This window comes from Mesocryomonas fontinalis (assembly GCF_055730125.2).
The window spans coordinates 562363-618703 of sequence record NZ_JBUZWG020000002.1; the positions used below are offsets into that span (position 1 = coordinate 562363).

At 64.0% G+C, this 56341-nt stretch carries 55 protein-coding genes and 3 tRNA genes (1 of these 58 cut by a window edge); 37 read left to right on the forward strand and 21 right to left on the reverse strand.

Annotated features, from left to right (window positions below):
• Positions 1 to 48: 48 nt before the first annotated feature.
• A complete protein-coding gene (locus ACZL02_RS07810; RefSeq protein WP_472938027.1) occupies positions 49 to 726 on the reverse strand; it encodes a TetR/AcrR family transcriptional regulator in 678 nt (225 codons plus the stop codon).
• A gap of 238 nt (positions 727 to 964) precedes the next feature.
• Between ACZL02_RS07810 and ACZL02_RS07815 the strand changes: the two genes are divergently transcribed.
• The 6 genes from ACZL02_RS07815 to ACZL02_RS07840 all read left to right on the forward strand — a co-directional run bounded on the left by ACZL02_RS07815 (position 965) and on the right by ACZL02_RS07840 (position 6601).
• Entirely contained in the window at positions 965 to 2026 is a 1062-nt protein-coding gene (locus ACZL02_RS07815; protein ID WP_472938028.1) for a putative urea ABC transporter substrate-binding protein, read from the forward strand.
• 24 nt (positions 2027 to 2050) lie between these two features.
• Positions 2051 to 2869 carry an ABC transporter permease gene (locus ACZL02_RS07820; RefSeq protein WP_472938029.1) on the forward strand — a complete coding sequence of 273 codons (819 nt, stop codon included), beginning with the start codon at positions 2051 to 2053 and terminating at the stop codon, positions 2867 to 2869.
• Positions 2869 to 3669 (forward strand): ABC transporter ATP-binding protein, encoded by an 801-nt coding sequence (locus tag ACZL02_RS07825; protein WP_472938030.1) that lies wholly within the window; start codon positions 2869 to 2871, stop codon positions 3667 to 3669. Before ACZL02_RS07820 ends, ACZL02_RS07825 begins: the two co-directional genes overlap by 1 nt.
• 1 nt (position 3670) lies before the next feature.
• Positions 3671 to 4984 carry an NtaA/DmoA family FMN-dependent monooxygenase gene (locus tag ACZL02_RS07830; protein WP_472938031.1) on the forward strand — a complete coding sequence of 438 codons (1314 nt, stop codon included), beginning with the start codon at positions 3671 to 3673 and terminating at the stop codon, positions 4982 to 4984.
• Positions 4985 to 5014: 30 nt separating this feature from the next.
• Complete coding sequence (locus ACZL02_RS07835; RefSeq protein ID WP_472938032.1) at positions 5015 to 5599, forward strand: flavin reductase; 585 nt, start codon at positions 5015 to 5017, stop codon at positions 5597 to 5599.
• 645 nt (positions 5600 to 6244) lie between these two features.
• Positions 6245 to 6601, forward strand: a complete 357-nt coding sequence (locus tag ACZL02_RS07840) for a hypothetical protein (protein WP_472938033.1) — start codon at positions 6245 to 6247, stop codon at positions 6599 to 6601.
• Positions 6602 to 6955: 354 nt separating this feature from the next.
• Here the strand turns inward: ACZL02_RS07840 and ACZL02_RS07845 are convergent.
• Positions 6956 to 7029, reverse strand: a tRNA-Cys gene (locus tag ACZL02_RS07845).
• A gap of 139 nt (positions 7030 to 7168) precedes the next feature.
• The gene (locus tag ACZL02_RS07850; protein ID WP_472938034.1) at positions 7169 to 7507 is read right to left on the reverse strand and encodes a hypothetical protein; all 339 of its coding nucleotides are present in this window, start codon (positions 7505 to 7507) and stop codon (positions 7169 to 7171) included.
• Between the two features lie 198 nt (positions 7508 to 7705).
• On the opposite strand from ACZL02_RS07850, the gene ACZL02_RS07855 reads away from it, so the two are divergent.
• The 7 genes from ACZL02_RS07855 (at position 7706) to ACZL02_RS07885 (ending at position 14021) form a co-directional block, all read left to right on the forward strand.
• A tRNA-Asn gene (locus ACZL02_RS07855) sits at positions 7706 to 7781 on the forward strand.
• A gap of 222 nt (positions 7782 to 8003) precedes the next feature.
• Positions 8004 to 9452, forward strand: a complete 1449-nt coding sequence (locus ACZL02_RS07860; protein WP_472938035.1) for a cryptochrome/photolyase family protein — start codon at positions 8004 to 8006, stop codon at positions 9450 to 9452.
• A 137-nt stretch (positions 9453 to 9589) separates the two neighbouring features.
• Positions 9590 to 10627 carry a cysteine synthase A gene (locus ACZL02_RS07865; protein WP_472938036.1) on the forward strand — a complete coding sequence of 346 codons (1038 nt, stop codon included), beginning with the start codon at positions 9590 to 9592 and terminating at the stop codon, positions 10625 to 10627.
• 4 nt (positions 10628 to 10631) lie between these two features.
• On the forward strand, positions 10632 to 11360 hold the full coding sequence (locus tag ACZL02_RS07870) for an alanyl-tRNA editing protein (RefSeq protein ID WP_472938037.1): 729 nt from the start codon (positions 10632 to 10634) through the stop codon (positions 11358 to 11360).
• Between the two features lie 202 nt (positions 11361 to 11562).
• Positions 11563 to 12414, forward strand: a complete 852-nt coding sequence (sseA, locus tag ACZL02_RS07875) for a 3-mercaptopyruvate sulfurtransferase (protein WP_472938038.1) — start codon at positions 11563 to 11565, stop codon at positions 12412 to 12414.
• On the forward strand, positions 12411 to 12941 hold the full coding sequence (locus ACZL02_RS07880; RefSeq protein ID WP_472938039.1) for a GNAT family N-acetyltransferase: 531 nt from the start codon (positions 12411 to 12413) through the stop codon (positions 12939 to 12941). The genes sseA and ACZL02_RS07880 overlap by 4 nt, the downstream gene beginning before the upstream one ends.
• Before the next feature lie 102 nt (positions 12942 to 13043).
• Entirely contained in the window at positions 13044 to 14021 is a 978-nt protein-coding gene (locus tag ACZL02_RS07885) for an alpha/beta hydrolase (protein ID WP_472938040.1), read from the forward strand.
• A gap of 54 nt (positions 14022 to 14075) precedes the next feature.
• On the opposite strand, the gene ilvA is transcribed toward ACZL02_RS07885, so the two are convergent.
• Positions 14076 to 15335: a threonine ammonia-lyase IlvA gene (gene ilvA / locus ACZL02_RS07890; protein WP_472938041.1), complete on the reverse strand. Its 1260-nt coding sequence runs from the start codon at positions 15333 to 15335 to the stop codon at positions 14076 to 14078.
• A 362-nt stretch (positions 15336 to 15697) separates the two neighbouring features.
• Here ilvA and ACZL02_RS07895 point away from each other — a divergent pair, with 362 nt between their 5' ends.
• The gene (locus tag ACZL02_RS07895; protein ID WP_472938042.1) at positions 15698 to 16186 is read left to right on the forward strand and encodes a cupin domain-containing protein; all 489 of its coding nucleotides are present in this window, start codon (positions 15698 to 15700) and stop codon (positions 16184 to 16186) included.
• A 3-nt stretch (positions 16187 to 16189) separates the two neighbouring features.
• Here ACZL02_RS07895 and ade read toward each other — a convergent pair whose 3' ends face one another.
• Complete coding sequence (ade, locus tag ACZL02_RS07900) at positions 16190 to 17986, reverse strand: adenine deaminase (RefSeq protein ID WP_472938043.1); 1797 nt, start codon at positions 17984 to 17986, stop codon at positions 16190 to 16192.
• 245 nt (positions 17987 to 18231) lie between these two features.
• Between ade and ACZL02_RS07905 the strand changes: the two genes are divergently transcribed.
• Positions 18232 to 18543 (forward strand): hypothetical protein, encoded by a 312-nt coding sequence (locus tag ACZL02_RS07905; RefSeq protein ID WP_472938044.1) that lies wholly within the window; start codon positions 18232 to 18234, stop codon positions 18541 to 18543.
• A 157-nt stretch (positions 18544 to 18700) separates the two neighbouring features.
• On the opposite strand, the gene ACZL02_RS07910 is transcribed toward ACZL02_RS07905, so the two are convergent.
• Positions 18701 to 19309: an NAD(P)-dependent oxidoreductase gene (locus tag ACZL02_RS07910; RefSeq protein WP_472938045.1), complete on the reverse strand. Its 609-nt coding sequence runs from the start codon at positions 19307 to 19309 to the stop codon at positions 18701 to 18703.
• Positions 19310 to 19523: 214 nt separating this feature from the next.
• Here ACZL02_RS07910 and ACZL02_RS07915 point away from each other — a divergent pair, with 214 nt between their 5' ends.
• Positions 19524 to 19901, forward strand: coding sequence for a winged helix-turn-helix transcriptional regulator (locus ACZL02_RS07915; RefSeq protein ID WP_472938046.1), 378 nt, complete (start codon positions 19524 to 19526; stop codon positions 19899 to 19901).
• A gap of 77 nt (positions 19902 to 19978) precedes the next feature.
• A tRNA-Leu gene (locus ACZL02_RS07920) sits at positions 19979 to 20063 on the forward strand.
• A gap of 229 nt (positions 20064 to 20292) precedes the next feature.
• Here the strand turns inward: ACZL02_RS07920 and ACZL02_RS07925 are convergent.
• Entirely contained in the window at positions 20293 to 20586 is a 294-nt protein-coding gene (locus tag ACZL02_RS07925; RefSeq protein ID WP_472938047.1) for a hypothetical protein, read from the reverse strand.
• Between the two features lie 89 nt (positions 20587 to 20675).
• Between ACZL02_RS07925 and ACZL02_RS07930 the strand changes: the two genes are divergently transcribed.
• From ACZL02_RS07930 to ACZL02_RS07940, 3 genes are all read left to right on the forward strand, one after another.
• Positions 20676 to 21005 carry a helix-turn-helix domain-containing protein gene (locus tag ACZL02_RS07930; protein WP_472938048.1) on the forward strand — a complete coding sequence of 110 codons (330 nt, stop codon included), beginning with the start codon at positions 20676 to 20678 and terminating at the stop codon, positions 21003 to 21005.
• 164 nt (positions 21006 to 21169) lie between these two features.
• Positions 21170 to 21310, forward strand: a complete 141-nt coding sequence (locus ACZL02_RS07935) for a hypothetical protein (protein ID WP_472938049.1) — start codon at positions 21170 to 21172, stop codon at positions 21308 to 21310.
• Positions 21311 to 21536: 226 nt separating this feature from the next.
• Complete coding sequence (locus ACZL02_RS07940) at positions 21537 to 22880, forward strand: hypothetical protein (protein ID WP_472938050.1); 1344 nt, start codon at positions 21537 to 21539, stop codon at positions 22878 to 22880.
• 630 nt (positions 22881 to 23510) lie between these two features.
• Here the strand turns inward: ACZL02_RS07940 and ACZL02_RS07945 are convergent.
• Positions 23511 to 24350, reverse strand: coding sequence for a hypothetical protein (locus ACZL02_RS07945; protein ID WP_472938051.1), 840 nt, complete (start codon positions 24348 to 24350; stop codon positions 23511 to 23513).
• A 71-nt stretch (positions 24351 to 24421) separates the two neighbouring features.
• On the opposite strand from ACZL02_RS07945, the gene ACZL02_RS07950 reads away from it, so the two are divergent.
• Positions 24422 to 25006, forward strand: a complete 585-nt coding sequence (locus ACZL02_RS07950; protein WP_472938052.1) for a hypothetical protein — start codon at positions 24422 to 24424, stop codon at positions 25004 to 25006.
• Positions 25007 to 25218: 212 nt separating this feature from the next.
• On the opposite strand, the gene ACZL02_RS07955 is transcribed toward ACZL02_RS07950, so the two are convergent.
• The 8 genes from ACZL02_RS07955 to ACZL02_RS07990 form a co-directional block, all read right to left on the reverse strand.
• Positions 25219 to 25656 (reverse strand): phage tail assembly chaperone, encoded by a 438-nt coding sequence (locus ACZL02_RS07955; protein WP_472938053.1) that lies wholly within the window; start codon positions 25654 to 25656, stop codon positions 25219 to 25221.
• Positions 25657 to 25667: 11 nt separating this feature from the next.
• Positions 25668 to 27311, reverse strand: coding sequence for a tape measure protein (locus tag ACZL02_RS07960; RefSeq protein WP_472938154.1), 1644 nt, complete (start codon positions 27309 to 27311; stop codon positions 25668 to 25670).
• Between the two features lie 9 nt (positions 27312 to 27320).
• A complete protein-coding gene (locus ACZL02_RS07965; RefSeq protein WP_472938054.1) occupies positions 27321 to 27638 on the reverse strand; it encodes a hypothetical protein in 318 nt (105 codons plus the stop codon).
• A gap of 25 nt (positions 27639 to 27663) precedes the next feature.
• Positions 27664 to 28113, reverse strand: coding sequence for an HK97-gp10 family putative phage morphogenesis protein (locus ACZL02_RS07970; RefSeq protein WP_472938055.1), 450 nt, complete (start codon positions 28111 to 28113; stop codon positions 27664 to 27666).
• A 79-nt stretch (positions 28114 to 28192) separates the two neighbouring features.
• A complete protein-coding gene (locus ACZL02_RS07975) occupies positions 28193 to 28987 on the reverse strand; it encodes a hypothetical protein (protein ID WP_472938056.1) in 795 nt (264 codons plus the stop codon).
• Positions 28984 to 29232 carry a hypothetical protein gene (locus tag ACZL02_RS07980; RefSeq protein WP_472938057.1) on the reverse strand — a complete coding sequence of 83 codons (249 nt, stop codon included), beginning with the start codon at positions 29230 to 29232 and terminating at the stop codon, positions 28984 to 28986. The genes ACZL02_RS07975 and ACZL02_RS07980 overlap by 4 nt, the downstream gene beginning before the upstream one ends.
• Positions 29233 to 29278: 46 nt before the next feature.
• On the reverse strand, positions 29279 to 30868 hold the full coding sequence (locus ACZL02_RS07985; protein ID WP_472938058.1) for a hypothetical protein: 1590 nt from the start codon (positions 30866 to 30868) through the stop codon (positions 29279 to 29281).
• On the reverse strand, positions 30868 to 31263 hold the full coding sequence (locus ACZL02_RS07990; RefSeq protein WP_496258420.1) for a hypothetical protein: 396 nt from the start codon (positions 31261 to 31263) through the stop codon (positions 30868 to 30870). The genes ACZL02_RS07985 and ACZL02_RS07990 overlap by 1 nt, the downstream gene beginning before the upstream one ends.
• 327 nt (positions 31264 to 31590) lie before the next feature.
• Between ACZL02_RS07990 and ACZL02_RS07995 the strand changes: the two genes are divergently transcribed.
• The gene (locus tag ACZL02_RS07995) at positions 31591 to 31812 is read left to right on the forward strand and encodes a hypothetical protein (protein WP_472938060.1); all 222 of its coding nucleotides are present in this window, start codon (positions 31591 to 31593) and stop codon (positions 31810 to 31812) included.
• A 193-nt stretch (positions 31813 to 32005) separates the two neighbouring features.
• Here ACZL02_RS07995 and ACZL02_RS08000 read toward each other — a convergent pair whose 3' ends face one another.
• Entirely contained in the window at positions 32006 to 33358 is a 1353-nt protein-coding gene (locus ACZL02_RS08000; RefSeq protein ID WP_472938061.1) for an AAA family ATPase, read from the reverse strand.
• A gap of 834 nt (positions 33359 to 34192) precedes the next feature.
• Complete coding sequence (locus ACZL02_RS08005; RefSeq protein WP_472938062.1) at positions 34193 to 35428, reverse strand: tyrosine-type recombinase/integrase; 1236 nt, start codon at positions 35426 to 35428, stop codon at positions 34193 to 34195.
• Positions 35429 to 35853: 425 nt separating this feature from the next.
• Between ACZL02_RS08005 and ACZL02_RS08010 the strand changes: the two genes are divergently transcribed.
• The 7 genes from ACZL02_RS08010 (at position 35854) to ACZL02_RS08040 (ending at position 42704) form a co-directional block, all read left to right on the forward strand.
• Positions 35854 to 36069: a hypothetical protein gene (locus ACZL02_RS08010; RefSeq protein ID WP_472938063.1), complete on the forward strand. Its 216-nt coding sequence runs from the start codon at positions 35854 to 35856 to the stop codon at positions 36067 to 36069.
• A gap of 281 nt (positions 36070 to 36350) precedes the next feature.
• Positions 36351 to 37688, forward strand: coding sequence for an extracellular solute-binding protein (locus ACZL02_RS08015; RefSeq protein WP_472938064.1), 1338 nt, complete (start codon positions 36351 to 36353; stop codon positions 37686 to 37688).
• A gap of 70 nt (positions 37689 to 37758) precedes the next feature.
• On the forward strand, positions 37759 to 38643 hold the full coding sequence (locus ACZL02_RS08020; RefSeq protein WP_472938065.1) for an ABC transporter permease subunit: 885 nt from the start codon (positions 37759 to 37761) through the stop codon (positions 38641 to 38643).
• Positions 38644 to 38650: 7 nt separating this feature from the next.
• Complete coding sequence (locus ACZL02_RS08025; protein ID WP_472938066.1) at positions 38651 to 39565, forward strand: ABC transporter permease subunit; 915 nt, start codon at positions 38651 to 38653, stop codon at positions 39563 to 39565.
• A gap of 61 nt (positions 39566 to 39626) precedes the next feature.
• Positions 39627 to 40742: a sn-glycerol-3-phosphate import ATP-binding protein UgpC gene (locus tag ACZL02_RS08030; RefSeq protein ID WP_472938067.1), complete on the forward strand. Its 1116-nt coding sequence runs from the start codon at positions 39627 to 39629 to the stop codon at positions 40740 to 40742.
• A 1-nt stretch (position 40743) separates the two neighbouring features.
• Complete coding sequence (locus ACZL02_RS08035; RefSeq protein ID WP_472938068.1) at positions 40744 to 41673, forward strand: sugar phosphate isomerase/epimerase family protein; 930 nt, start codon at positions 40744 to 40746, stop codon at positions 41671 to 41673.
• Positions 41670 to 42704 (forward strand): endonuclease/exonuclease/phosphatase family protein, encoded by a 1035-nt coding sequence (locus tag ACZL02_RS08040; RefSeq protein ID WP_472938069.1) that lies wholly within the window; start codon positions 41670 to 41672, stop codon positions 42702 to 42704. The genes ACZL02_RS08035 and ACZL02_RS08040 overlap by 4 nt, the downstream gene beginning before the upstream one ends.
• Before the next feature lie 111 nt (positions 42705 to 42815).
• Here ACZL02_RS08040 and ACZL02_RS08045 read toward each other — a convergent pair whose 3' ends face one another.
• A complete protein-coding gene (locus tag ACZL02_RS08045) occupies positions 42816 to 43673 on the reverse strand; it encodes an outer membrane protein (protein WP_472938070.1) in 858 nt (285 codons plus the stop codon).
• A gap of 323 nt (positions 43674 to 43996) precedes the next feature.
• Between ACZL02_RS08045 and ACZL02_RS08050 the strand changes: the two genes are divergently transcribed.
• The 4 genes from ACZL02_RS08050 to ACZL02_RS08065 all read left to right on the forward strand — a co-directional run bounded on the left by ACZL02_RS08050 (position 43997) and on the right by ACZL02_RS08065 (position 47462).
• Positions 43997 to 44572 (forward strand): TadE/TadG family type IV pilus assembly protein, encoded by a 576-nt coding sequence (locus ACZL02_RS08050; RefSeq protein ID WP_472938071.1) that lies wholly within the window; start codon positions 43997 to 43999, stop codon positions 44570 to 44572.
• Complete coding sequence (locus tag ACZL02_RS08055) at positions 44573 to 45127, forward strand: TadE/TadG family type IV pilus assembly protein (protein ID WP_472938072.1); 555 nt, start codon at positions 44573 to 44575, stop codon at positions 45125 to 45127. It begins immediately after the preceding gene.
• Positions 45128 to 45177: 50 nt separating this feature from the next.
• The gene (locus ACZL02_RS08060) at positions 45178 to 47022 is read left to right on the forward strand and encodes a TadE/TadG family type IV pilus assembly protein (RefSeq protein ID WP_472938073.1); all 1845 of its coding nucleotides are present in this window, start codon (positions 45178 to 45180) and stop codon (positions 47020 to 47022) included.
• 254 nt (positions 47023 to 47276) lie between these two features.
• Positions 47277 to 47462: a hypothetical protein gene (locus ACZL02_RS08065; RefSeq protein ID WP_472938074.1), complete on the forward strand. Its 186-nt coding sequence runs from the start codon at positions 47277 to 47279 to the stop codon at positions 47460 to 47462.
• A 124-nt stretch (positions 47463 to 47586) separates the two neighbouring features.
• Here the strand turns inward: ACZL02_RS08065 and wrbA are convergent, their stop codons facing one another.
• Positions 47587 to 48186 (reverse strand): NAD(P)H:quinone oxidoreductase, encoded by a 600-nt coding sequence (wrbA, locus tag ACZL02_RS08070; protein WP_472938075.1) that lies wholly within the window; start codon positions 48184 to 48186, stop codon positions 47587 to 47589.
• Positions 48187 to 48514: 328 nt separating this feature from the next.
• Between wrbA and ACZL02_RS08075 the strand changes: the two genes are divergently transcribed.
• Both ACZL02_RS08075 and gpt read left to right on the forward strand, forming a co-directional pair.
• On the forward strand, positions 48515 to 49261 hold the full coding sequence (locus tag ACZL02_RS08075) for a competence/damage-inducible protein A (protein WP_472938076.1): 747 nt from the start codon (positions 48515 to 48517) through the stop codon (positions 49259 to 49261).
• Positions 49262 to 49406: 145 nt separating this feature from the next.
• Positions 49407 to 49904, forward strand: coding sequence for a xanthine phosphoribosyltransferase (gene gpt / locus ACZL02_RS08080; protein WP_472938077.1), 498 nt, complete (start codon positions 49407 to 49409; stop codon positions 49902 to 49904).
• Positions 49905 to 49937: 33 nt separating this feature from the next.
• Here gpt and ACZL02_RS08085 read toward each other — a convergent pair whose 3' ends face one another.
• Positions 49938 to 51038, reverse strand: coding sequence for a sensor histidine kinase (locus ACZL02_RS08085; RefSeq protein ID WP_472938078.1), 1101 nt, complete (start codon positions 51036 to 51038; stop codon positions 49938 to 49940).
• 596 nt (positions 51039 to 51634) lie between these two features.
• Here ACZL02_RS08085 and ACZL02_RS08090 point away from each other — a divergent pair.
• On the forward strand, positions 51635 to 55492 hold the full coding sequence (locus ACZL02_RS08090; protein WP_472938155.1) for a vitamin B12-dependent ribonucleotide reductase: 3858 nt from the start codon (positions 51635 to 51637) through the stop codon (positions 55490 to 55492).
• A gap of 293 nt (positions 55493 to 55785) precedes the next feature.
• Positions 55786 to 56341: the 5' portion of an SIR2 family protein gene (locus ACZL02_RS08095; RefSeq protein WP_472938079.1), read on the forward strand. 407 nt of this gene lie beyond the right edge of the window; the window shows 556 of its 963 coding nt (coding positions 1-556); the start codon lies at positions 55786 to 55788; its stop codon lies beyond the right edge, outside the window.

The window sequence follows — 56341 nt, forward strand, 5'->3', positions numbered from 1 at the left end:
GCCTACGTTTAAAAGCTCCGTCGCATCCGCGGCGGGGCTTTTTTCATGTCACGATCCGGCGGACTGCTTCTCCTCGCCCAGCCTCGACAGTGGGGCCTCCCCGGACCCCGGTGACCGCCAGGCCATCCCGCACAGCAGCGTCGCGACGAGATCTCTGAGATCGTCGATGTCCTCCAGGATGCGGTCGTCGCCGCGGCTGGCGGAAGCGTGGAAGATGCCATCGAGGTGGAGCGTGATGGTCCTCGCCGTCTTGGCGACGTCGACATCGGCGAAGAGACCGGACGCGACGCCGCGGCCGATGCAGTCCTCGAGCAGCGCTTGCTCCCGGCGGTAGAAGTCGGCGATCAGCGCGTCCGTCGCCGCATCGCGGGCGGCGGAAGCGGCATAGTCGGCCATGATCTTCAGCATGCGGCCGATGGTCGGCGCCAGCTCCACATGCATGTCCAGCCAGGCGTCGATGCCACCCTTCGGGTCGTCCGCACCGGCACGCCGCGCTTCGTGGCCGGCGACAAGGCCCTCGACGACATGGCCGATCGTCCGGCGAAAGAGCTGGTCCTTGCTCTCGAAGTAGTAGTGGATCAGCGCCGCGTTAATGCCGCAGGCTTCCGCGACATCGCGAACGGTCACTAGGCTGTAGTGGCGCCCGGCAAACTGGCGCAGCGCCTCGTCGAGGATCATGGCGCACCGGGTCGCAGGGTCGAGCCGCTGCCGGATCGCGGTCTTCATCCAGTCTCCTTCATCGAACGCCGATCCTGCGCGCTTCCGCTTGGCTGCGGGCGGGTGCGCAGCCGCTGGTCATGCGCTGCACAATTCGAACTCTTTGGCCTGTAAATAACAAACATACCAATGCCTTGAATGTCGATACGACGCCTTTTCTTTGGGCTGTGCAAACGCCGGGAACCGTCTCATATTAATCCATCGGTGAATAGCGCCAACCCGCCGGCGCGTCGATCAGGAGCCCCGGATGAAACGTCTGTTCCGCGCCGCCGTCCTCACTCTGGCCATGAGCCTTGCCGCCACCGCGGGCCATGCCGAGGAGCGCAAGAGCTTCAAGCTCGGCTACAGCATCTATGTCGGCTTCATGCCCTTCGCCTGGATGAAGAGCTCCGGCGTCATGAAGAAATGGGCGGACAAGTACGGCATCGACGTCGATATCGTGCTGCTCAACGACTACGTTTCCGGCGTCAATCAGTTCATCGCCGGCGATCTCGACGCCTACGGCGTCGCCAGCATGGACGCGCTGGTGATGCCGGCCGCCGGCGGCGTCGACACCTCGATCTTCCTGCTCGGCGACTACTCCAACGGCAATGACGCGATCGTCTCGAAATCGGTCAAGTTGGTCGCCGACCTCAAGGGGCAGGAGGTGCATCTGCTGCAGTTCAGCGTCTCCCACTACCTCCTCAACCGCGCTCTGGCGCTGGCCGGCCTCAGCCTTGGCGACGTGAAGACGGTGAACATCTCGGACTCCGAGATTGCCGCGGCCTACCTCACGCAGCCAGAGCTGGTCACCGCAGCGACGTGGAAGCCGATGGTGCCGGATATGGTGAAGAGCGTTGCGGGATCGGAGATCATCTTCGACTCATCGAAGATCCCCGGCGAGATCATGGACGTCTTCATCGGCAAGACGGACGTGCTGAAAGACAATCCGGCCTTCGCCAAGGCGGTGACGGGCGCCTGGTACGAGGCTCTCGCGACGATGGAAGGACCGGACTCGGCGGGCATCAAGGAGGCGATGGCCGCCGGCATGGGCACCGACGTCGCCGGGCTCGCCACCCAGGTCGAGACCACGCACTTCTTCAAGACACCGGCCGAGGCGGTCAGCTTCATGACCGACGCCAAGACCAAGGCGATCTGGGACAGCGTGCGCACCTTCTGCTTCGACCAGGGCTTGTTCGGCCAAGGCGCCGACAGCGTCGACGCGATCGGCATCGAGATGCCCGACGGCTCGGTGCTCGGCAGCAAGGACAACATCAAGCTGCGCTTCGACCCGACGTTCGCGAAGATGGCGGCCGACGGCAAGCTCTAGCAGCGGCAGGCCGGGAACACGCGCATGCGCCGCATCATAAACTATCCGCCGGGCCGGATGCAGAAGCTGGTGCTGGGCACCTTGCCCTTCCTGATCATCCTCCTCGCCTACATCCTCGCCTCGAACGCTCGCCTCGAGGTGGCGCCGGCCGACAAGATCATGCCGAGCTTCGGCAGCTTCTATGCCGCGATCGTCAGGCTGATGACGAAGGTCGACCCGGCGATCGGCCAGCCGGTGTTCTGGTTCGACACCTGGCTGAGCCTTGGCCGGCTCGGCACGGGCCTCGGCATCTCGGCGCTGATCGGCCTCGTCCTCGGCATACCGATCGGCTTCATCCCGCAATTGCGGGCGGCCTTCGATCCGGTGCTGGCGGCGCTGTCGCTGGTGCCGCCGCTCGCCTTGCTGCCGATCCTGTTCATCGCCTTCGGCCTCGGTGAGTTGTCGAAGATGGTGCTGATCGTCTTCGGCGTCGCGCCATTCCTCGTCCGCGACGTGGTGCTGCGGGTGGCGGCGATCCCGCGCGAGCAGATCGTCAAGGCGCAGACGCTCGGCGCCTCGACGTGGCAGATGCTGCTCGACGTGGTGCTGCCGCAGGTGATGCCGCGGCTGATCGATTCGGTGCGGCTCTCGCTCGGCACCGCCTGGCTCTACGTGATCGCCGCCGAGGCGATCACCGCCGAGGGCGGGCTCGGCTACCGCATCTTCCTCGTCCGCCGCTACCTCGCGATGGACGTGATCCTGCCTTACGTCTTCTGGATCACCCTCCTCGCCTTCCTGATCGACCTCGCGCTTCGCCAGCTGTCGCGCGCGGCCTTCCCCTGGAACGAGCTGAAGGACGCCTGATGACGGAAATCCGCTTCGACGGCGTCTGGAAGGAATACGGGCCGGCGATCATCCTGGAGAACATCAACTTCACCCTGGCCGACCACGAGTTCCTGGTCATCGTCGGGCCGAGCGGCGTCGGCAAGACGACGCTGCTGCGCATGCTCCTGGCGCAGGAGCGTCCGACTCGCGGGCAGATCCTGCTCGACGGCAAGCCGATCGCGGCAGAGCCGACGGCCGACCGGGGCGTCGTCTTCCAGCGCTACTCGGTTTTCCCGCACCGGACGGTGCTGGCCAACGTGATGACCGGTCCGCAATGGGCCGCCTCCCCCTTTACCGGCCGCCTGTTTGGCGCGGCAAGGCATGCGCTGCGGGACGAGGCCATGGCGTTGCTGCAGCGGGTGGGCCTTGCCGAGGCTGCGGGAAAATACCCGCAGCAGCTCTCCGGGGGCATGCAGCAGCGCCTCGCCATCGCACAGGCGCTGATCAACCGGCCGAAAGTGCTGCTGCTCGACGAGCCTTTCGGGGCGCTCGATGCCGGCACCCGCAAGGCCATGCACACCTTGGTCGGCGAGCTCTGGGCCGAGCACGAGATGACCATCGTCATGGTCACGCATGACCTCAACGAGGCGTTCCTGCTCGGCACGCGCGTGATGGCGGTCGACAAGGCGCGGCACGATCCGCACGCCCCGGAGCGTTACGGCGCCGGCATCTGCTCCGACTTCTGCACCAAGCTGCGCATCGTGCGAGACAGCCAGCGCTTCGAGGCGCGTCGCCAAGTAGCACCCACTGCCCCTCCTCTCTCCCTGGTAAAGGACTGACATGACCGACAAGCGCTTCCACCTTGCCTGGTTCATGAACTTCACGCCGGACGAGTGGCGCGAGCCCTTCGGCCAGGGCGGTCTGCCCTGGGACGGCGCGTTCTACGTCGAGATGGCGCAGACGCTGGAGCGCGCCTGCTTCGACTACATCATGATCGAGGACAAGCTGATGGTGCCGCAGAGCTATGGCGGCTCGACCGAGGCGGCGTTGAGGCTCGGCATGATGGTGCCGAAGCACGACCCGGTGCCGCTGGCGGTGGCGATGGGCATGGCGACCTCGAAGCTCGGCATCGTCGCCACCATGTCGACGCTCGCCTACCCGCCCTTCCTGATGGCGCGCCTTTCCTCCACCATCGACAGCCTGACCAAGGGCCGCTTCGGCTGGAACATCGTCACCTCCGCCGAGGACCTCGCCGCCCAGAATTTTGGCCTCGACAAGCTGCCGCTGCGCGAGACCCGCTACGAGATGGCGGACGAGTACATGGAGGTGATGGGCAAGCTGTTCTCCAGCTGGGAGCCCGGTGCGGTCGTGCTCGACCGCGACGCCGGCGTCTATGCCGACCACACCAAGGTCCACACGATCGACCACGTCGGCAAGCACTTCAAGGTGCGCGGGCCGCTGAACACCGTGCCCTCGCCGCAGGGCCGCCCGGTCTACGTGCAGGCCGGCGCCTCGCCGCGCGGCCGCGACTTTGCCGCGCGGCACGCCGATTCCATCATTTCGGTCGCCTCGGGCGTCGAGAGCATGAAGGCGTTCCGCGCCGACCTGCGCGCCCGGGCCGCTGCGATGGGCCGCGACCCCGACGAGATCAAGGTGCTGTTCTGCGTCACCCCGACCGTCGGCGAGACCGAGAAGGACGCGCACGAGCGGCACGCGCGCCAGATCAACGCGCCGAACTTCATCATCGACATCCTCGCCTCGCTCTCGGCGATCACCGAGATCGACTTCGCGCAGTTCGATCTCGACAAGCCGCTGCCGGGAAAACTCGTCACCAACGGCGAATCGGGGACGCTCGACAAGTTCCAGCAGTGGGGCAGCGGCAAGACCTTGCGCGAGCTGGTGGTCGACGGGGCCGGCGGCGTCGTCTCTTCGGTGGAGCTGATCGGCACGCCCGACCAGGTGGCCGTCCGGATGGGCGAGGTGATGGAGGAGGTCGGCGGCGACGGCTTCCTGATTACGACGCCTGTGCTGCGCGTCAGCCGGCGCTATCTCGTGGAGATCGCCGACGGACTGGTGCCCGCGCTGCAAAAGCGTGGCCTTGTTCGCTCGCATTATTCGCACGACATGCTGCGCGACAATCTGCGGGCATTCTAAACGCTGCCGACAGAGGCTATGGACGACACGATGACCTTGATTGCGCCCTTCATCCTGCCCGGCACGTCCGTGATCGCCGATGCCCCGACGACGGCGGAGGCCATGGGCCTGCTCGAACGCCCGGTGGTGGAGCAGAAGGCCTATCGCGACGCCATGGCGAGCGTCGCTGCCGCGGTGCACATCATTACCACGGCCGGACCGAGCGGCCCCGCCGGCTTCACCGCGACGGCTGTGAGCAGCGTCACCGACCAGCCGCCGACGCTGCTCGTCTGCGTCAAGCGGGAGAGCTCGGTCGGGGCCGCCTTCCAGGCGAATGGCGCGCTCTGCGTCAACACGCTGACATCGACCCAGGAAAGACTGTCGAACCTGTTCGGCGGCAAGACGCCGATGGCGGAGCGCTTCGCCGAGGCGGAATGGACGACGGCAGTGACCGGCTCACCGGTGCTGACGGGTGCGCTGACCACCTTCGACTGCCGGATTGCGAGCGCGGTCGATATCGGCACCCATGCCGTGCTGTTCTGCGAGGTTCTCGCGATCGTCGAGGGACCATCCGGTGACGGCCTCGTCTATGCCGGCCGCCGCTATGCCGCCGTCGCGGCGCGCGCGGAGAGTTGAGCCGCCAGCCCAGGTCGCTTCCGCGGCCTGTCGGGAGGCTCTCGGGCGTGGAGATGGGCGCCGACCCGAAGCCGGTGCCGGCGGTACTGTGGCGCTGGTGCGGCACCGGCGCCGCGGGAACGTAGCTGCGGCAGCGGCGTCCGCCTCCATGCAGCGCACCGACAACCCAGTCACAGCCGGTATCTAGTGCTCGAGCTTGCGGCGCAAGATTGCGACTGCCAGCCGCCGCAGCGAGTCAGGTCGATAGCGCGGGTGTAACGCACACGGCTCACCCTCGAACGCCTCCGACAAAGTCGGCGACGCGGGTTCCGAAGGCGCCCGCTTTGCCAACCCAAAGCCCCGCTCGCGCATCGACTTTCTAAACGCTGAAGTGACGAAGCGAAACGTGCGCGCTTGAGAGGCTGAAGCCATCCGGCGCGGGGCGCTCATGCGTATTGGAGAGATGGACTCAACGATAAGTCGCTAAGCCGTCGGCACGGTTCCGCAAGGGGTAGCGCCGTCACATCCGATATCACTTTAGTTTCAAGGCGATCCGCGCATCGGAGACTGTCTTCGGCGGAACGCAGGGCCGCGTCAACCCTTACTTAACCGATCCGCAAGACGGAGTGACCCGGCCTCTAGGCCGGCACAGCAAAGGTTAATCCGATGAAGAAGTTCATGATCGCCGCCGGTATCTCGATGATCGCCACCGCCGCTTTCGCCCAGTCCCCGGCCCCGGCCAATAGCAACTACAACGCCACCACGCAGCCGAACGGCGTGACCTCGTCGACCACCGCAGGCCAGGGCACCGGTGCCGGCGCCGACATGGCGAAGAAGCCGATGATGGGCACCGACGCGATGTCGACCGGCAGCATGACCCCGGACGTCAACGCCAACACGCAGCCGAAGGGCGCCGGCCTCACCGCGGGCGGCAACAGCAACGCCTCCACCGACGTCAACGGCGTTTCGTCCTCGACCTCCGGCGGCCAGGGCACCGGCGCCGGCGCCGATATGGCCAAGTAAGCCTAAGCCGCAGTCATCGAGAAGCGCTCCGCCTCACGGCGGGGCCTTTTTTCGTTTGTGCCGACAGTCGCCGAAGCCGGCCCCTGGAGGCGACCCCGCAGGGATGTCTGCTCAACCTAAACCTTGCATGCGGCAAGGCGCGCCAAGGGATTAGATCGGACGCGCAGTTGCAAAGCCCGAAGACGAAGCCGAAACTCCTTCTGCTTCCGGGCACAAGAGAGACGGCGCCGGCGTTAGTCAAACCCAGCACTAGCGCGAACGCTGCGACCTTCAGACGAGCCGAACCCGTCATCAGGAGAAGCGAAGCTTACTCGCCTGACTGCCGCGATCTTCTCTGAAAGCTAGAAAAAAGGGTGGAGGCCTCGCCCGGAATCGAACCGGGATGCAAGGATTTGCAGTCCTCTGCGTAACCACTCCGCCACGAGGCCTCACCGGCGCTGTACCTACTGCGACATCCCGGCCGGCGCAAGAGGTTCTGCGGTGACGGCTGAAACATTGCGCCGTTGACGGCGGCGGCTGCGAGGCCGCGCGCTTGCGGATGTAGGTAACTGCCCTGGGATTCCTCGGCTAGGTATTGTGCTCGTCCGTGCTGACGGCCGGATCCGTGCCGGTGGCGGCAGCGACGCGGGCGGCCTTGGCGAGGCGGCGGCGCTGGCGCCAGCGGTTCCAGCGGACATCGTGGCGGCGGCGCCAGCGGCGCACGAGCGCGATGTCGATCGACAGGACGAGGAGGCCGAGCGGAAGCATCCAAAGGCCGAGCACCGGCAAGAACCACAGGAAGCCGCCGAGACAGAACAGGATCCCGATGGCCACCCGCCCCATCCGGGATCCCGGAAGCGCGAAGTCGCGACCGAAGATCTCGAGCCGGTGTCCCCGGAGCCGGAAGAATCGTCTCTCGGTTGCCATTCCCATTCCCTCCGGCCGCCGATTTGCCGACCGGCCGGTCAACAGGCGCGCCGCTCTGTCGGTTCCGCAACACGCAGAACGCCCGAAAAACCACAGGCTAACCGCCGGTTTGGGGATAAATGTGAAATTCTTGCCGATACGGCTTTGCAAGAGCGGATTCGTCTTGCTATAGGCTGCCTCGCGTTGACGACGCACTGTTCCCCGATAGCTCAGTTGGTAGAGCGCGCGACTGTTAATCGCTAGGTCGTAGGTTCGAGTCCTACTCGGGGAGCCACTTCTTTCAGACTTCAAACAATCCGTTAAGGGCGTGCCCGACGCTCTGCTGCGGTATGACCTCTGCGGTATGGCGACGGGTTTCGGTGGAAACGGCTGTCAGCCCATCACGATGCTGGCTATGGGTATCGGCGCTGGCTATGGGTATCGGCAAACCGCCAGGGCCCCCGGCGGGCCGGTCACGGTCGCGCGGGCGCCTGGCCGAAATCCGGACGGTGCCGACATGACCACATCCCCTTCCCCGATCGTCGTCTGGCTGCGCTACGACCTTCGCCTCCTGGACAACCCGGCGCTGGGCGATGCCGCCGAGAGCGGTCGTCCAGTGGTCGTCCTCTATGTGCTCGACGAGGAGAGCGAAGGTGTCCGCCCGCTCGGCGCGGCGCATCATTGGTGGCTGCACCACTCGCTCGCTTCGCTCGCCAAGGACCTTGCCGGCATCGGCGGGAAGCTGATCCTGCGGCGAGGCGCGGCCGGCAAGGTCGTGCCGGACGTCATCGCCGAGACCAAGGCGACCGGGCTCTGGTTCAACCGGCGCTACGACCAGGGCGGCGACGCGCTGGACGACGGAATCGCCGAATCGCTGCCGGAGGACGTCGAGGTGCAGCGCTTCCGCGCCAACCTGCTGCATGATCCGAAAGCCGTGCAGACCAAGACCGGCGGCTTCTACCGCGTCTACACGCCGTTCTGGCGCAACCTGTCGCAATCGGGTGAGCCGCGCGACCCCATCGACGCGCCGAAGAAGCTTCTGGCGCCGAAACACCAGCCGAAATCCGATGACCTCGACGCCTGGAAGCTGCTGCCGGTGAAGCCGGACTGGTCGGGCGGCATGGCGGCGGACTGGGTGCCCGGCGAGGCGGCGGCGCTCGAGCGGTTCGACGAGTTCTGCGAAGACCTTCTCGACGACTATCACAATGGCCGCGAGCGACCGGCCGACGACGCGACGTCGCGGATGTCGCCGCGGCTGCGCTTCGGCGAGATCTCCCCGTTCACGCTCTGGCACCGGGCGACGGAAGCGGCGCGGCGCCGCAAGGGCGTGCCCGACAAGGCGATCGAGACCTTCCAGAAGGAACTGGTCTGGCGCGAGTTCAACTATCACCTGCTCTACCATTTCGGCGCGCTCGCGACCCAGAACTTCAACCCGCGGTTCGACAAGTTCCCCTGGCGCAAGTCGGCATCCGACCTGAAGGCCTGGCAGAGGGGCCTGACCGGCTATCCCATCGTCGATGCGGCGATGCGCCAGCTCTGGCAGACCGGCTGGATGCACAACCGGATGCGGATGATCGTCGGATCGTTTCTCACCAAAGACCTTCTGATCGACTGGCAAGAGGGCGAGCGCTGGTTCTGGGACACGCTGGTCGACGGCGACATCGCCAGCAACACCTCGCAATGGCAGTGGATCGGCGGTTCGGGCGCCGACGCGCAGCCGTTCTTCCGGATCTTCAACCCGGTGGCGCAGGGACAGAAGTTCGACAGCGCCGGCGTCTACATCCGCCGCTACGTGCCGGAGCTTGCAAAGCTCTCCGACAAGGACATCCACGCGCCCTGGACGCTGAGCGCCTCGGTGCTGAAAAAGGCCGGCGTGACGCTCGGCGAGACCTATCCCGAGCCGATCGTCGACCATGCCGGCGCGCGTCAGCGGGCACTCGAGGCCTACCAGTCGACGCGGGCGTAGCACCGCATTCTGCTGCAGACGCCTGGAGCGGTCGTGAAAACCCTGTGCCGGCAGCCATTTGCCGGCCCGCCGCCTTGCCTTGAACCGGCCCGGGCCATAGGTTCCGGGCCGACCCGTCAGCAACAGGCCGCATCTCCATGTCCCGACACCTCAACGTCCTCGACGCCATCGGCAACACGCCGCTGATCCGGCTGAAGCGCGCCTCCGAAGAGACCGGCTGCGAGATCTACGGCAAGGCCGAGTTCATGAACCCCGGCCAGTCGGTAAAGGACCGCGCCGGCCTGTTCATCATCCGCGACGCCGAGGAGAAGGGGCTGATCGCCCCCGGCGGGCTGATCGTCGAGGGCACCGCCGGCAATACCGGCATCGGCCTCGCGCTCGTCGCCAATGCGCTCGGCTATCGCACCGTCATCGTCATCCCGGACACCCAGAGCCAGGAGAAGAAGGACGCGCTGCGGCTGATGGGCGCCGAGCTGATCGAGGTGCCGGCGGTACCCTACCGCAACCCCAACAACTACGTAAAACTCTCCGGCCGTCTTGCCGAGCAGCTGGCGAAGAGCCATCCGGCGGGCGCGATCTGGGCGAACCAGTTCGACAACACGGCCAACCGTGATGGCCATGTCGTGACCACGGCGGAGGAGATCTGGCAGGCGACGGGCGGTGAGATCGACGGCTTCATCTGCGCCGTCGGCACCGGCGGCACGCTCGCGGGCACCGCGATGGGGCTGAAGCGGCACTCCGGCCACATCAAGATCGGCATCGCCGACCCGATGGGCGCATCGCTTTACAGCTACTATACCTCCGGCGAGTTGAAGGCCGAGGGATCGTCGATCACCGAGGGCATCGGCCAAGGCCGCATCACCGCCAATCTCGAGGGATTTGCGCCGGACTTCGCCTACCAGGTGCCGGATGACGAGGCGCTGCGGATCGTCTTCGACCTGATCGGCGAGGAAGGTCTCTGCCTCGGCGGCTCGTCCGGCATCAACATCGCCGGCGCTATCCGCATGGCCAAGGAGATGGGACCGGGGCACACCATCGTCACCATCCTCTGCGACTACGGCAACCGCTACCAGTCGAAGCTGTTCAACCCGGAATTCCTGCGCTCCAAGGGCTTGCCGACGCCCGGCTGGCTGGAGCCGCACGCGCCGGAATTCGACATGCCCTACGAGGCTTGAGCCGGTGGAAACCGAACAGGTCTACCAGGACGACGCCTACCGCGCCGAGTTGACGGCGACGCTGCTGCGGATCGAGGACGGCCTGGTCTTCGACCGCGTCAACTTCTTCGCCAGCGGCGGCGGCCAGCCGGGCGATACCGGCGTCATCGAGATGGCGGACGGGCGCGAGATCGCCATCGTCGACACCGCCTACACTCCCGACCGGTCCGCAATCCGGCTGATCCCGGCGGAGGATGCGTCCCTCCCATCCGTCGGCGACACCATGACGCTGAAGCTCGACTGGGAAAGACGTCACCGGCTGATGCGGATGCACACCGCCTGCCATCTGCTCACGGTCGCTTGCCCCTACCCCGTCACCGGCGCGGCCGTGGGCGAGACGGAGAGCCGGATCGACTTCGACATTCCCGATGCCGAGGCAGACAAGGCGGCCGTCACCGCAGCGCTGATGGCGCTGATCGACGCGAACCATCCCGTCTTCACCCGCTGGATCACCGATGCCGAGCTCGACGCCGATCCCGGGCTGATCAAGTCCGCCAACGTCAAGCCGCCGCGCGGCAGCGGGCGGATTCGCCTCGTCTGCATCGGCCCGGACGGAATCGTGGACGCCCAGCCTTGCGGCGGGACGCACGTCGCGAAGACCGGCGAGATCGGCGCGGTGCATGTCGGCAAGATCGAGAAGAAGGGCAAGGCGAACCGGCGGTTCCGGCTGCGCTTCGGGCCCCTGCCCGCCTGAGAGCTGGCGCTCCATACACTAGCCGGTAGCAGCCGGGCCGGTTGCGATGACACCGCCGGAAAGCCTCGCCCAAGGGCAGACGAAGAGAAATTTTCGTTGCGACGTTGCAAGGCTTGATCCCGGCGGTCAAGCGGACCAGTTGCTGTCAGATCGATCTCCCGGGACGCGAATCAGCGCCCGGGCAACGGCCGGAGTTGATGTCATGACCAGTCCGCTTCTCATCTCGCCCGAAGCGCTCGCGCCGCTGCTCGGCCGTCCCGGCGTCTCGGTGGTCGACGCATCCTGGTATCTGCCGGCGCAAGGACGCGCGGCTTTGGCGGAATTCGAGGCGGAACACGTTCCCGGCGCGGTCTTCTTCGACCAGGACGCCGTGGTCGATCCGGCCTCAAGCCTGCCGCACACGCTGCCGTCGGCGGAGATTTTCGCCCGCGCGGCCGGCGCGCTCGGCATCGCCGAGACGGACACCATCGTCGTCTACGACGGTCTCGGCCTGTTCTCCGCCCCGCGGGTCTGGTGGATGCTGAGGACGTTCGGCGCCCGCGACGTGCGCTTGCTCGACGGCGGCCTGCCAGCCTGGAAAGCCGCGGGACTGCCGACCGAGGCGGGCACGGCACGGCCGGCGCAGAAGACGTTCGTCGCCACCTTCGATGCCAATGCAGTCGCAACGCTTTCTGATATGCGCGGCCATGTCGCGGCGGGCGATGCGGCCATCCTGGACGCGCGCCCGGCCGAGCGGTTCGCCGGGCTGGTGCCCGAGCCGCGCGCCGGCGTCCGCTCCGGTCACATGCCGGGGGCGACGTCCCTGCCTTTCGGACAGCTCGCCGATAACGGCCGGCTGCGCTCGCCGGAGGAGTTGCGGCAGATCTTCGAGAAGGCCGGCATCGACCTCGACGGGCCCGTTGTCACTTCCTGCGGGTCGGGGGTCACCGCTGCGGCGATCAGCCTCGCCCTTGCCGCCGTCGGCAAGACGGATGCCAAGCTCTACGACGGGTCGTGGACGGAATGGGGCGGCCTTTCCGACACACCGGTCGCCACGTCGGGTGGGGCTGCATGAACTTGGTCCGCCTGCTGGAGACCCGGGTCACCCAGTTCGAGATGCGCTCGCAACCTCGGTTCCGGGTGGCAGCGCCGGATGGCGGCTTGTCGCTGGTGCTTGCCGAGGCGAAGCAGATCCCACCCTCGTTCTACGCCTATCTCTACGACCGGGTCGGCCGCGATCATCACTGGACCTCGCGGCTTCTGCCGGAGAAGCGGCTCGCGGCCGAGATCCACCAGGCCGGCATCGCCGTGCACGTGCTTTATGCCGACGGCGCGCCGGCCGGCTGGTTCGAGCTCGACTGGGCGCGCAAGCAAGGCGAGACGCGGCTGGTGCATTTCGGCATCCTGCCGGAGTTCCGCGGCCGCGGTCTTGCGCGCTATCTCCTGTCCGAAGCGCTGGCTGCCGGGTTCGCCATCGGCAACCGGGTGATGACGCTCGAGACCAACACGCTCGACCACCCAAGGGCGCTGCAGCTTTACGAGGAGGCCGGCTTCATCGCGGTGAGCATGCGCGTGGTGTCGACGCGGGCCATCGACGGCTGAGGCGCCGCGCCGGCCGCGCCGCGCCGCGGCCGCAAACCGACCCTACAAAGCACTGCCGAAAAAGCCTAAGACAGCCCGTCTGCTTTCCGATCTGGACCAAACGTGATCCTTCGCCTCAGCCTCATCCTTATTTTCCTCATCGTCCTCACCGGCGCCGCCGCCTGGGTTCTTGGCCCGCGCGAGCCGGCGGACCTTTCGGTGACCTTCGACCCCGCCACCATCGGGACCGATCCCGACGCCTATCTCGCGCGGACCGAGGCGGATGTGCCGAACCTTCGGGCGGCCGATGCCAAGGAGATCGTCTGGGCCTATCCCGCCTCGCGCGCCAAGACGCCGCTCGCCATCGTCTACATCCACGGCTTTTCCGCCGCGAAGGAAGAAATGCGGCCGCTGGCCGACGAGGTAGCCCAAAAGCTCGGCGCGAACCTCTTCTACACCCGGCTCTCCGGCCACGGCCGCGATGGCGTCGCGCTGGCCCGCACCAGCGTCAACGAGTGGATGAACGATCTCGCCGAAGCCATCGCCATTGGGCGGACGATCGGCGAGCGGGTCGTCGTCGTCGCCAGTTCGACCGGCGGGACGCTCTCGACGCTCGGCGCGAGCCGGCCGGGGCTGATGGATGGCGTTGCCGGCCTCGTCATGCTGTCGCCGAACTACGCGCTGCTCGACCGCTACGCGTTTCTGCTCGACTGGCCTTTCGCGCGCGATTTCGGGCCGTGGCTGATCGGCGAGGAGCGCAGCTTTACGCCGCTGAACGAGGCGCAGGCCGCGCATTGGACGACCCGTTACCCCTCGACCGCGCTCCTGCCCCTGGGGGCGCTGCTGCGGGCGACCCGCGGCGTCGATGTCAGCCAGCTGACGATTCCGGCGTTCTTCCTCTATTCGCCGGCGGACCAGGTGGTCGATCCCTTGGCGACCGAAAGCGTCGCGGCAAGATGGGGCGGGCCGCATCAGGTGCTGCAGGTGCCGGTGACCGGCGATCCCGCCAACCACGTGCTGGCGGGGCGCATTATGTCACCCGGCACGACCGACGAGCTGGCCACCCGGATCGCAGAGTGGATCGGCAAACTCCCGAAGTAAGGAAGGTTCAGCCCGCGACCGTTCACGGCCGCGGACATGGCCCTGCGACATTCGTTAGATCAGAAGGTCGGCGATCACCTGGTTGTCGGTGATGTCCTCGTAGCGGATGCCGTTCGCCTGGAAGCGCTCGAAGATGTGCTCGAAATTCGCGGCGTTCTTGGTCTCGATGCCCAGCAGGATCGAGCCAAAGTCGCGCGCCGACTTCTTCAGGTATTCGAAGCGAGCGATGTCGTCCTCCGGTCCCAGCAGCGCCAGGAAGTCGCGCAGCGCGCCGGGGCGCTGAGCGAGCCGGAGGATGAAGTACTTCTTCAGCCCCTCGAAGCGCAGCGCCCGCTCCTTGACGTCCGGCAGCCGCTCGAAGTCGAAGTTCGAGCCGGAAACGACGAGCACCACGGTCTTGCCCCGGACCTCCTCGCGCAGCACGTTCAGCGCATCGATCGCCAGCGCGCCGGCGGGCTCCATGACAATGCCCTCGATGTTCAGCATCTCCAGCATGGTCTGGCAGAGCCGGCCCTCGGGCGACAGCACCACCTGATCCGGCCTTGCATGGCGCAGCGTCTCGAACGGGATGCGGCCGATCTCGGCGACCGCGGCGCCGTCGACGAAGCCGTCGAGCTGCGGCAGCTTGACCAACTCGCCGCGGCTGAGGCTGGTGTGAAGGCTCGGCGCGCCCTTTGGCTCGACGTAGCGGATATCCGGATGCGGCCCGGCGGAACCTGCGAGGTACCGGGTGACGCCGGAGGCGAGGCCGCCGCCGCCGACCGGGAGGATCACCATGTCGGCGGTCTCCTCGCCCAGTTGCGCGACGAACTCGCGCGCGACGCTCGCCTGTCCCTCGATGATGTCCTCATGGTCGAACGGCGGCACGAGGGCGGCGCCGGAGGAGGCCGAATAAGCCTTCGCGGCCGCATAGCAATCGTCGAAATAGTCGCCGACCAGCTCGATCTCGATCGCATCGCCGCCGAAGATCCTGGTCTTCTGGATCTTCTGCTGCGGCGTCGTCACCGGCATGAAGATGCGGCCCTTGAGGCCGAAGAACCGGCAAGCGAAGGCGAAGCCCTGCGCGTGGTTGCCGGCGGACGCGCAGCAGAAGGCGGTCGCGGTCGAGCCCGACGCGATGTGCTTACGCATGAAGTTGAAGGCGCCGCGGATCTTGTAGGAGCGGACCGGCGTCAGGTCCTCGCGCTTCAGGAAGATGCGCGCGCCGTATTTCGCCGAGAGATGCTCGTTCAGCTGTAGCGGGGTCGCCGGAAACAGCTGGCGGATCGCCTGCTCGGCCGCGGCGACGCGGGACTGGAAATCAGTGTCGGACATAAGGATATCTTGATCTGGGGAGGCTCGCTCCCGGAAAGGGCCGCCGGGCAAAATGCCCGTCGCGCGGAAGAGGCGGTCAGCGGACGTGACGCGCCGTGCACCGGTCGCACCGAGGGGTCAGGACTGCCGCGGCAGTTTCACGTGCCGGAGCGGTCGGTCGCCTAACGTGCGCCGGCGCCGATAATCAGGGGCATGGCTCCGCAAATCGATGTCGTGAATGCCATCTATGCCCCTTTCCCCGCACGCGTTGCCGTTGCGGCTAGCCATCGGCCAAGTCGGCGGAATTGTAAAGGTGGCCGTCAGTGCCAATTGCCGGTCTAGTAGCGGACGAAACCGGCAAACGAAATTGTCTGGAGAAACCCATGATACCCGCCATAACTCTTGCCGACCTACCGCTGGAACACTGGACGCGCGGCGAACGCTACGAGGCGTCCAATCTGTCCTTTGGCCAGCGGCTTGGCCTGACAAAGCTCGGCATTCGCATGAACGTCGTGCCGCCAGGCAAGAGTGGCTGCCCCTTCCACAACCACTTTTGCGAGGAAGAGCTCTTCATCATTCTCGAGGGTGAAGGTACGTATCGCTTCGGCGAAGAAGAGCGGCCAATCCAGGCCGGCGATGTGCTCGGGGCGCCGGCCGGTGGGAAAGAAACAGCGCACCAGATCATCAACACCGGCACTCTACCGTTGCGGTATATCGGGCTGTCAAATCAAGCCGTTGCCGACGTCTGCGAATATCCCGATTCAGGAAAGTTCCTATCGACGGCGCGGCTCCTGGGCGGAAGTCGCTTTCGCCATCTTGGGCGACCGGAGGGAGAGGTCGAGGACTACTGGGACGGGGAGCCCGGCGCCTGACGATCACACGAAGAGATCGACGATCTCGAACGTGTCGACGTCGACGAGGCCCTTGTCGGAGATGCGCAAGGACGGGATCACCACCAGCGCCAAGAGGGAATGCTGCATGTACGCGTTGTTGAGGGTGCAGCCGGCGTCGCGCATGGCCTGGAGCAGGCGGTCGGCCTTGTCGGCGACGATCTCGGCGCGCTCGTTCGACATCAGGCCGGCGATCGGCATCTCGACCATCGCCTTCTCCTCGCCATCCGCGAAGAATGTCACGCCGCCGCCGACGTCGCCGAGGCGGTTGGCGGCGAGTGCCATCTGGGTCCGGTCGGTGCCGACGACGATCATGTGGTGGCTGTCGTGCGCCACCGTCGAGGCGAGCGCGCACGCGCCGGTGTAGCCGAAGCCGGAGACGAAGGCGTTGGTCACCGCGCCGCTCGCCCGGTGGCGTTCGACGAGTGCGATGTGGGCGACGCCCTGGCGCTCGTCGGCCTCGACCAGACCGTTCGAAATCGGCAGCGTCGCGGTCAGCGCCTTCGTCGGTGCCTGGTTCTCGACGACGCCGATGACGCGGACGGTCGCGGCATTGGCACCCTCCGGCGCGGTGACCGCGAAATCGGCAGCCTCGAGTCGCTTGCCGAGCTTCACCGTCGACTTGGCCGAGGCGGGATAGGGATAGGCCGGCAGGTCGATCAGCAGCCGGCCCGCCTCCGCCACATGCACACCGCGCGCATAAACCGCGTCGATCGAGAGCGCAGCGAGGTCTGAGACGAGGAGGAAGTCGGCGCGGCGGCCGGGGGCGATGGAGCCGATCTCGCGGGCGAGGCCGAAATGCTCGGCGGTGTTCAACGTCGCCATCTGGATGGCTGTGACGGGCTTCAGGCCCTGCTGGATGGCGTGGCGGACGACGCGGTCCATGTGGCCGTCATGGATCAGCGTGCCGGAATGGCAGTCGTCGGTGCAGAGGATGAAGTGGCGGGGGTCGAGGCCCATCTCGGTGACCGCGCGAACCTGCGTCGCGACGTCGTACCAGGCTGAGCCGAGCCGCAGCATCGCCTTCATGCCCTGGCGCACGCGGGCGGCGGCATCCTCCATGCGGGTGCCTTCGTGGTCGTCTTCGGCTCCGCCTGCGACGTAGCCGTGGAAGGCGCGACCGAGGTCGGGCGAGGCAAAATGGCCGCCGACGGTCTTGCCCGCCCGGCGCGTCGCGGCGATGGCGCCGGTCATCACCGGGTCGTTGGCGGCGACGCCCGGAAAATTCATGACCTCGCCGAGGCCTATGATGCCCGGCCAGGCCATCGCCTCGGCGATCTCGGCGGCACCCAGCTCCGCGCCGCCTTCCTCCAGCCCCGGCGCCGAGGGCACGCAGGATGGCATCTGCGTCCAGACGTTGACCGGCTGCACCAGCGCCTCGTCGTGCATCAGCTTGACGCCGGCAAGGCCGAGGACGTTGGCAATCTCGTGCGGGTCGATGAACATCGACGTCGTGCCGTGCGGGATGACCGCGCGGCAGAACTCGGTGACGGTGATCATGCCGCTCTCGACATGCATGTGCGCGTCGCAAAGGCCGGGCACGAGATAGCGGCCGGCCGCGTCGACCACCACGGTATCAGGACCGATGGCGTGGCCGGCGTCGGGCCCGCAATAGGCGAAGCGCCCGTCCTTCACCGCGATGTCCGTCGCCGGCAGGCACTCGCCGGAATGGACGTTCACCCAGATGCCGTTTCGCACGACGAGATCGGCGGGGGCGCGGCCCATGGCGACGTCGACGAGAGCGGGTGCGGCGGTCTCGAACGGGCTGAGGGCAATCGGCATCAAAGGCTTTCCAGGAGATTCAGAGGAAGCGCCAATGTCGGCTTTCCCGCCGCGGTGGGCAAGCCTGCGTCCTTTGGGCGCAGACCGGGCGAGCGGACTGACCCGGCCGCTCAAGCTCGCGGCGTTGCGGCTCAAACACTTGCCATCCTTTCTGAACGCAGGATGAAGGGATCCTTTGGCTGCGGTTCACGGTTGGTCGGCTCTACTCAGTTGTCGAAGAGCACGACACCGGAAGGAAACAGACTATGAAGAAGATCATTCTCGCCACCGTCGCCCTGGTTCTCGCCTCCGCCGTTCCGACGCTGGCCCAGAGCGCGCGCAGCGAATACCGCGAGCACCGCCAGGAGCACCGCATCGGCCGGAGTATCGCCCGGGGTGAGCTGACGCCGGCCGAGACCCGCAAGCTCGTGCGCCAGCAGCGCCGGATCGACCGGACCAAGGCGCGCGCCGGCCGGGATGGCTACGTCTCCCGCCGCGAGCGTCGCCAGGTTGAGCGCATGCAGGACCGGGCTTCCCGCAACATCTACCGCAAGTCGAACAACTACCGCCGCTACTGAGCCGGCGTTAGGCGACAGCCGCTTTGAATGCGAAGGGTCCGGGAAGCCGGACCCTTTTTTCATGGCGATTACCGGTAGCACGGCAGCGCGCTGCGGAGCGCACTGACGAAATCTTCGTCGTTGTCGCGAGGGGAGATCCTTGCCCCCCGCGCTGGACCTAGTAGCCGACGGTGAAGCGCTGGCGTGAGTGCTGCGGCGTCTCGATCTCGTCGACGAGGGCGATGGCATAGTCCTCGAAGGAGATGCTGCTGCCCTCCGCGGTGGAGAGGAGAGTGTCCGTGCCGAGCCGGAAAGCCCCGGTCCGCTCGCCCGGCACGAACATCGCCGCGGGCGAGAGGTAGATCCAGTCGAGGTCCGGCTCGACCCTCAGCGCGTCGAGGAACGCCGCGCCCTTCGTCGCCTCCGCCTTGTAGGCATCCGGAAAGCCCGGCTGGTCGACCAGCCGCTGCCCCGGCGCCACCTCGAGACTGCCGGCGCCGCCGACGACAAGGTAGCGCGGCACGCCCGACTGCTTCACCGCCGAGATGAGAATATCGGGATCGGTGACGAGGAAGTGGACGGAACTCACCACGGCGTCATGCCCTGCGATCAGTTGGGCGAGCGCGGGTCCGTCGTTGGCGTCGCCGGCAACCGCCGTGACGCCCTTCAGCGCCGCGATCTTCGAAGGGTTGCGGGCGATGGCGGTGACCTGATGGCTGCGGTCGGAGAGTTCCTGCAGGATGCGCGCGCCGGCATTGCCGCTGGCGCCGATCAGGGCGATCTTCATGGGAGTTTCCTCTGCTGCTGTCCGGCCAGGGCCGGTTCAGGATTTCATCCAGGATGAAATTTCATCCTCGGTTCAGTCCGTGCTATCTGCCGTCTGCCGACGGGCGGCGCAAGAAGGCACAGCCGTGGTGCTCGGTCATCGCGGTGTGACCGGCCGGCCCACCCTGAGAATGGAACGGCCGCCGATCCGGCGAACGGGCCGCCGAGGAGACGACATGACCCCTGCCCCTGCCATCGACCCATCGGAGGGCGAGCCTTGCCCGATCCGCGGCGTGCTCGACCGGATCGGCGACCAGTGGAGCGTCCTGGTGCTGCTGTCGCTCGCCGATGGAACGCGGCGCTTTAACGAGTTGAAGCGCGGGATCGGCGACGTCTCGCAGCACATGCTGACCCGCACCCTGAAGCGGCTCGAGCAGGACGGCCTGGTGACGCGGACGATGTTTCCGGTGATTCCGCCGCGCGTCGACTACGCGCTGACGCCGCTCGGCCAGTCGCTGCTGGTGCCGCTGCGCGGCCTCGTCGCCTGGGCGGAGGACCATCACGACCTCATCCGCTCGGCCCGGCGGGCACAGGCGAACCGCACCGCCGGCTGAGCTTTCGCGCCGGCGATGCGGCTTTTGCGGCCGCGCGACTTTGCAATCGGTCGCGCCTCGCTTACGAGGGGAGCCGTGCGGACGTGGCGGAATTGGTATACGCAGCAGACTTAAAATCTGTCGCCCTCGGGATTACGGGTTCAAGTCCCGTCGTCCGCACCATCAAGAAGATCAATATCATCAGATGGTTAGTCAATCGCGGTGGAAAGCTATCGGTCGGCTGAAGATCTTATGTCCGCACTGTGTCCGCATTTCGAGCACGCTTCGCTGCAATGGAATCGCTTAGGCCGGGCCTCCGGCGTCACCCATGCCGCTGCCGCCGAGCAGCGGTTGGCCAAGATCATCAGGACGAGAGACACGCCAGCGCGAATAATCAGGGGGATCGGCGGGATCATGCCTGCCTCCAATGATTTGAGGCAACGTTGTGGAGCAGCGTGTGCCGAGCGTCCAGTTCCCGAAGAGCTTCGAATAGCTCGTCAATGAGAAAGCCAATGGCCTTCGGCGCGTATGACGCTGGCGTCCACCCTTCGCAATGCTGCATGTCGTCCGCCAGAAGCATGAGCGCCATCGACAGCTGATAAGCCCGACTGATTGGCGTTGCGATCTCTTCAAAGGCGTTGCGATAATGACTTGCGGGGTCGACAAGCATACCTTCGGCGGTGGCCCGGTTGGGGTCGTTCTTCATCACGGTGACTCCAATGGTGATAAACTCACCATTAACGATATGATTATAGCCGGTTTGATGTCAACCTTATTTGGTGATAAAGTCACCAGATGAAAGCAATTCAGTGTCGAATGGGCCGGGCCGCACTCGGATGGAGCACTCAGGAACTCGCCGCGAAAGCGGGTGTTGGCGGCAATACCGTCAACAGGTTCGAGGCCGGTCAAGATGCTCGTGTCAGCAGCGTAGATAAAATGATGGTGGCGATGGAATCGGCTGGCGTCATGTTCATTCCGGAGAATGCCGCGTCGCAGTCTGGCGGGGCCGGCATTCGCCTCAAGACCGGCGAGACACTTCCAACATCATCTCCAAAGCGCCAATCGCAGGATAGCGACAATGATGATGCCCAGGTCGATGATCAACGCCACAGCGTGAACGACTAGATGGGCCTACCCTCGAAGCCGCGGGCGTCATCTTCATAGCCGAGAACGGCGAGGGACCCGGGTGCGGTTGAGGAAGAGCGGCACTGAAAAAGCACGAGGCCGAGGCGGCGATCCGACATCTAGCCCATCGCTGGCGCAAAGAGTCTGGGCTTAGTGCGGACGAGATGCCGAGCTTCTCCGATTTTCAGACTTGGCTGAAGGCGAACAGTTGCGAAGGCTACCTCGACTTCCGTTCGGTGATGGGCGCTTTGAGTGAGGTCGAGCGCTGGTTCGATGACGAGCTCGGCCAGAGTTGGCGGAACTGAATAGCTACGGCTGGACCCCGGCAAATCCGTGCGACATGGCTGCGACACGACGGCTGATGCAGAAGCCCAGGATTGCGCTTGAAATCGGCAAAATTGCTGTCTCGGCAGGACAATCGTCGGCTTGGTAATTGTTAATTTTCTATCTCCGCACTTGCATTCGGCTGTGAGAATCGGTTGACGGCGTGCAAGGTCTCTTCCGGCGCCAAGTCGCAGATATGGGATCAGCATGACCGCAGAGATTGCCATTTTGAATAAGTCTGCTGTAGCGCTTGCAACGGATAGCGCTGTTACGGTTTCATCCGGTAGCAGAAGTCACAAGATGTTCGACAGTGGCGATAAGCTGTTTGAATTGAGTGACCGGTGCCCAATAGGCGTGATGATCAACAACGCGATGGACTTTGTTGGAATTCCGATTTCTTCCCTCATACGTAAATTTCGATCTGAGGGTAAAACCTTTGCCAGAATCGAAATAGCTGCGGATAATTTTTTAAATTTCTTGAACGCGGAAGGCGAAAAAGCGCCAGAGGCGATTAAGGATGACTATGTAGTTAGCATTACTCGTTTTTTTGCAGAAGCAATCAGCGAGCGAGTGAAGGATCAGTGGTCCAATAACCTAGAGAAGAATCTAGAAGGGGTAGAGAAGTCGACTGATGTTGGTGAATACATCAGACTCAAAATGATAGAAATATGGGAGCATCAGCTTTCGGTTTTTGAGAATAGAGTGCGGCGGATAAAGACTGCGGAGTTTGTTGGTTTAACTGAGCCGCCTGTATTGACCGACCATTATCGGAAATTGCTGGCCGGTGAATTGCTAGAACTGACTGTCCCTGATGAATTTGTCGAGCGCGCAATCAATAACGTTATTTATCCCTATATCGTTGGTTCGTCGTTTGCTGATAGTCACTCAGGTATAATTGTTGCCGGCTTTGGTACTGATGAACTTTTTCCGACTCTTGTTTCTATCAAGATCGAAGGTATGGTATTAGGGGCATTAAAGTTTATTAGGGAAGAGGCAGTTGATATCGATCGGGAAGGCCGGAGGTCCGCTGTCATACCGTTTGCTCAGAGAGACATGGTCGACCGCTTTATTTATGGGTTTGACCAGCAAATCCAGAATGACATTTTTGGTTACTGCGACCAAAATTTGTCTGAGTTCAAACGTGGAATTGTCGAGCTGATCGAATTCGATGGTGACGATGACCGAGCGGGTTTCGAGGATAACTGGCAAGCGCTGCAGGATCAGTTTCTGGAGTCCCTCAAACGCGATGCGTTTGAGGCTGTCATTGGCAAAACCCAAGCGCTCGTCGAGGAAATGGTTGAGTTCATGCCAAAGCCGGAATTGGCCCGTATGGCCGAGGCACTCATTGAAGTGACATCCCTGAAGAGACGCGTGACTCAAGGCATGGAAACGGTGGCGGCCCCAATCGACGTTGCGGTTATTTCGCAGTCGGAGGGGTTCGTGTGGGTGAAACGTAAACACTATTTTGACCCTAGTCTGAACCCAAGATACGCATCGCGTGTTGCGGATCAGATGAGGGCTAACAGCACCGGAGGAGAGACCAGTGTATGATATCAAAAATCGACACTACGTTCACGACGAGCCAGGTCTGAACATTCCTGGCCTGACCCCAAAGAAAATTTCCCCAGAGATGCAAACCGCAATCGAACGTGGGAAAGCTAAGCTGCGATCGGTCAGACCGTCGTCGGAAAAAAAGCTAGGAACTGCACTGAAGGGTACCGCAAGGGCCTCTGCCCCTCTCAGCGGTGATTGACGAATGGCGCCGTCGTGAGGGCGATCTCAATCTACGTCCTCACGCCAGCACCCTGAAGAGCTGCGGCCCTTGGCGAACTGAAGGTTGAGTACGTCAACATGAAAAAGGCTGAGGCAGAATACCTGATCATCGCAGAGCTACGGAAAAGGCTGCCGGAGATCCCCTACCCAGGGTTGGATGGGGGGATGCTGTATTTCAATCAGCTGTCCCAAGAACGGCCAGACCTTTTTATGTTCAGTACCTCTGGCGACAAATGGCAAGTTGTCCATGGGTGGATGCTGCGGCATCGTCTCGTTACCAACTAGCGGTCATTGCAACGCAGCTCGCAACTATCCGCCAACTAGCTTGTCCGTCAAATAACAGCATTGCTACGACCATTAGCATGGCTGCGGCGCTATTCGTCGTCGACTGTCGTTCGCATAGACCATCTACCGAATTGTTGCGGATGAAGAAACAGCAGCAACTGGCGGGGCTATTCCGGCCATCTGTGTTTTTGCCAGCACTGAAGGCAGCGACAGAAGTGAACCGATCACGCCCGCAACCATTGCCGCCATCGCAGCACGTTGAGCGATCTCGAAATTAGAGCCGTTGCGCTCCATTCGATTGCGATTGTTGGTTATCTTTTCATCGTAGTTCGCGCATTGCTCGGCAATGCCGTCTTCAAGACTTTTCCCATTATCTAAGTCGTCGGCCCAGGTGCCCGGTCGACCGCCTGCAAAATCGAACGGGATGGGACGGGCAGAGTGAACTGCAAAGCCTGCGGAAACCAAGAGCAGGAAGGCGACCACGGCGCAGACGGTGGCCAGAGCCCAGCTTGCGTTCTGCCCGACAAGCAGGCTGTAAGCCGCGCCAACTGAAACTGCCGCCAGCGCAGTAAGAAAGCCTGCGACAGAGTTCGCTCTCTGATCTGCTGCAATCGCCGCGGTAAGTTGAGCATTGAGATGCACTTCCGCTTCGCGCATAATCTCCTGCACGGTTTTGGCATCCGCCACTTTAAGCCGGCCTGTCAGAGAAGCTTTATTCATGCATCCGAACCTTGAGACATATCTGCAGCCGAAACCGACAGAGACCGGGAAGAAGAGCACAGGCAGTACCGTAACCCGTAAGCCGGTAAACGAAGAGAGGGCCAGCACCCCGAAAAAACCCGCGCCTACCCCGCCGGCGAAGAAGCCGAAGAAATAGTAGAGGTCGGCGCCGTCCGCTTCGGGCAAATTCCGCCTGCCACTTGCAGAGGATCGTGTCGCCAATTTCGGCCAGACGATCGGCAACGCCCTTAACTGCTCTCACAATTTTGACGCCGACCCATACATGGGCATGTTCGTCAGTCCTAAAGCTGGCCTTGGAGACGGGCAACCTCAAGGACGGCATAAGGGATGACGCCGTCTTGTGGCGAATGGCAACCTTTGCGAGAGTGCGCTCCACCGGCGCCGAGCCGATCCGCTGCGATGAGGTTACCATGCGAGTTCTATGCGCAATCGCCATTCTCGGTCTGGCTGGTGGCCTGCCGGCATTCGCTGCAACCGATGCGGAAATGAGCGCCTGTCGAGCCGAAGCGGACAGCCTGAAACGGCTCGGATGCTACGACGACTTGGCGGATGGCAAGGTCGCAGCCGCGACAGGTTCAAAGGCCGCTGGCTCTTACCGGCAGATCAAGCTTGATGACTTTCGTGTCGACCTGAAGTCGATGGGGAGCGAAAAGGTAGAGGTTGCCGGCTCTCTCATGATTATGGGCGAAATTGCGATGCTCAGTGCTGGTCAGATGGATTTCAGCCCGGTTTACGTGCAGATCGAACACCTGCCGCGGGAACAGCGTCTTGCTTTGCTGAAGCGATGTTCCAGCGGGTGTCGCACGGTGGTGAAAGGCGTAATCGACAGCGTCTTTGTCGGGATGGGAATTGTCGCTGAAGACGTCGCCTTCCGGTAGGTCACGAGGTCATGCGCGCGCTGCCTCGTTTTCCTGATGTGCTCGCTCTTCCATAGCGGCGCGAAGGTCGAGAGCTTCATTTGCATCAGCCACGTCCATAAGCGTCACCCACTCCTTGAGATCGCGGTGGCTGTGGATTGGAGGATCCGCTAGGACCGGCCTCCACAGCCACCCGGACAGGTTTGGAGCGATGACGCCTACCTCGTCTGCGCTTAAGCCGCCGCCGCCGGCCTTCGGGCTCCACCGCCCGTTACTGCGGCGAAAAAATCCCCGAAGATGCTCCCCAGGACGAAGACCGCGACCTGATAGGCGTCGAGGAGTGACGATGCGTCGAAGTCGACATCGAAGATGATCCGGCGATATCGGTTGCCGTCCATGATCTCGGCCATCTCGACAACTTCGACGATGAGGGCTTGGATTTCCTCTGGCTCCACCTTGGCGAAGATGGAAGATGCTGCTGCCATCAGGGCTTGAGCAGCGCGAACCTTCTGAGCCTCGCCGGACCCCTCGGATGCTCCTGCAAGGATCGTTGGGAGCTGATCGACGCCGGCTCCGAAAACCTTTGCGAGACGCATCTGCAGGGATATCGATTTGGTCGCAAGAACCGCGCCGATGCTGTAGACGCGGCCGTTGATATTTCGTTCTGACATGGTGGTTCTCCTTAGTGGGATGCGGACGCCACGACGGCGGCGCGTTCTGGGACGGCTGATTTTCCAAGGTTAGCAAAGCGGGCAGCAATCGCTTTGCCCACGGCTGCGGGTGCATCGACGGCCTGGCTCACGGAGACGCTTACCGGCGCGCTGATGTTGTTTGTGACGGGGTAGGCTCGGTTGTCGCTGGTCGTGACCGTGGCGTTCAGCGAAGCTGCGGCGGCAGATGGCTGCAGCTTGGCGAAGTTCGCGAATCCGTTCTGGATCTCTGCAACCAGGTCGGCGCCGGAGACGTCTGGACGGATACTGCCGAAGCGGTTCATGAACCCGGCGAATTGTTCGCGAAGGGAAAGCATGGAGTCTCGCTCGGCTTCCGCCTTCGAAGGCATGGGCTGTCGCGTGTAGGTCCTCGCAGTTTCTTCCTTTGTCGCCCCGGAGCCGAGAAGCCCCGCCTCGCGGTCTCCGGGCATGATCGGCGACAGCGGGTCTTTCTTGCCGGACCCAGCACCGGCTGGGACAGTCGACGCGAGTAGCGCTCCGGTTGCCACAGCTCCCACTATACCGGCTGTCGCGACAGCACCCGCACCGGCTGCGGTGCCAGCCGTTACGGCTGCGCCCTCTGCCACCGCTCCGGTCGCGCCGGCGGCCGCCGCCCCCCATTTGATTCCGGCGAGCGCCCCGAGCATTTTAACAACAGCACCAGCGCCCTTCAGGATGATTAGCGCCCCCGATAGTTGCCGCAATGCGGAGGCAAAGAGGCTGATGCCGACAGCTCCGGCCGCGAGCCACCCGGCCGCTTGTGCAATTTGGCCGAGCACGGTCGCCACTTGGCCAGGTTCTGCCCCCAAAAACTTTGCGACGCTGTCGATGAAGCCACCGATGACGCTGTCGCCGCCGGCCATGTACGTCAGCCAGTCATTGACCGCGAGCGCGGCGGCCGCGAGCATGCTGGTGACCGGAAAGAGCGCGACAGCAAGGACGCCCAGGGCCGCGGCGAACGGTTTCAGCTTCTCGCTCCAGCCGCCTTGCTCCCAGAGCTGGCCGATCGTCTCGATGTTGCCCTTGAGCTGCCGGGCCATCTCGACGACGCCGTTCGATACACCTTCGAAAGCCCAGGAGAGGTTTTTCGACCAGCGGTCGAGCGTGCCGTTGGCATCCAGCGTAGCGATGTACTCCAGGAGATCGCCGAGCTTGCCCTTCACGGTGTCGAAGAAGCCGCCGGCGCCGATCCGCCGCTTGAAGTCCTCCCAGCTGTCGCCGAGGTTGCTCATCAGGCCGCCCCAGGTCTTGGACTGCCGGATCATGGCGCCGGCGAAGCGACCCTCGAGATTGTTCTTGATCCAGCCGGTGACAGCCGAGCCGGTCTTTTTGACCGTCTCCCGAACCGTCTTGCCGTCCTTCTGAAACTGGAAGGTGACCTCCTCGCCCTTCTGGCTGGCCACGATGCCGAACTCGCGCATCCGCTCGAACTGGAACGAGGCAGCATCAGCGAACATCTCGACGGCGGAGTTCAGCGGCTTGTTCATGGCCGAGGCGGCGTTGCCGAGTGTCTCGAGCGTGCCATCGGCGGCGTCGAGGCCATAGGATCGGAGCTTCGTGAAAGACTCGACCACGCCGGCGAGATCGTAGGGCGTGCGTTTGGCGAAGCCGGAGATCCAGTCGAGTTATTGCTTGGCCTTCTCCGACGAGCCTTCGATCGTCGTCAACGCGGCTTCGAAGCCCTCCCACTGCGCCGAGGCTTCGATGACGCCCTTGCCGAGAGCTGCCCCGCCAGCGCCGGCAATTGCTGCAAATCCGAGAACAGCTCGCGAGGCGATCTTTGTAATCTGGTCGCCGAAGTTGGCAACATGCGTTGTGACGGCGGCCGCGGCGGCCTGCGCCTTCTTCGCGGTCGTGTCGAGATCCCGCTGGAACTGCGCAGCGTCTGCCTTGCCCTCGTATTTGTAGGTGAAAACGGAGATCAGCTCGTCGACGGTGGTCATGCAGCGATCCTTTCTTTCTCAGACATCACTCGTCCTCAATCCGATACGTCACAGCCCGGTGCATCTTCCCACCATCGATCAGCGTCCGGGCATGACCCTTCTGCTTCACCGTAGATGGCGCGTTGGCCGGCGCCATGCTGCTTTCGATCTGCGCCTTAATGTCGTCGCGGGCTTTCCAGCCTATGCGGCGCAGTGCGGTGCTAAGCAGCATCTCGCCGCGGAGGATCTTGCGCGCGTCGGCGCGGCGGAGCTCGTTGTAGCCGGGCCGGTTCTCGCGCAGCGCGGTCCGCATAAAGGGGCGCTCTGGAATGCGGCTTGTGCCGAACTCGTTGTAGGTGGCCCGGGCGATGATTTCCGGATCGGTCATGCCGGCGATGAAACCGACCTTGACCTTCATCGGCCCGCTACTGGACTTCAGGACCCGCCGCACGATGGCAGAGGCCCCGCCCTTGCGAATGATTTTGGCCGAGATCATCAGCCGCCCTCCAGAAGCGCTAGGTCGTCGTTCGGGGTGGTCGATCCCATCGGAAGTGCCGACATCGTTCCGCGCTCCCTCAGCTGGCCTGTGAGGGCGTATGCGGAAGCGGCTCGATGCGCGGCGTCGGCGGGCCGGAGCGGGTCTGCTTCTCCAGCGCCTTGTCCCGGGCCATCCGAGCCTGCAGCCGGGTCTCCTGCTCCACGAACCGGATCACGCCATCGAGGGCTCGCTCGGCGTAGTCGCAGGCCGCCATCTTGTGCTTGAACTTGGCGTAGCGCTCCGGATCGGCCTCCTTGGCGACGATCTCGCGCAAGTCGATCAGATCCTCCGGCTTGATGCCCGTCAGGAAGGCCGGCGCCGACAGGACGGCCTTGAGCGCGTTCCGATCGCCGGCACGGGTGAGCTTCATCACCTCGAGGACGCGGCCGCTTTCCGGAAGGGACCGGATATAGTCGCGGATCTCCTTCTGCAGGGCGATAGCGTGTGGCTCCTCCGGCGGCTTCGTTACCGCATCGGTCATCCGCGCCAGGACCCTCTCTTCGAACTCGGTCTTGTCCCGTCGAACTTCCGCCAGCTTGTCCCGCAGATCGGTGAGGATCGAAACATCGGCGAACTCGGCCGTCTTCGCGAACGCGCCTTGCGGCGTCAGATTGGCATCGACACGGTTGCGCTGGCGGACGGCGGTGAAGCATTTGAAGGCCACGCCGGCGGCTTCCGTCGCCCGGTAGAGGCTGGAGACGTGGCTTTCGGTCGTCGGGACGTCCTCCGGCCAGCCGGCCAGGTTGACGCGCAGCTCGACGGCGCGCTCCTCGATGTCCCTTTTGATCAAACGATCCAACGCGGAATGGCTAGCTTCCTGGACGTCGCTCATGCTGCGGTCACCCCGCTGACGATTGCCTCGGCCGTGGTGGCGCCGGAGACGATGGCATCGAGGCGAGCGAACAGCACCGCCGGCGGGATCTGGTTGCCCGAGGTGTCGGACGCCATGAAGATGACGCCGTAGTGCTGGGTCCCGCCGCGGGCGAGCTCGGTGACGGCGCTCTTCAGGCGCGGCATTAGGGTCTTCAAGTCGGCGATGGCGGCCAGCGCCTGCGCCTTTTCAGCTGAGGTGGTCATAGATCAATGTTCCTTTGATCGAGGGTGAAAGCGGAATGGATCGTGGTCATAGCGTCGGTAGCCTCCGGAGCGGCGGCAGTGGCACGCGAGGGACGGACGGAGGCGGCAGGGGGACATTTCGGGGCGCCGATGGCGGTATCGGCCGGTGCATTGATCCACCGCCGACTGCGATTGTGTTCGAGCCTGCGAGATTGTGGTGTCTGAGCCCGTATAGGTCGATTGCCGCGGTGACGGAGACGCCGGGCTTTGCTGTGTAGAAGTTCTTGTCGAACACCTGCACCAGCACGCCGGCCACCGCATTCGCGACGTCGTCGTGGCCCCCGGGGGCATGATCGATGCTGTCCCGGCCGCCGCGGCTGGTGCGCCGCTCGAGGCTGACCAGCTGAGAGGACAGACGGGCTATGTCGAGCAGCTCGACCTCCCGCGAATTCACCCGCGGGATCAGGTCGCGGTAGAGGTCGCTTTTAGCCTTGGCGTTCGCCTGGTACTCGATGCCGAGCTTCTTGAACGGCTCTCTTGCCCATTCGCCTGCGAACCGATCGCCAGTGATCTGCTTGATGCCGTACCGCTGAAGGTCCGCGACGAAGTCCTTCACGACGGCCTCAGGGCTGAAAGGCGGGATCACCTCGCGCACCACGTCGAGGATGGCCCGGTCGCCTTCCTTGTGGGCGATTGCCAGCGTCATCGAGTCCGCCGAGCCGCCGGATGGATCGATGAAGCCGAAGTAGCGATAGGCCTGGATCCGGCCCTTCTCGAACACGCCCGGCGGCGTCACCGCCTCGACGGCCTCGATCGTCAGGCAAGCCTCGACGTCCTGCCGGAACTGAGCGAGATATTCCGCCTTTGCCGATGCCGGGTCGCGGGCCATCGCTCGATCGACGACGCGCTGTAACAGCTTGGGGTTCAGGAACCGGGACGCGGCCTGCGCCACCAGGACAAGAGGATCACCGCCGGCGCCGAAGTCGCGCTTCCAGGTGGTGTAGAGTTCGCCCTTCCGGGCATAGGGCGACGAGATCACGATCAGCGGCCCGCCGGTGGTCGCCAGTGACGGCCGGATGGCGTTCAGGATCTCGGTGTCGGGATTGGCGCTCTCGTCCGATCGCCAGAATGCCGCCTCGTCGCCGATCGCCGCCACGCATGTCGCGGAACGAGCGCTGCGGTAGTTGGCCGGCCTGATCTCGATGTCGATGCGGTTGGAGAGGCTGAGGGTGTCCGACGTCTCGTTCTGGATCATGCCCGCCAGTAGGGGCACCGACCGCATGATGCCGACGATATAGCCGAACGCGGCCTGCGCCTGCTTCTGCGTCGCGGCCATCAGGGGGATGGTCCCTCGCTCGCCAACGGCCAGCACGTCGTCGTAGTCGACCAGGGCGCCGAAGTAGACCGCTAGGACAGCCGCAGCGCGCGTCTTGCCACCACGCCGGCCGACGACAGCCCAGAACTCCTCGACCATCTCCAGCGGCTCCGCATCGCGGCCCGTGAGGATGGTGAAGACGGCACGCTCCTCGTCGGTCAGCTTCTCGCCGACGATGGCGATCAGCAGGGACCGCCACCCGATCCAGCTATCCCCGGGCATGACGCTGCCGAAAATGTGCGGATCGGCTAGCGCGTTGCGCATCGAGACGAGCGGACGCATCAGGCCGCGGCCTTCGACTTCAGGTAGGTCACAAGGTTTGTGACGTCTTTCTTGCGTCGCTCGATTCCGATCGCCTCGAGGAGCCGGCGCAGATTTCCCGCTGTGCGCTGGTAGAGATCAAGATCCTTTAGGTCTGCTTCGCCGGCCATGGCGAATTTCGCTTCCATCCGCTCAAGCTCGACGGTCATAGTGGCTATGCGTCGGACAATTGATCGCTGCGCCTCTGTGATTGAATCATCACCGCCCATGTCCTCGATATGAAGGGCGCAGACGTCGCGGAGACGTCGAACCCAAGTTGAACGCCCGTCCACGCCAGGCAGTATCGAAGAGCCGTTGGTGACCCGGCTACGAGCCGTGCTCCTCATGTCGGGTTTGGTGGGGGTACTTTCGGGCAACTTCTACTCTCATCTGCGGACACAGTGCGGACATGAGAGGACCCAAGGCAGATTTAATCAAGCAATTTCAATGTGTTTGTCACTATACGTCTTCTGATAATTAATCTGTGGCGTCAGTTGTCACGCAATGTCAGGACGATCTGGGATCGCCCTGACAAGGCGAGAAAAAATCAGCAATGGCGCTCGCGTCGATGTCCCCCGCCAGGTGGGTGAATTGTCTGAATTGCTGACTTTCCGGACGGACTGATATTTTCCCAGTCGCAAGAAGCCACCCGCAATCGTGCAAGGTGACAGCAATGGGCACAGCCCAGAAAAAGGAAAGACAGCATGCGGGACAATGTGAAATTTTCGATCCAGGCCCTCGGCTTCGTGACCGCTGCGGCCGTCAATGCAGCCGCGACCGCGGAGGCCAGCGGGCCATGGACGGCGGTGACGGGCATGGTCGCGGGTCTTGTCGCGGTTGCCGTAGCAGTGGACTGGGGTTGGGATCCGATCAAAGCCGGCTGGCCCGAGACCAAAACGACGGTTCTGCGCTGGCTGGGAAGCTGACAAAAGTAAGCTACGTCGACGAGAATTCATGGGGCGCTCTCGCAAGATAGCGCCCTTTCTCAATCGCCCGTCAGCTTATTGAAGTTGAATTGGTACACGACGCTCGCCAACCTTTTTGATCCACCTTCCATCTCTAATGTCTCAGCACCGGACAACCGGACACCCCTATAGGGTGGTGTCCGTGTCTGTCCGCCTAATGCTCGCGGACATGTCCGTCTAATGTCCGGTCAATGTCCGGTGTCCGCTTCGATGCTAGAAGCCCTGTGATGTCGGGCTTTGAGCTAACCAACCAGACATGAGGGTCCCATGTCCCGATGCGCTTTTTCGACTGAAGGGACCGACTGACCCTTTGGAACGCTTTTTCGCGTGCAGACTGAGTGTCTGTCGTACTGATCCCGCGCTTGTATGCGTACTCTCGCCATAGCCTTACGGTGACTGCTCGAACCCCCTCCGGGACACGGCTCGAGGCGGTTTTCTCGCCGGCCTCAAGCACCGCTTCCTCAAGAGCGGCAAGGGCGATCTTCTCACTGTTCGTCAGATAGCCCGCGCTGCGCTCGGCTGTTTCGGCAGCTTCTGCCCGAACTACCACTGGCGCTGTCGTCGTTTTTCCGCTGGTCGGATGGGTGCCCAGATCGACCGATGTCAGGTCGAAGGCGAGGGCAAGATCATCCGGACCGTCATTTGCCTTCACGATCCTGGCCGTCCTGACGTCGGCGCCCTTTTCGAGAAGGAACGTTGCATCAGCTGCCGCCACAAGCTCACCGCGACCAGACGGCTTCGTCGGGCTATGGAACGGGCTGTGATCGATAACCACGATCCCCGCTCCTGTCTCATGTTGGATCCGAGAGATATTGCTCACCAGCTTGCCAACGTCGTCGCTGTTCTCGTCGCCGATGACCTGCCGCTTCGTGTCGATGACAACGACTACGGCATCGGCCTCTGTCTCTTTTACCAGCTCCTTCACCGTCGCGATGACGCGATCGGTATCGGTCCCGGCCTTCGCCAGGTCGAAGTACCCCTTGATGACCGCTACTGGCAGTTCGTCGATGCTGTGATGCCTCCGGAAAGCGGCGAAGCGGCGAAGCACAAGGTTCGCTCGCTCAGCGGCGACATAGAGAATGGCGGCTTGCTTCACCTTCTTGCCGAACCACTCGCGCCCCGCCGCGATGTGGCAGACCATGTCGCCGACCAGCACGGACTTTCCGCAGCCGGGCGCGCCGTATGGGACGAGAAGCTCCCCCTCGCCCATCCAGTCCTCGACCGTCCATTCCTTATGAATGTTCGGATCGATCTCGGCGAACCAGGTCATGGGATAAGGTTGGGCTTTGGCGACGCCCCTCTTCTGTCCGGAGGCGACGGCTTTTTGCTTCGTAGCCGCGGCCCCCGCCGCATCGCGGGCCAGGAAGCTGGACAGCATGTGAAGGGTCCGCCCATTGAAGTTGACGCGGACGCTTTGCTGATCGCCCTTCGGCTCCACGCCGATCACCGTGCCGGCCCCATGACTTGCGTGAAACGCCACCTCGCCCGCTGCGAAAGCTTGGCTCATGACGTCACCTCATGAGGGACGAACACGCCGCACCAGTCATCGTGCTGGACGACCGGCCATGACCGATAGCCGTCCATTCCACCCCAGTGGTCGACCTTGAACTTCGGCGCGTTCACCCGGCACTCACCGACGGGGATCGTGGTTGTTGCACCGTTGACGTGAAGCTGCAGCCGTCGGACGCCCTCGTCAGCGCCTGCTTTGTAGAACCGGCAGTCCCGGCAAGCCGCGCTCATCGAGCACGCTCCCGGTAGAGGCCGACTGCGAATAGTTTGCCAGCAAGCGGCACGACCAGGGATCGCCGCTCTGCATCTTCGGGGGACGGGATTGATCGCAGAAGGGAAGCGACATAAGTTTCGCGTCGAAGTCCGTGGCAGTGGAATTCAGTGAGATCGCCGCCGTCCTTGGGATGCACCCCTTGGACGGCGGTTTGCGTTTCCGGGGCCCGCATCAGGCGGCTCTGCTTTTGCGACGAGGATTTGGCCTGTGCTCTTGGCTTTCGATCCAGGCTCGAACGCTAGAAATTCGGTAGAGGGTGCGTCCGCCGAGGGTGGTGAAAGGAAGTCCGTCGGGCTGAGACTGCCACCGTGCGATAGTCCGTAGCGTGACGCCAAGCTCGGCTGCGATCTGATCGCGTGACAAATAGTCTGAAAGAAGTGCGCTCAATGTCGTCGTTCTCCTGTTGAGGTGACGAATTGAGTCTAGAAGGCCAAGTCGGTTGATTGAATCGTGACAACAGCTGACATCAACGATATTTAGTTGAATTATTTCAACAACTTAGATAGTTATGCCCGTTATCCACCGCTTTGGCGGTTTTCAGTCTATCGCCTAAGCGGGTCACCGGACCCCCATCACGATCACCCCTGCCCGCTCCGTTGCGGCCCTCAGCGGATCGTCAAAGAGATGCGAATAGCGGGCAGTAGTTGACGGCTGGGTGTGTCCAAGCAATGCGCCGATGATCGGAAGCGATAGGCCGGCGCTCGCCAAGACCGATGCATAGGTGTGCCGCAGATCGTGGATACGGGCGGAGGGCTTCACCACCGTCTTTCCATTCACTTCCTCCGTTGTCACTAGCTCCGCGGCGACACAGAGTGCATGCCACGCATTCTTCACCTCCAGGCGCGGGCCGTCGCCGCTTCGACCAGGGAAGACGAACTCGCCATTTCCTTTTGGCCCCTTTCGAAGCACTCGAAGCAGTGCGATCGCCGGTGCCGACAGCGGGACGCGGTGAAGGGTTTTCTGCTTCGTGGTTGCTCCAGGCTTGGTCCAGACGCCTTCAGCCAAATCGACATGTTCCCACCGCATGGCAAGAACTTCGCCGCGGCGCGCGCCCGTCAAAAGCAGCAAACGAATGATGTCGGCGGATTGCTGGTCGGCATAAGCCTCAAGCGCCTTGGTCAATCGAAGCAGCTCGGCCGGCGTCAGGTATCGATGCCGCTTCTCCTCCTGGTTCCGCTCCAGCCCCTTGCAGGGGTTCTCGGTGCACCATCGCCACTTGATGGCGAGGTTGAACATCTTGGAAAGGATGGCAAGCGTGCGGTTGGCGGCATAGCTGGCGCCGCGCCGCGTGATCTTGCGGTGGAGCGCGTCAACGTCGGAGAAGCTTACCTTGGAAACCTCGAGGTGCTTTAGCGCGGGCCGGATCTCCCGGCGGATCAGAGAAGCATACTCGTGCTGTGTGCTTTCCCGCAGCTTGGTCTTGCCCTTATGCGCAGATCCACCCTCGATCGTGGCTGGCAAGAACTCTTCGATATAGCGGTCACACATGTCGGCTACGCTGACGGACGATCGCGCTGCGTCGACCGTGCCCATGGGATCATCGCCGACGTCTATTCTTCGTTTCAGGTCGGAGGCTTCCTTCCGAGCGGCGCCAATGCGCCAATCGGGGAATGACCCGATCGTCACTCGGCGTTCTCGGCCGGCCAGGGTCCGGTAGTTCAGAACGAACGCGCGGGCTCCGGATGCCGTGACCCTGCATCCGAAGCCTTTTACCTCACTGTCGTAGGTGATCCGATTTCCCTTTTCAGGGACCGGCAAGTTTTTGATCGAAGTGTCGGTTAGTTTTTGCGCCATGTCAGCCGTCGTGTCCGCACTGTGTCCGCAATCTAGACGGACTTTCTTGTCACCCAATTGACCTGCGTTGTCACGCAATGTCAACGTAATGTCACAACCGACTCAATGCTTTATGACCACATTTCGGACGAAACAGTTGCCCTGCAGGCCTCGACGAAAGCAGATTTCTCCAGACTTAAAATCTGTCGCCCTCGGGATTACGGGTTCAAGTCCCGTCGTCCGCACCACAACAACGCCCGGCACGTCCCGGCAAGGCGCGGTGCGTGTCGCGAGTCGCAAGCCGAGAGTGCCTCTCCCGATGCCGCTGCCTGCACACTGAAACATGCCGCTTGGCGGATGGTGCGCCGGCAATCGCTGTCCACGCCCGTCACACGCCTGTCATCGGCGTGCCGCATGCAGCCGGGACCAACCGTCCGGGAACTTCGATGCGCCGCCGCTTCCTCCATCTCCTTCGCCAGTTCATGCCCCGCCTCGTCCGGCGGGCGCACGAGAGACGGCTGTGCAGCTTCGAGCGGCGGCGGATCGTCTCGATGATCGATGCCGGGGAATCCTACCGGACGATCATCCGGCAGCATGGCTTCACCCGGGCCGAGGTGGACCGCGCCCTTCTCGCGCAGACCGGCGGCCACTCGGACGCCTGAAGGCCGGCGCCGACCAGTGCCACGCAAGCGGCGATCAAACGCTGCGCCTGATCGACGCGGACAGAAACTCGACAACATAAATATTCACGCTCAAATAGCGGGCCGCCCCCATCAGTGGCAAAGCATCTCAGCCGGCAATGCTGTTTTCGATGAAGAATTCTGTAAATACTATACAGCCGGCCTGTCATCGAATGTTCATTGTACAGCGAACCCCGGCCGCCTTAGTGGCACAGCGTCGGATCCCGGAGGGGTGCCGGACACATAATCATTCAGGGGATACCATGCTGAACAAGATCATCGGCGCGCTGGCGCTGTCGGCTGTGATGACGGCGTCCGCCCATGCGGCCCCGGTGAAGATCGATTTCTGGTACGGCAACAGCGGCGACATCTCCAAGCGCGTGATGGAGCAGTGCGACCGGTTCAACAAGAGCCAGGCCGAGGCCGAGGTGGTCTGCACCAGCCAGGGCACCTACGACGCCTCGCTGCAGAACACGATCGCCGCCTTCCGTGCCGGCCAGCAGCCGACGATCGCGCAGGTGTCGGACGCCGGCACCCTCGACATCATGCTGTCGGGCGCCTTCTACCCCGCCGAGAAGCTGATGGCCGACAACGGCTACAAGATCGACTGGAAGGACTATTTCTCCGGCATCTCCAGCTACTTCGCGACGTCGAAGGGCGAGATGTACTCCTTCCCCTTCAACTCCTCGACCGCCCTCCTCTACTGGAACAAGGACGCCTACGCCAAGATCGGCAAGGATCATGGCCCGGCGACCTGGGAAGAGGCCGGCGCCGACTTCAAGGCGTTGAAGGAGGCTGGCTACGCCTGCCCGCTCGGCTTCAACATCTCGCGCGACGAGGTCTGGCAGCTGGAGGAGCAGTTCCTGGCCGTGCACGGCGAGCCGAACGCCACCAAGGGCAACGGCTATGAGGGCCTGGACGCCGAAATGGTCTTCAACAAGGGCAAGTGGGTCCAGTTCGTCCGCGACCTGAAGGGCTGGTACGATGCCGGCGAGGCCGTGCTGAAGTCGAAGGAAACCGGCCAGACCTTCGTCGACGCGTTCGCCGCCGGCGACTGCCAGACCATCCTGACCTCCGTCGGCGACCATGGCGGCATCGGCCGCAGCGCCAAGGAAGGCATGAACTGGGACGTCGCCATGCTCCCAGTCTACGAGGGCACCGCGCGCAAGAACTCGCTGGTGGGCGGCGCCTCGCTCTGGGTCATCGCCGGCAAGTCCGACGCCGAGTACAAGGCGGCCGCGGCCTTCCTCGCCTTCATCGCCAAGCCCGAGGAAGCCCTCACCTGGTCGACCGTCACCGGCTACATCCCGGTGCGCCAGTCCGGCTACGACTACCTCGTCAGCCAGAAGTTCTACGACAAGGCGCCGTACAAGGGACGCGAGCTGGCGATCAAGAGCCTGACCTTCACGCCGCCGACCGACGTCACCCGCGGCCAGCGCCTCGGCGGCCTGCTGCAGATCCGCCAGGAGATCTCCAACGGCCTGCAGGCGATCTTCATCAAGAACGCCGACGTCCAGACCTCGCTCGACGAGGCGAAGACGCGCAGCGACGCCATCCTGCGCCGCTTCCAGCAGACCTATGCCGGCAAGACCCTGCCGTAACGCGGCCCACTGACGATACGCCCCGGAGCCTGAGGCTTCGGGGCGCCTTGCATGCAGCGGCGGGACCGACATGGAAAAACGCGTGACCTTTTCGGCAGGTGGCACCGGGCTGATGTTCGCCTTGCCGATGCTGCTTCTGATCTTCGTCTTCTTCTACTGGCCGACGGGACAGGCGCTGTTCTGGGCGTTCACGCTCGAACAGCCCTGGGGCGGCGGCAATACCTTCGTCGGCTTCCAGAACTTCAAGCAGCTGCTCTCCGACAGCGTCTACTGGGGCTCGATCAGCCGTAGCATGGTGTTCAGCCTCGGCACGACCTCGCTGGCGATGGGCATCGCCCTCGTCCTGGCGCTGGTCGCCGACCGCGAGCTTGCCGGCCACCGCTTCTACAAGTCGGTGCTGATCTGGCCCTACGCGATCGCCGCGCCGGCGCTCGGCCTCGCCTTCAGCTTCATCCTCGCCCCGCAGGCCGGGCTGCTGTCGTCGATCAACAGCATCTGGCCAGGCCTCTGGAACCCGGCGCTGGACGGCAAGGACGCGATGATCGCCATCATCATCGCCTTCGCCTGGAAGTATGTCGGCTACAACTTCATCTTCTTCATGGCCGCACTGCAGGGCATTCCGCGGAGCTTGAGCGAGGCCGCCGCGATGGACGGCGCGAGCCCGCTCCGCCGGATGCGCGACATCCAGCTGCCGCTGCTGACGCCGACGCTGTTCTTCCTGCTGGTGATCAACATCACCGAGAGCTTCCAGGACAGTTTCGGCATCGTCGACATCATGACCGGCGGCGGGCCGGCCCGCGCGACCGAGCTGATGGTCTACAAAATCTATTTCGACGGCTTCAAGGGCCTCGATTACTCCGGCGCCGCCGCCCAGAGCATCATCCTGATGATCCTCGTGATGGTCCTGACGGTCGTCCAGTTCCGCTTCATCGAGCGGCGCATCCACTACAAGTGAGACCGTCATGATCGAACGCTCCCCCGTCTTCGACGCCGTCTGCCAGGTGCTGCTGTTCCTCGGGCTGGTGATCGCGGTGACGCCTTTCCTCATCGTGCTGATCGCGGCGACGCACGACATCCGCGAGGTCAACCAGGTGCCGATGCCGCTCTGGCCGGGCAGCCACTTCCTCGACAACGTCGCCGCCGCCTGGGTCCGCGCCGACCTCGGGCGCAAACTGTTCAACAGCTTTGTCTTCGCCTCGTCGGTCGCCTTCGGCAAGGTGGCGCTGGCCTTGATGGCGGCGTTCGCGATCGTCTACTTCCGCTTTCCCGGACGTATGCTGATCTTCTGGGCGATCTTCGTGACGCTGATGCTGCCGCTCGAGGTGCGGATCGTGCCGACCTATGCGGTGGCGGCCAACGCGCTGCAGCCGTTCCAGGCGATCCTCGACGTCACCGGCCTCTCCTGGCTGATCGCGCAGCTGACCGGCGTCACCGTCAAGCTGCAATGGGGCCTGCTCAACTCCTATACCGGCCTTGCGCTGCCACTGGTCGCCACCGCCACCGGCACCTTCCTCTACCGCCAGTTCTTTCTGACGCTGCCGGACGAGCTCGCGGAGGCCGCCAAGATGGACGGCGCGGGGCCGGTGCGGTTCTTCTTCCAGATTCTGCTGCCGCTGTCGAAAGCCAACATGGCGGCGCTGGCGACGATCATGTTCGTCTGGGCGTGGAACCAGTATCTCTGGCCATTGCTCGTCACCACCGATCCGAGCTTCGGCACCGCCGTGACCCAGCTGAAAGAGCTGATCCCCGCCAAGGAGGGCGTGCCGGAATGGCATATCGCGATGGCCGGCACGCTGCTGGTCATGCTGCCGCCGCTGCTGGTGATGATCGCGATGCAGCGCTTCTTCGTCCGCGGCCTCGTCGCCACCGACAAATAGCCGCGGGCCCGACCGACCTTCGACCTTCGACCTTCGACCTTCGACCAAGACAGGAGGCCCCATGGCCGACATCGCCATCTGCAACGTCAAGAAGGACTACGGCAAGACCGCCGTCGTCCACGGCGTCGACCTCGAGATCAGAAGCGGCGAGTTCATCGTCATCCTCGGCCCTTCCGGCTGTGGCAAGTCGACGCTGCTGCGCATGGTGGCAGGGCTCGAGGCGATCACCTCCGGCGAGATCGCGATGGACGGCAAGGTGGTCAACGACCTCGAGCCGCGCGAGCGCGGCTGCGCGATGGTGTTCCAGAACTACGCGCTCTACCCGCACATGTCAGTGGCCGAGAACATCGGCTACGCGCTGAAGGTCGCCGGCGTCGGCAAGACGGAGCGGACGGCGAAAATCCTCGCCGTCGCCAAGACCGTCGGGCTCGACGCCTATCTTGACCGCAAGCCGATGCAGCTCTCCGGCGGCCAGCGCCAGCGGGTGGCGATGGGCCGGGCGATGATCCGCGAGCCGAAGGTGTTCCTGTTCGACGAGCCGCTGTCGAACCTCGACGCCAAGCTGCGGGTGTCGATGCGGGCGGAGATCCGCCGCCTGCACCGCCGGCTCGGCGCTACCTCGATCTTCGTCACGCACGACCAGGTCGAGGCGATGACGCTGGCCGACCGGCTGGTGGTGATGAACGGCGGCAAGATCGAGCAGGTCGGCACGCCCTCGGAGATCTACAACACGCCCGCCAGCCGCTTCGTGGCGAGCTTCGTCGGCGCCCCGCCGATGAACATCCTCGACGGAACGGTGGGGCCGGCCCAGCGGCTGGTGATCGATGACCGGCGGGCACTGGTGCTCGACGCCGTCCGAGACCTCCCGGCTGTCGGGCAGAAGCTCACCGTCGGCATCCGGCCGGAGCACGCGCGCCTGGTCCGTGCCGGCGCGCATGGCAGCCTGCCGGCGACGGTCGACTTCATCGAGGAGCTCGGCGCCTCGCGCGTCGTGCACACCGACATGAACGGTACCGGCTTTGCCGTCTCCTTCTCGGAGGGCACCGCCCTGCAGCCGGGCGATGCCGTCGGGCTCGAGCTGCCGGCGGACCACCTCCATCTCTTCTCGACCGAGACCGGACGGCGCATCGACCGCCCCGCGCTCACGGTGTCCACCCCGCAACTGCAGGAGGCCTGATATGGCCGCGATCACCCATGTCGGATTCAACGTCACCGCCGGCGACGGCGACCTGACGCGTCTTCGAAACTCGCTGGCCGGGATCGCCGACCTCGGTGCCGATGTCGCCGAGCTCTCGCTGTTCGGGCACGACCTCATCGCCGGCGGACGGGTGATAGAGGGCCGCGCCAAGGCGCTGGCCGAGATCTGCGCCGAGTTTCCGCTGCGCTACACCGCACACGGCCAGATCGTCTCCAACTTCATGGACGGGGCGAACCTCGCGCGGCAGAAGAAGGTGGTCTCGGCCATGCTGGAACTCTGCGAGCGTGTCGGCGCCGACGTCCTCGTGCACCATTGCGGCAAGGCAAAGCTCGGCGGCCGCCCGGAGCGCGAGGCGCTCGACCGGATGGAGCGCGAGGCGCTCGCTGAAATGGCGGAGGTCGCCCAGCGCCGCGGCGTGCGCATCGCCTTCGAGAACATCTTCGCCGTCGATCCCCGCGAGTACCGCCAGACGCCCGCCGAGATCGCCGAGACGGTGCGCGCCGTCGGGCATCCGAACGTCGTTGGCCTCATCGATTTCGGCCACGCCTATATCGAGGGCAACCGGCTCGGCCTCGACTGGCGCGGCGAAGTCCGGGAGATGGCCGGCGTCACCGGACACCTCCACGTGCACGATAATTTCGGCACGCCCTACGTCATGTCGGAATTCTTCCACCGCAGCGAAGCGGTGGCGCTCGGCATCGGCGACCTGCACCTGCCGCTCGGCTGGGGCGACCTGCCGTTCGCCGAGATCTTCGACGAGATCACCGTGCTGCCGGGGACCGCGCTGATCATGGAAATCGACGAGCGCTTTGCCACCGAGCGCGCCGAGAGCCTGGCGATCGCCCGCCAGCTTGCCGCCGCGGTGAACGCGCGCGCCGCGGCGCCGTCCGCGGGGGGCGTGAGGGCATGACGATGAGCCAGGACCAGTTGATCCGCACCATCCTTGCCGAGCTGCCCGTGCCTCCCCAGGATATCGCAGCGGAAGCGCTCGGCGCCGAACTGACGCTCGACGAGCATCACCGGCTGGCCGCCGCGGTGGCAGCCTTCGCCGCGATCGAGCAGACACCGGCACCCGCCATGCCGCCTCTGCCGACGCTGCGCATCGCCGCCTGGAATGCCGAAAGGCTGAAGTTCGCGGAGCCCTCGGTTCGGCTGGTCGAGCAGGCGGATGCCGACGTGCTCTTCCTCACCGAGGCCGATCTCGGCATGGCGCGCTCCGGCAACCGGCACACTGCGGCCGATCTCGCCGAGGCGCTCGGCATGGGGTTTGCCTATGGCGTCGAGTTCTTCGAGCTCGGGCTCGGCGACGACCGCGAGCGGGCCGCGCATGCCGAGGAGCAGAACCGCGTCGGCTTTCACGGCAATGCCATCCTCACCCGCATGCCGCTGGAAGAGGCGTTCCAGATCCGGCTCGACGATGGCGCGATCTGGTGGCTGGAGGCGGAGAAAGGCCAGCAGCGGCTGGGCTGGCGCATGGCGATCGGCGGCCGGATCGAGATGGAAGGCGGGCCGGTCTGGCTGATCTCGGTGCATCTCGAGAGCAAGACGACACCGACCGACCGGGCCTTGCAGGTTCGGCGCCTGCTCGATCACGTCGACGTGCTCTCGGCCGGCGGTGCCGTGGTGATCGGCGGCGACATCAACACCAAGCTGATGATCGGCGATGACGTCGACGCGTGGTGGGCCGATCCTGCCGGCCGCGAGCCGCTGTTCGCCCACTTTGCCGACGCCGGCTATCGCTGGGCCGAGGCGAACACGCGCGAGAACACCACGCGCACCCGTCCGGACGGCGCCCCGACCCCGCCGCACAAGCGGCTGGACTGGCTGTTCACCCGTGGATTGTCCGCCCGGCACCCGGTGACGCATCCGGCGATCGACGACCGAGGCAATGCGATCTCCGACCACGATCTGGTGGTCGCGGAGTTCTTCCGCGAGGCTTGAGCCATCGACAGTCGGCCGACCGGACTGTCCGCAGGAAAGCAAGAAAGGCCAGGAGAGCGATCCCCTGGCCTTTGCACGAACAGATTTCAGAAGATCCGCCGCCAGACGAGATCAGTTGAGGCCGACGCCGCCGCCGAACTCGTAGCGCAGACCCGCGCGGATGGTGTGGATGTTGAAGCCGTCGTCGCGGGCCTGCACGCCCTTGGCGCCGAAGGAGCGATCGGCCGAGTCGTAGCCGAAGTAGTCGCCGTCGGAGATGCGGGTGTAGCGGTAGCCGGCATCGAGCTTCAGCCGCGAGGTCAGGTCGATGGTCGCACCGGCCATCAGGGCGGCGGCGAAGCGCCAGCTGCTCTCGCCGGGATGGTCGAAGGTCGGATCGATACCGGTGCATGCCGGATCGGAACCGCAGACCTCGGTGCTCTTCACCTCGTCGTACTTGACCCGCGCAGCGCCGAGGCCGGCACCGATATAAGGGGTCACGATGCCGTAGTGGCCGATGTCGACATAGGCATTGGCCATCGCCGTCCAGACGCTGACTTCCGAACGATCGTCGTAGCCGCAGTCGTTGTAGAAGCCGAGGCCCTTGCTGGCGGTGACGTAGGAGATGCAGCTCGTCGAGCCGCGGACGTCGGCCTTGAAGTGATCCAGCGTCACGTCGGCGCGGAACATGTCGGTGAAGCGATAACCGACGCCGGCGCCGAAGCTCGCGGCGCTCTTGGTCTCCAGACGATCGTACTGGAAGATGTCGTCGACGCCTTCGACGCCCTCGAACTGGTTATAGAAGCTGTAGTCGCCGGTCGTCTTGTTCTTCAGGAAGACGCCGACGTCGCCGCGGAGGTACCAGCCTGCCGTCGACGGCGCTGCCTGCGGCTCTTCATAGGCCGGCTCGATCAGATCGGCAGCAGCGGCATAGCCGGTGGCATTCAGAAGGGCGACGACGGCGAGCGCCGGCAGAACTCGGTTTGACACAGAAAATCTCCAAGGCTGAGCAGCTCCAGGTCCGTTCCTGCTCTTTCGGAAGATTTACCGCAGCATGATTAATGGCCGGTTAAGCCGGTCCATCATGGAAGCGCGCCGCAGCCTACCGCCGCGCATGCGCAACCGTGCTGCCCATTCCTGCCAAAGGCCGCAGCAGCGCGGTTTCAGCGCCCGGATTGGTGCAATGCACGGCCGGAAGCCGTCCAGGCGTGGGGCTTGACGGGATTGCGGGAAGCGGCACGGCCTTCTGACTTCTTTTACATGTAGGCGTCTAAATGATGGGCCAAGGGAGCGCTCATTTGCCGAAGGCTGCAGTGACCACCGGAGAGAGAAAACATGCGCGGAAGACCGGCGGCCTCTTCCGCCGGCTCCTCGCCGATATCAGGGGCGTCGCGGCGATCGAGCTGGCGCTGGTGGGACTGCCGTTTCTCTTCGTGATCTTCGCGTTCATCGAGACTGCGGTGGTCACCGGTGCGGGTGTCGTCCTCGACAACGCGGTCAACAGCGTTGCCCGGCAGGTCCTGACCGGCGAAGTCCAGGCGGCCGATCTCGACCAGACAGCGTTTCGCAAGATGATCTGCACCGAGGTGTCGATGCTGCTCGACTGCAGCAAGGTGAAGATCGACCTTCGCACCTTCGCCACCGCCGACAGCATCCCGACCTCGGCGACGATGAAGCTTGGATCGGTCGACGACACCCAGTTCTGCTACGACCCCGGGGCGCAGGATACCATCACCGTCCTGCGGGCCTTCTACGAATGGCCCTATGTCGCCGGGATGCTCAGCAACCTGACGAAGGACACGAACGGCAATGCCGTTCTGATGTCGATGGCCGCGTTCATGAACGAGCCTTTCGGCGTTCGCGCCACCACGCATTCGACCTGCACGTAGATGAAACGCCTGTCCCGCCGCCTCCGCTTCGGCCTGAAGCACTTCAGCCGCCAGAACAAGGGCGTCGTCGCGGTCGAGTTCGCGATGATCCTGCCGCTGCTCCTGATCTTCTACCTCGGCGCTTTCGAGGGATCGCAGGCGCTGTCGGCCAACCGCAAGGTCGAGGCCATCGCCGACACCGTCGGCAACCTCGTCTCACGGTCGACCGCCATGGATACGACCCGGCTGAACAACATCATGGCGATCTCGAAGGCGATCCTGGCGCCCTTCGCCAACACCGAGCTGGTCATGACGGTGACAACCGTCAGGGTCGACGTCAACGGCAAGGCCACCGTCGACTGGTCGAAGGCCAGCACCGGCAACGGACTTGCGGCAGGCTCCGCCTACACGCTGCCGGCGGACCTGCGCGGTTTCACCGATACCTATTTCGTCTTCTCGACGGCCTCCTATCCCTACAAGGCGTTGCTTGGCTACGGCGGCATGATCCCCAGCATGACGATGGCCGAGACGACCAGTTTCCGCCCCCGCAAGAGTTCCGAAATCCCCTTCAGCTGACGCATCGCGGGCATTCGCGACCGGGCGGCTGGACATCGATGGACTGCCAGATGCAGAAACTTAGCAGGCTTGCGAAATTTGCCCACCACCGAGGCGGCGCGGTGGCGATGGTCACGGCCTTCTTGCTGCCGGTGTTCATCTTCAGCGCGGCTGTCGCCGTCGACACGACACGGATCTTCTCCTCGCAGCGTCAGCTCCAGCGGTCGCTGGATGCTGCGGCCCTCGCCGCCGGCAAGCAGTACGGCAAGACCCAGGACACCGCCGAACTGACGCGGTGGGCGAACGGCTTCTTCCTCGCCAATGCCGACAACAAGGCCGACCAGAACACCAAGTTCAGCTATGACGGGGTGAAGGCCGCCAACGGCAATACCGTCCTGACCGTCTCGGCGACCCGGGACGAGCCGACCTTCTTCGGCAATGCGGTGTATGTCCTGTCCGGCGGCAAGGTGCCGAAAACCTGGCGGCTCGCCGTGTCCAGCCAGATCGTCATCGAGAACCGCTCGGTCGAGATGGCGCTCGTGCTCGACAATTCCGGCTCGATGAAGAACTCGCCCTCTAGCGGCGGCACCGCGAAGATCACCACGCTGAAACAGGCTGCCACCCAGCTGGTCACCCAGGTGCTGACGCCGACCAGCAATGCGAACGTGCCGAACCCGGTGAAGCTCGGGATCGTGCCGTTCTCCGGCGCGGTGAATGTCGGCAACAATTACGCCGATGCCAAGTGGATGGATACCCAGGGCCTCTCAAGCTCGCACAACGACAATTTCGACTGGTCGACGTGGACGAAAACTACTCTCGGCGTAAGTGTTAAACAGGCAGTCCAAGTGCCGGGCAGCGCCACAGCTTGGCGTAGGATTAGCGATCTGAAGCCGCTAACCCGGTTCTTCCTCCATGACAATCTGAAGTACTCGAACGGTACGGCCCGCTTCCCTATCAGGTGGGAGGGCTGCGTGGAGTCACGCCCCAACGGTCTCGCCATAACGGACACGGAGCCGTCTCTCGGCAACCCGGACTCGCTTTTTGTGCCGCTGTTTGCTCCATCAGAATACAAATGGACCATGACTCCACAAGTCGAGGAAATCGTGAAGGACGACTACATCCCCGACAGCAGCGCACCCAGTCCAAACACCGCCTTTAATGCGCTGACCAAACAAAACGACATGAATAAGTACTTCTCCGATACAAAGCCCACATCGACCTCCACCACCGTCACGGCAGGCCCCAATTTCGTCTGCGATACGGCGGCCATCACGCCGCTCACCACCAACATGACGACGGCAAAAGCCGCCATCACGTCAATGCAACCCCTAGGTGCCACCAATATTCCGGAAGGCCTCGCCTGGGGTTGGCGGGTTCTGTCCTCGCGCGAACCGTTCACCGAGGGCGTGGCGTCCACGACCCCCGACAATCTCAAGGTCCTCGTGCTGATGACGGACGGCGAGAACACCTACAACCCGACCTACTCGACCGGTCAGGCGCTGGATGTCACCAACGCCAACGTCTCGATGTACGGCACTTACGGTTTTGGACAGATCCTCAGCACCGACAAGAAAAAGGTCGTCCCGGGCCACATCTTCGACGCAACGAAGACGACACCCAAGGTGGCGGACGCCGACAACTACGTGGCCGCGCTGAACGAGATGACCACCAGCGTCTGCGAGAACATCAAGGCGGACGGCCGGACGGCGGGCGCGGGAGACGGGATCGTCATCTTCGCCATCGCCTTCGACCTTGCCGACAGCAGCCCGATCAAGCAGAGGCTGAAGGCCTGCTCGTCCAACGGCGTCGATGGCAAGAGCGCCAAGCTCTACTACGACGCCAAGAACTCGGCGGATCTCCTGGCGGCCTTCTCTTCCATCACCGAGGAAATCTCGAGCCTGCGCGTCTCCCATTGACGAGGGTTCCGGGCGAATACGCGAAGCTCGGTGTCCGATGCAAACCTTGCGTCAAAGTTAACTCGTGCCGGTCGACGGCCTCTCTTCCGTAACCGCGGCATTAGATCAACGAACCTGACGTATCAGCGCCGGAAACCTTTTGGAATCAATGGGTCCGACGCATGCTGTGACACAATGGCGATTGATCCGCGCCCGAATTCGCGCTATTAATAGCTTGGTAATATTTGGAACACCGGGCGAAGGGAGATGGGTGAATGCAGCGTCGTCGACAGACCGCCGTGCAGTATCGGCTCAGCCTGGATGCGCCTCCCGTCGATGCCCTCGGCGGCGACTTTGCGTCCTCCTTGCTGGCCCGGCTTCGCCTTGAAAACTTAGCTCTGGAAAGCTTGCGTCTGGCGCTCGTGGGAAATGAGGAACGGCTGCTGAGCGTCTCCGCATAACGGAAAGGCTTCGGCGACTGATGGTCGGTTAAACGCAAAAGGCCCACCGAGATGGTGGGCCTTTTGCGTTCGTGGGCCTTGCGTTCAATGAAGAGCCGGCAGGACTTTGCCCGCCCGGCCGTGTTCAGCCGAAGAGCTTGGTCGCGACCTCGGCCGTGTGCTTGCCCTGGAAGCGGGCGCCGTCGAGCTCGGTGCTGCTCGGCATGCGCGAACCGTCGCCGTTCGCGATCGTCGTCGCGCCATAAGGCGAACCGCCGGTGATCTCGGCATTGCTCATCTGGCCCTGGAACGAATAGGGCAAGCCGACGATGACAAGGCCATGGTGCAGCAAGGTCTTGTGCACCGAGAACAGCGTCGCCTCGTTGCCGCCGTGCTGGGTGGCGCTCGACGAGAATGCCCCGCCGACCTTGCCGATCAGCTTGCCGCCGAACCAAAGACCGCCGGTGCGATCCCAGAAGCTTGCCATCTGCGAGGCCATGTTGCCGTAGCGGGTCGGCGTGCCGACGATGATGGCGTCGTAGTTCGCGAGTTCCTCCGGCGGGATTTCCGGATAGTCGTGATCGGTCTTGAAGTGCGCGGCCGCGACGACCTCGGCCGGTGCGGTCTCCGGCACGCGGCGGATGTGGACGGTGGCGCCGGCGCTTTCGGCGCCCTCGGCGACGGCCTTCGCCATGGCCTCAATGTGACCGTAGCTCGAATAATAGAGCACCAGAACTTTTGCCATCGGAACAGTTTCCTCGCGTTGAGCCCCCATGGAGCCGTAGCGGCATTAGATAGGCGGAGCAGCGCGATGGAAAGGCGGAGGCCGGCGACGGACCGTCCACCCGGAGGCAAGGCGTGCCTTGCGTAGCCGGCCACATCAAGTTCGGAGCACCGGAAGAGAGACTGCGCCAAGCCCGGCGTGACCCGCCTGCATCGCCGCGTCCGCCTTCGCATTCCCCGCGCTTGCTTTTTCAGCTGCCGCCTCGCTCTACTCCCGGCAAATCAGAGACCACGGGCGAATCGGCGAACCCATCGCCGGGCCCCGGTCACCCGACGTTTGGAACGAGACCATGACGCAGCCCCTGCCCCCCACGACGGCCGCCATGCTCGCGATCGGCGACGAGATCCTCTCCGGCCGGACCAAGGACAAGAACATCGCGCATCTCGCCGATGTCATGACCATGGCCGGCATCGACCTCAAGGAAGTGCGGATCGTCGGCGACGAGCCTGCCATCATCGCCGACACGCTGAATACGCTGCGCCGGCAGTACGACTTCGTCTTCACCTCCGGCGGCATCGGCCCGACGCATGACGACGTGACCGCCGAGGCGGTGGCAGCCGCCTTCTCGCTGCCGCTGATCGAACACCCCGAGGCCGTCGAACGGCTGGCCGCGATGTACCAGCGGCGCGAACTGCCGTTCACCGAGGCGCGCCGGCGCATGACCCGGACGCCGGAGGGCGCGACGCTGGTCGACAATCCTGTCTCGACGGCACCGGGCTTTCGCATCGACAACGTCTTCGTCTTCGCCGGCGTGCCGTCGGTGTTTCAGGCGATGCTGGCCAACGCGCTGAAGGAGTTGCCGGCGGGCCAGCAGATCGCCAGCGAAGCCATCGAGTGCCCGTATGGCGAGGGCGACATCGGCGATCCACTGGCCGCCGTGCAGAAGGCGCATCCGGGCGTCTCGATCGGCTCCTATCCCCGGCTGGAAGGCGAGCGGTTTACGACGCAGCTGGTGCTGCGCTCGCGCGACGCGGAGAAGCTCGCCGCAGCCAAGGGCGCCGTCGAGGCAATGCTGGCCGAGATGGCCGCGGCCTGAGGCGCGCCCCCAAGGCTAACGCCGCTCCCGCGCTCCGCCCCCCCATGGCGACAATACGTGCGCCCTGCTTCGCGCGGCGTGACTTGCCCGAAACCCTGCTGCGGTCTATCGGAGCGGGATATGCCCTCCCCGCCTGGAGACCCCGATGCCGAACCCTGAAAAATCCTTCCCGGTTTCCTGGGACCAGTTCCACCGTGATGCGCGGGCGCTCGCCTGGCGCCTCGCCGGGATACGGCCGGAATGGAAGGCGATCGTCTGCATCACCCGCGGCGGCCTCGTGCCCGCGGCGATCATCGCCCGCGAGCTCGGCACGCGGATGATCGAGACGGTCTGCATCGCGTCCTATCACGAGTATTCCGAGCAGGGCGAGCTGAAGGTCCTGAAGGAGATCAGCCCGGTGCTGCTCGAGGACGATGGCGAAGGCATCCTCATCGTCGACGATCTCACCGATACCGGCCGCACCGCGGCGCTGGTGCGCGCCATGCTGCCCAAGGCGCACTTCGCCACGGTCTATGCCAAGCCGAAGGGCCGACCGCTGGTCGATACCTTCATCACCGAGGTGTCGCAGGATACCTGGATCTTCTTCCCGTGGGACCTCGGCCTGACCTTCCAGGCACCAATCGCCAAGGGCACCGCCGGCTGAAACGCGCTGGAGCGGCGAGGCCCGCTCCTCGGCTCAGGGGCCGTCGGGCGCCGGGCTCAACTCGAAGTCCGCCACGAGGTGCAGCCCCGTCGGACGCCATTCGCGATCGATCCGGCCCTTGTGCTGCCGGACAATCAAGGCATCGAGCAGCGTCGCGCCAAAACCGTCCGCGGCGGGCTCGTCATCGATTGCCGCGCCGGTTTCGGTCCATTCCAGCCGCAAGCGTCTTTCGCCGTCCTCCAGCCGCTCCGACCAGTGGATGGCGATCCGGCCGCCGTTGACGATCGCGCCGTATTTGGCGGCATTGGTGCTGAGCTCGTGCACCACCATGGCGATGAGGATCGCCTGTTCCTCCACCAGTTCCACGGGCGCGCCGAGCAGTTTCAGCCTGCCCGCCTCCTCGTAGGGCATCAACTCGTTGCGCAGCACGGCGATGAGCGAAGTGGTACGGCCGGTGGCCTCGACGAACAGCGACTGTGTCTTCGCCAGCGACGCGATCCGCTGCGTCACGGCATGGCGAACCGCCTTCAGGTCGCGGCCATGGCGCATGGACAGGCTGACGATCGCCTGCACTTTAGCAAAGCTGTTCTTCACCCGGTGCTCCATCTCCCGCATCAGCAGGAGCTTCGCCGCCTCGGCGACCTCGCGACGCCGGATCTCGGCGCGCAGCGCAAGCTCGGTCTCCAGGATGTCGACGAGATCGGTCATCGTCGCCGTTTCCTCGGCAGTCCAGCCGCGCGGATGGCGATCGATGGCGCAGAGCGAGCCGATCACCGAGCCGTCCGGCGCATGGATCGGCACGCCGAGATAGGCTTCGACCCCGAGGTCGGGGATCGCCAGGTTGTTGCGCACCAGCGGATGCTCGCGCGCGGCATCGACGACCAGCGGCTTCTTGGTGGCGACGACGTGCTGACAGAAGGAGTGCGTCAGCGGCGTCTCCCGCCTCTCCTGCCAGGGATCGGGGAGCCCGACCGCACTCTTGAAGAACTGACGGTCGGCATCGAGAATGCTGACAAGGGCCACTGGGACGCCGAGAAGTTTGCCGATCAGCCGGGTGATTCGATCGAAAGCAACTTCCGGCGGCGTATCGAGAAGGTCGACGGCACCGTAATGGGCGTCGGCAATTTCGGTCATGAGCATTTCCTCGGGTCGGCGCACCGCATCAACAACAAGTCTGGCCATCGCTTCCCGGGGAAGACGGTCTGTCTCAGCGGCAAAGGCGCGAAATACAGAGGCCGGTCAACCGACAATCTCGGCGAAGGACTTGCCATTTCAAGGGCGGAGGCCGGCCCAGCCGGGGAAAGCATTGGCGAGTCGCGATTCGGGTTCTGCCCGTTATCCACACCCCGCCGAGAACGTGATGAGCGCAATCCGTGCGGCCCGCGACCTTTCCTTGACCCACCCCGTGAAGACGCCTTAGCGTCTTCTTAACGGTGCCGCCGGCCCGCGCGATAAGGGTTTCGACACACTTTACGCTGCGTTCCAGCAGGTTTTCTCGGTGCCATATCACCGTTGCAGAAATGCGCTCCGACGCGAAAACATCGATTTTCTCGTCGGAAAAGGATTCGATTAACCGGCGCTGATCTACTATATCTAGTGTCGCCTACCCCGGCACACACCACATAGCCGCCGGCTCAGCCGGCTCGCCATTCTACCACCGTCACACCGGCGGCGCTCATCTGCGTCTGTCGTTTGGCGTCCTGCATCCAGTCAAGGACAGTCCTATGGGCATGAAGATCGAGCGTCGCTACACCAAGGCCGGCGAAGGCGCCTATGCCGGCATCGCCTTCCGCAAAGCGACCAGCGAGATCCGCAACCCCGATGGCTCCGTGGTCTTCCGGCTGGAGGGCATCGACGTCCCCGCGCAGTTCAGCCAGGTCGCGAGCGACATCCTCGCCCAGAAGTACTTCCGCAAGGCCGGCATCCCCGCCAGGCTGAAGCGCGTCGAGGAAAACAGCGTCCCGTCCTGGCTGTGGCGCTCGGTCCCCGACCACGCCGCGCTCGACGCGATGCCCGAGGGCGAGCGCTACGGCTCGGAAATGGATGCGCGGCAGGTCTTCGATCGCCTCGCCGGCACCTGGACCTATTGGGGCTGGAAGGGCGGCTACTTCGCCACCGAAGAGGACGCCCGCGCCTTCAACGACGAGCTCGCCTTCATGCTGGCGACCCAGAAGGTCGCGCCGAACTCGCCGCAATGGTTCAACACCGGCCTGCACTGGGCCTATGGCATCGACGGCCCCGGCCAGGGCCACTTCTACGTCGACTACATCACCGGTCAGCTCACCCGCTCGGCCTCGGCCTATGAGCATCCGCAGCCGCATGCCTGCTTCATCCAGTCCGTCGCCGACGACCTTGTCAACGACGGCGGCATCATGGATCTCTGGGTCCGCGAAGCCCGCCTGTTCAAGTACGGCTCGGGCACCGGCTCCAACTTCTCGCGCCTGCGCGGCGAAGGCGAGAAACTGTCGGGCGGCGGCAAGTCGTCCGGCCTGATGAGTTTTCTGAAGATCGGCGACCGCGCGGCGGGCGCGATCAAGTCTGGCGGCACCACGCGCCGTGCGGCCAAGATGGTCGTCGTCGACATCGACCACCCCGACATCGAGGCCTACATCTCGTGGAAGGTGAAGGAGGAGGAGAAGGTCGCCGCCCTCGTCACCGGCTCGCGCACCATCTCCAAGCACCTGAAGATCATCCTCGCCGCCTGCGTCAACTGCGAGGGACCTGAGGGCGACTGCTTCGAGCCAATGAAGAACCCGGCGTTGAAGCGCGCCGTCAAGGACGCCAAGAAGTCCCAGGTTCCCGAGAACTACATCAAGCGCGTCATCCAGTTCGCGCGCCAGGGCTACACCGACATCGACTTCCCGGTCTACGACACCGACTGGGACTCGGAAGCCTACCTCACCGTCGCCGGCCAGAATTCCAACAACTCCGTCCGCGTCACCGACGATTTCCTGCGCGCGGTGGAAGATGACGGCACCTGGAACCTCACGGCCCGCAAGGACGGCCGCGTCGTCAAGACGCTGCAGGCCCGCGACCTCTGGGAGCGTGTCGGCTATGCCGCCTGGGCCTCGGCCGATCCCGGCATCCAGTTCCACACCACGATCAACGACTGGCACACCTGCCCGGCCGCCGGCGAGATCATCGCGTCGAACCCGTGCTCGGAGTACATGTTCCTCGACGACACCGCCTGCAACCTCGCCTCGCTGAACCTCATCCAGTTCCGAGAAGCGTCGGGCACGCTCGACACCGAAGCCTTCGAGCACGCCACGCGTCTCTGGACCGTGGTGCTCGAGGTCTCCGTCCTGATGGCGCAGTTCCCGTCGAAGGAAATCGCCCAGCGTTCTTACGACTACCGCACGCTCGGCCTCGGCTTCGCCAATATCGGCGGCTTCCTGATGACCTCGGGCATTCCCTACGACTCGGCCGAAGGCCGCGCGATCTGCGGTGCCGTCTCGGCGCTGATGACGGGCGTCGCCTATGCGACCTCGGCCGAGATGGCCGAGAAGCTCGGGCCGTTCCCGGACTATGCGGCAAACGCCGACCACATGCAGCGCGTCATGCGCAACCATGCCCGCGCCGCCCAAGGCATCGCCAACGGCTACGAGAACCTCTCGGTCGACCCGGTTCCGCTCGACCATGCCGCGCTGAAGGACAAGCGTCTGTCGGCCCGTGCCAAGGCGTGCTGGACCAAGGCCGTCTCGCTCGGCACCGCACACGGCTACCGCAACGCCCAGGTTTCCGTCGTCGCGCCGACCGGCACGATCGGTCTCGTGATGGACTGCGACACCACCGGCATCGAGCCCGACTTCGCGCTGGTGAAGTTCAAGAAGCTGGCCGGCGGCGGCTACTTCAAGATCATCAACAATGCGGTGCCCGCCGCGCTGCGCTCGCTCGGCTACACCGAGGCGCAGATCGGCGAGATGGAGGCCTATGCGGTCGGCCACGGCAACCTCAACCAGGCGCCTGCCATCAACCCCGGCTCGCTGCGCGCCAAGGGCTTTGGCGAGGCCGAGATCGAGGCGCTGAACACCGCGCTGAAGGCGGCCTTCGACATCAAGTTCGCCTTCAACAAGTGGACGCTGGGCGAAGACTTCTGCCGCAAGACGCTGGGGCTGACGGACGCGCAGCTCGCCGACTTCTCGTTCGAGATCCTGCCCTTCCTCGGCTTCTCCCGCGCCGACATCGACGCCGCCAACGTCCACATCTGCGGCGCGATGACGCTGGAAGGCGCACCGTTCCTCAAGGACCAGCACCTGCCGGTGTTCGACTGCGCCACCCCCTGCGGCCGGATCGGCAAGCGCTACCTCTCGGTCGAGAGCCACATCCGGATGATGGCGGCCTCGCAGCCCTTCATCTCCGGTGCGATCTCCAAGACCATCAACATGCCGAACGACGCGACGGTCGAGGACTGCAACGCCGCCTACATGCTGTCGTGGAAGCTCGCGCTGAAGGCCAACGCGCTCTACCGCGACGGCTCGAAGCTGTCGCAGCCGCTCAACGCGTCGCTGATCGCCGACGAGCATGACGACGAGGACGATCTCGTCGCCGAGGCGACCGAGATGCTGATCGCCCAGCCGGCGACGGCGCGCGCCGCCGAAGTTGCCGAGCGCATCGTCGAGCGCATCGTCGAGAAGGTGATCCGCGATCGCGAGAAGCTGCCGAACCGCCGCAAGGGCTACACCCAGAAGGCGATCGTCGGCGGCCACAAGGTGTACCTGCGCACCGGCGAATACGACGACGGCCGCATCGGCGAGATCTTCATCGACATGCACAAGGAAGGCGCCGCCTTCCGCGCGATGATGAACAACTTCGCCATCGCCATCTCGCTCGGCCTGCAGTTCGGCGTGCCGCTGGAGGAGTATGTGGAGGCCTTCACCTTCACCCGCTTCGAGCCGGCCGGCATCGTCCAGGGCAATGAGGCGATCAAGAACGCGACGTCGATCCTCGACTACGTGTTCCGCGAGCTCGCCGTCTCCTATCTCGGCCGGCACGACCTCGCCCATGTCCAGCCGGAGGATTTCGGCACCTCGACGATCGGTCGCGGCGTCGAGGCCGACAAGCCCTCCCCGGTCAGCCACGGCATGGTGCGCGGCCAGACGGCGAAGTTCCGGCTCGTTTCGTCCGATCCGGCGGGCACCCTCGGCACCGGCACGGACGGCCGCGCCACGCCGGCGACGACGCTGAAGGGCGCAACGCCCGCCGCAGCCCCCCGCAGCCCGGCGGTCGCCACAGCCGGCGCGGCGGTAACGCAGCTCGCCAGCCGCGGCCCGACCAGCTTCGGCGGCGGCAACCAGGCGACGGCGCTGAAGCGCGAGTACGAGGCGGCCCCGGTCTCCGAGCCCGCGCCGATCGCCGACATCTCGCCGGCCCAGGGCATCTTCGACAGCCCGCTGGCCTTCAAGGCCTCCGAGCGCGAGACCGCCAAGGTCGAGCAGGCCCCGGGCCCGAGCGCCAACGAACGCCGCGCCCAGGCCCTGATGAAGGGCTACACCGGCGAAAGCTGCTCGGAATGCGCCAACTTCACCATGGTCCGCAACGGCACCTGCCTGAAGTGCGACACCTGCGGCGCCACGAGCGGCTGCAGCTGAGGAAAAGAGGCGTTGATGGGTTGTGACGCGACACACAGTTTGTCCGAACGTCACATAGTCCTCACTTTTCGTTAAAGTTGGACGCTACGAAAATCGAAAAGGCCCCGTGTAACCCACGGGGCCTTTTATGCATGGCATGCGCTCGCAGTCGGCATGCTACCTTGGGTTACAAGGCGAATCAGGAGAGTGAAGTGATACCTGATGGGGTTCATAAGCAGATACAAGACCTCTTCAGGCCATCACCGGTTCTTCTAGTCGGAAGTGGATTTTCCTGCGGATTCGGACTGCCTGGAATGGGAGCGATCGCACAATATCTTCTAAACAATGTCACCTCGGCTACATTGTCAAAAGATGCGAATGCCCTTTGGGATGAGCACAAAACAAAAATACATACAGATTTCGAACATGGCTTGAATCAAATACCGAGCGGCGCTCCTGCGCGTGAAGAGCTTATAGCCGACATTCGCCGACTTATATCGTCTTATATAATTGAAGAGACGGTCAAAGCGGAACAGATTATATCAAGCAACGCGCATGCTCATAGTATGGCTCCCGCAAGACTGTTGCGACGACTATTTGATGGAATTCCTCAAAACACTGAATGCGCCCCCGTAATCACTACTAATTATGATACATTGCTAGAGTTATTTTGTGATCTGGCACGTCTTCCTATCGATACAGGTTTTGACGGGCACCGACATCGACACTACAGAAATAATAATATCTATCGAACATTTTACAGATCTGAAAATATCCCGGGTAACAAAGTTCTACAACTTCACTACCGCCGCATGGCTAATGTAAGAGTAATAAAACCACACGGTTCAATATCTTGGCACCCAACAAATC

Bases quoted from the DNA above. Each gene is read 5' to 3' on its own strand.
- ACZL02_RS07815 (WP_472938028.1), top strand. From the start codon at position 965: ATGAAACGTCTGTTCCGCGCCGCCGTCCTCACTCTGGCCATGAGCCTT.
- sseA (WP_472938038.1), top strand. From the start codon at position 11,563: ATGACCAGTCCGCTTCTCATCTCGCCCGAAGCGCTCGCGCCGCTGCTC.
- ACZL02_RS08040 (WP_472938069.1), top strand. From the start codon at position 41,670: ATGACGATGAGCCAGGACCAGTTGATCCGCACCATCCTTGCCGAGCTG.
- ACZL02_RS07895 (WP_472938042.1), top strand. From the start codon at position 15,698: ATGATACCCGCCATAACTCTTGCCGACCTACCGCTGGAACACTGGACG.
- ACZL02_RS08055 (WP_472938072.1), top strand. From the start codon at position 44,573: ATGAAACGCCTGTCCCGCCGCCTCCGCTTCGGCCTGAAGCACTTCAGC.
- ACZL02_RS08025 (WP_472938066.1), top strand. From the start codon at position 38,651: ATGATCGAACGCTCCCCCGTCTTCGACGCCGTCTGCCAGGTGCTGCTG.
- ACZL02_RS07975 (WP_472938056.1), bottom strand. From the start codon at position 28,987: ATGAGCGACGTCCAGGAAGCTAGCCATTCCGCGTTGGATCGTTTGATC.
- ACZL02_RS07835 (WP_472938032.1), top strand. From the start codon at position 5,015: ATGACCTTGATTGCGCCCTTCATCCTGCCCGGCACGTCCGTGATCGCC.
- ACZL02_RS08085 (WP_472938078.1), bottom strand. From the start codon at position 51,038: ATGACCGAAATTGCCGACGCCCATTACGGTGCCGTCGACCTTCTCGAT.
- ACZL02_RS07925 (WP_472938047.1), bottom strand. From the start codon at position 20,586: ATGAAGAACGACCCCAACCGGGCCACCGCCGAAGGTATGCTTGTCGAC.
- ACZL02_RS07840 (WP_472938033.1), top strand. From the start codon at position 6,245: ATGAAGAAGTTCATGATCGCCGCCGGTATCTCGATGATCGCCACCGCC.
- ACZL02_RS08005 (WP_472938062.1), bottom strand. From the start codon at position 35,428: ATGGCGCAAAAACTAACCGACACTTCGATCAAAAACTTGCCGGTCCCT.
- ACZL02_RS07940 (WP_472938050.1), top strand. From the start codon at position 21,537: ATGACCGCAGAGATTGCCATTTTGAATAAGTCTGCTGTAGCGCTTGCA.
- ACZL02_RS08020 (WP_472938065.1), top strand. From the start codon at position 37,759: ATGGAAAAACGCGTGACCTTTTCGGCAGGTGGCACCGGGCTGATGTTC.
- ACZL02_RS07930 (WP_472938048.1), top strand. From the start codon at position 20,676: ATGAAAGCAATTCAGTGTCGAATGGGCCGGGCCGCACTCGGATGGAGC.
- ACZL02_RS08000 (WP_472938061.1), bottom strand. From the start codon at position 33,358: ATGAGCCAAGCTTTCGCAGCGGGCGAGGTGGCGTTTCACGCAAGTCAT.
- ACZL02_RS07995 (WP_472938060.1), top strand. From the start codon at position 31,591: ATGCGGGACAATGTGAAATTTTCGATCCAGGCCCTCGGCTTCGTGACC.
- ACZL02_RS08030 (WP_472938067.1), top strand. From the start codon at position 39,627: ATGGCCGACATCGCCATCTGCAACGTCAAGAAGGACTACGGCAAGACC.
- wrbA (WP_472938075.1), bottom strand. From the start codon at position 48,186: ATGGCAAAAGTTCTGGTGCTCTATTATTCGAGCTACGGTCACATTGAG.
- ACZL02_RS08065 (WP_472938074.1), top strand. From the start codon at position 47,277: ATGCAGCGTCGTCGACAGACCGCCGTGCAGTATCGGCTCAGCCTGGAT.
- ACZL02_RS08035 (WP_472938068.1), top strand. From the start codon at position 40,744: ATGGCCGCGATCACCCATGTCGGATTCAACGTCACCGCCGGCGACGGC.
- gpt (WP_472938077.1), top strand. From the start codon at position 49,407: ATGCCGAACCCTGAAAAATCCTTCCCGGTTTCCTGGGACCAGTTCCAC.
- ACZL02_RS08090 (WP_472938155.1), top strand. From the start codon at position 51,635: ATGAAGATCGAGCGTCGCTACACCAAGGCCGGCGAAGGCGCCTATGCC.
- ACZL02_RS07910 (WP_472938045.1), bottom strand. From the start codon at position 19,309: ATGAAGATCGCCCTGATCGGCGCCAGCGGCAATGCCGGCGCGCGCATC.
- ade (WP_472938043.1), bottom strand. From the start codon at position 17,986: ATGCCGATTGCCCTCAGCCCGTTCGAGACCGCCGCACCCGCTCTCGTC.
- ACZL02_RS07850 (WP_472938034.1), bottom strand. From the start codon at position 7,507: ATGGCAACCGAGAGACGATTCTTCCGGCTCCGGGGACACCGGCTCGAG.
- ACZL02_RS07825 (WP_472938030.1), top strand. From the start codon at position 2,869: ATGACGGAAATCCGCTTCGACGGCGTCTGGAAGGAATACGGGCCGGCG.
- ilvA (WP_472938041.1), bottom strand. From the start codon at position 15,335: ATGTCCGACACTGATTTCCAGTCCCGCGTCGCCGCGGCCGAGCAGGCG.
- ACZL02_RS07985 (WP_472938058.1), bottom strand. From the start codon at position 30,868: ATGCGTCCGCTCGTCTCGATGCGCAACGCGCTAGCCGATCCGCACATT.
- ACZL02_RS07980 (WP_472938057.1), bottom strand. From the start codon at position 29,232: ATGACCACCTCAGCTGAAAAGGCGCAGGCGCTGGCCGCCATCGCCGAC.
- ACZL02_RS07880 (WP_472938039.1), top strand. From the start codon at position 12,411: ATGAACTTGGTCCGCCTGCTGGAGACCCGGGTCACCCAGTTCGAGATG.
- ACZL02_RS07830 (WP_472938031.1), top strand. From the start codon at position 3,671: ATGACCGACAAGCGCTTCCACCTTGCCTGGTTCATGAACTTCACGCCG.
- ACZL02_RS08075 (WP_472938076.1), top strand. From the start codon at position 48,515: ATGACGCAGCCCCTGCCCCCCACGACGGCCGCCATGCTCGCGATCGGC.
- ACZL02_RS07915 (WP_472938046.1), top strand. From the start codon at position 19,524: ATGACCCCTGCCCCTGCCATCGACCCATCGGAGGGCGAGCCTTGCCCG.
- ACZL02_RS07965 (WP_472938054.1), bottom strand. From the start codon at position 27,638: ATGACCACCGTCGACGAGCTGATCTCCGTTTTCACCTACAAATACGAG.
- ACZL02_RS07905 (WP_472938044.1), top strand. From the start codon at position 18,232: ATGAAGAAGATCATTCTCGCCACCGTCGCCCTGGTTCTCGCCTCCGCC.
- ACZL02_RS08010 (WP_472938063.1), top strand. From the start codon at position 35,854: ATGCGCCGCCGCTTCCTCCATCTCCTTCGCCAGTTCATGCCCCGCCTC.
- ACZL02_RS07955 (WP_472938053.1), bottom strand. From the start codon at position 25,656: ATGTCAGAACGAAATATCAACGGCCGCGTCTACAGCATCGGCGCGGTT.
- ACZL02_RS07820 (WP_472938029.1), top strand. From the start codon at position 2,051: ATGCGCCGCATCATAAACTATCCGCCGGGCCGGATGCAGAAGCTGGTG.
- ACZL02_RS08015 (WP_472938064.1), top strand. From the start codon at position 36,351: ATGCTGAACAAGATCATCGGCGCGCTGGCGCTGTCGGCTGTGATGACG.
- ACZL02_RS07810 (WP_472938027.1), bottom strand. From the start codon at position 726: ATGAAGACCGCGATCCGGCAGCGGCTCGACCCTGCGACCCGGTGCGCC.
- ACZL02_RS07865 (WP_472938036.1), top strand. From the start codon at position 9,590: ATGTCCCGACACCTCAACGTCCTCGACGCCATCGGCAACACGCCGCTG.
- ACZL02_RS07860 (WP_472938035.1), top strand. From the start codon at position 8,004: ATGACCACATCCCCTTCCCCGATCGTCGTCTGGCTGCGCTACGACCTT.
- ACZL02_RS07970 (WP_472938055.1), bottom strand. From the start codon at position 28,113: ATGATCTCGGCCAAAATCATTCGCAAGGGCGGGGCCTCTGCCATCGTG.
- ACZL02_RS07935 (WP_472938049.1), top strand. From the start codon at position 21,170: ATGCCGAGCTTCTCCGATTTTCAGACTTGGCTGAAGGCGAACAGTTGC.
- ACZL02_RS08060 (WP_472938073.1), top strand. From the start codon at position 45,178: ATGCAGAAACTTAGCAGGCTTGCGAAATTTGCCCACCACCGAGGCGGC.